The sequence below is a fragment of the Marinobacterium aestuariivivens genome (genome assembly GCF_042661465.1).
GTDB classification, from domain to species: Bacteria; Pseudomonadota; Gammaproteobacteria; order Pseudomonadales; family Balneatricaceae; genus Marinobacterium_A; species Marinobacterium_A aestuariivivens.
Map to the genome: position 1 here is coordinate 908621 of NZ_JBHSWE010000001.1, position 55112 is coordinate 963732.

58 protein-coding genes, 1 tRNA gene and 6 pseudogenes (1 of these 65 cut by a window edge) are annotated in these 55112 nt (G+C 63.7%); 37 read left to right on the forward strand and 28 right to left on the reverse strand.

Going from position 1 to position 55112, the window contains the following annotated elements; translation table 11 throughout:
- The 3 genes in view from mlaD to ACFQDL_RS04780 are tightly spaced (at most 3 nt apart) and all read right to left on the reverse strand, a layout consistent with a single transcriptional unit that may run on beyond the window.
- Window positions 1-330, reverse strand: the 5' portion of a protein-coding gene (mlaD, locus tag ACFQDL_RS04770; protein ID WP_379908039.1) for an outer membrane lipid asymmetry maintenance protein MlaD. Its footprint begins 129 nt before the window's first position; the window shows 330 of its 459 coding nt (coding positions 1-330); the start codon lies at window positions 328-330; the stop codon falls past the left edge of the window.
- Window positions 331-1113, reverse strand: coding sequence for a lipid asymmetry maintenance ABC transporter permease subunit MlaE (gene mlaE, locus ACFQDL_RS04775; protein ID WP_379908040.1), 783 nt, complete (start codon window positions 1111-1113; stop codon window positions 331-333).
- Between the two features lie 3 nt (window positions 1114-1116).
- A complete protein-coding gene (locus tag ACFQDL_RS04780) occupies window positions 1117-1926 on the reverse strand; it encodes an ATP-binding cassette domain-containing protein (RefSeq protein WP_379908041.1) in 810 nt (269 codons plus the stop codon).
- 377 nt (window positions 1927-2303) lie between these two features.
- Here ACFQDL_RS04780 and ACFQDL_RS04785 point away from each other — a divergent pair, with 377 nt between their 5' ends.
- The 12 genes and pseudogenes from ACFQDL_RS04785 (at window position 2304) to yjgA (ending at window position 11316) form a co-directional block, all read left to right on the forward strand.
- Window positions 2304-3278, forward strand: coding sequence for a KpsF/GutQ family sugar-phosphate isomerase (locus ACFQDL_RS04785; RefSeq protein WP_379908042.1), 975 nt, complete (start codon window positions 2304-2306; stop codon window positions 3276-3278).
- Window positions 3278-3820: a KdsC family phosphatase gene (locus ACFQDL_RS04790; protein WP_379908043.1), complete on the forward strand. Its 543-nt coding sequence runs from the start codon at window positions 3278-3280 to the stop codon at window positions 3818-3820. Before ACFQDL_RS04785 ends, ACFQDL_RS04790 begins: the two co-directional genes overlap by 1 nt.
- Window positions 3820-4392, forward strand: a complete 573-nt coding sequence (gene lptC, locus ACFQDL_RS04795; RefSeq protein WP_379908044.1) for an LPS export ABC transporter periplasmic protein LptC — start codon at window positions 3820-3822, stop codon at window positions 4390-4392. The genes ACFQDL_RS04790 and lptC overlap by 1 nt, the downstream gene beginning before the upstream one ends.
- Window positions 4379-4888, forward strand: a complete 510-nt coding sequence (lptA, locus tag ACFQDL_RS04800; protein ID WP_379908045.1) for a lipopolysaccharide transport periplasmic protein LptA — start codon at window positions 4379-4381, stop codon at window positions 4886-4888. The genes lptC and lptA overlap by 14 nt, the downstream gene beginning before the upstream one ends.
- Window positions 4889-4937: 49 nt before the next feature.
- Window positions 4938-5612, forward strand: a complete 675-nt coding sequence (gene lptB, locus ACFQDL_RS04805; protein ID WP_379908046.1) for an LPS export ABC transporter ATP-binding protein — start codon at window positions 4938-4940, stop codon at window positions 5610-5612.
- A 76-nt stretch (window positions 5613-5688) separates the two neighbouring features.
- A pseudogene (locus tag ACFQDL_RS04810) lies at window positions 5689-7198 on the forward strand (RNA polymerase factor sigma-54).
- Between the two features lie 49 nt (window positions 7199-7247).
- On the forward strand, window positions 7248-7538 hold the full coding sequence (hpf, locus tag ACFQDL_RS04815; RefSeq protein ID WP_379908047.1) for a ribosome hibernation-promoting factor, HPF/YfiA family: 291 nt from the start codon (window positions 7248-7250) through the stop codon (window positions 7536-7538).
- 19 nt (window positions 7539-7557) lie between these two features.
- Window positions 7558-8016, forward strand: coding sequence for a PTS IIA-like nitrogen regulatory protein PtsN (gene ptsN / locus ACFQDL_RS04820; RefSeq protein WP_379908048.1), 459 nt, complete (start codon window positions 7558-7560; stop codon window positions 8014-8016).
- Window positions 8017-8077: 61 nt separating this feature from the next.
- The gene (rapZ, locus tag ACFQDL_RS04825; RefSeq protein WP_379908049.1) at window positions 8078-8938 is read left to right on the forward strand and encodes an RNase adapter RapZ; all 861 of its coding nucleotides are present in this window, start codon (window positions 8078-8080) and stop codon (window positions 8936-8938) included.
- A gap of 139 nt (window positions 8939-9077) precedes the next feature.
- Window positions 9078-9347 (forward strand): HPr family phosphocarrier protein, encoded by a 270-nt coding sequence (locus tag ACFQDL_RS04830; protein WP_379908050.1) that lies wholly within the window; start codon window positions 9078-9080, stop codon window positions 9345-9347.
- Window positions 9348-9441: 94 nt separating this feature from the next.
- Window positions 9442-10791, forward strand: coding sequence for a magnesium transporter (gene mgtE, locus ACFQDL_RS04835; RefSeq protein WP_379908051.1), 1350 nt, complete (start codon window positions 9442-9444; stop codon window positions 10789-10791).
- Window positions 10792-10794: 3 nt separating this feature from the next.
- Window positions 10795-11316, forward strand: coding sequence for a ribosome biogenesis factor YjgA (gene yjgA, locus ACFQDL_RS04840; protein ID WP_379908052.1), 522 nt, complete (start codon window positions 10795-10797; stop codon window positions 11314-11316).
- A 188-nt stretch (window positions 11317-11504) separates the two neighbouring features.
- Here yjgA and ACFQDL_RS04845 read toward each other — a convergent pair whose 3' ends face one another.
- The 11 genes and pseudogenes from ACFQDL_RS04845 to ACFQDL_RS04895 form a co-directional block, all read right to left on the reverse strand.
- Window positions 11505-12341, reverse strand: a complete 837-nt coding sequence (locus ACFQDL_RS04845) for a carbon-nitrogen hydrolase family protein (RefSeq protein ID WP_379908053.1) — start codon at window positions 12339-12341, stop codon at window positions 11505-11507.
- Window positions 12342-12524: 183 nt separating this feature from the next.
- Window positions 12525-12794, reverse strand: coding sequence for a YhdP family protein (locus ACFQDL_RS04850; protein ID WP_379908054.1), 270 nt, complete (start codon window positions 12792-12794; stop codon window positions 12525-12527).
- Window positions 12766-13623, reverse strand: coding sequence for a YhdP family protein (locus ACFQDL_RS04855; RefSeq protein WP_379908055.1), 858 nt, complete (start codon window positions 13621-13623; stop codon window positions 12766-12768). Before ACFQDL_RS04855 ends, ACFQDL_RS04850 begins: the two co-directional genes overlap by 29 nt.
- Complete coding sequence (locus ACFQDL_RS04860; protein WP_379912883.1) at window positions 13590-14261, reverse strand: YhdP family protein; 672 nt, start codon at window positions 14259-14261, stop codon at window positions 13590-13592. Before ACFQDL_RS04860 ends, ACFQDL_RS04855 begins: the two co-directional genes overlap by 34 nt.
- Window positions 14150-15898: a YhdP family protein gene (locus ACFQDL_RS04865; protein WP_379908056.1), complete on the reverse strand. Its 1749-nt coding sequence runs from the start codon at window positions 15896-15898 to the stop codon at window positions 14150-14152. The genes ACFQDL_RS04860 and ACFQDL_RS04865 overlap by 112 nt, the downstream gene beginning before the upstream one ends.
- A 2-nt stretch (window positions 15899-15900) precedes the next feature.
- A complete protein-coding gene (locus ACFQDL_RS04870) occupies window positions 15901-16368 on the reverse strand; it encodes a YhdP family protein (protein ID WP_379908057.1) in 468 nt (155 codons plus the stop codon).
- Between the two features lie 12 nt (window positions 16369-16380).
- Window positions 16381-17849: pseudogene (rng, locus tag ACFQDL_RS04875) on the reverse strand (ribonuclease G).
- A 20-nt stretch (window positions 17850-17869) separates the two neighbouring features.
- A complete protein-coding gene (locus tag ACFQDL_RS04880) occupies window positions 17870-18457 on the reverse strand; it encodes a Maf family protein (RefSeq protein WP_379908058.1) in 588 nt (195 codons plus the stop codon).
- Window positions 18458-18532: 75 nt separating this feature from the next.
- On the reverse strand, window positions 18533-19021 hold the full coding sequence (gene mreD, locus ACFQDL_RS04885; protein ID WP_379908059.1) for a rod shape-determining protein MreD: 489 nt from the start codon (window positions 19019-19021) through the stop codon (window positions 18533-18535).
- A complete protein-coding gene (gene mreC, locus ACFQDL_RS04890; protein ID WP_379908060.1) occupies window positions 19014-19826 on the reverse strand; it encodes a rod shape-determining protein MreC in 813 nt (270 codons plus the stop codon). The genes mreD and mreC overlap by 8 nt, the downstream gene beginning before the upstream one ends.
- Window positions 19827-19923: 97 nt before the next feature.
- Complete coding sequence (locus ACFQDL_RS04895) at window positions 19924-20961, reverse strand: rod shape-determining protein (RefSeq protein ID WP_379908061.1); 1038 nt, start codon at window positions 20959-20961, stop codon at window positions 19924-19926.
- A 177-nt stretch (window positions 20962-21138) separates the two neighbouring features.
- On the opposite strand from ACFQDL_RS04895, the gene gatC reads away from it, so the two are divergent.
- The 4 genes from gatC (at window position 21139) to ACFQDL_RS04915 (ending at window position 25053) form a co-directional block, all read left to right on the forward strand.
- A complete protein-coding gene (gene gatC, locus ACFQDL_RS04900; protein WP_379908062.1) occupies window positions 21139-21426 on the forward strand; it encodes an Asp-tRNA(Asn)/Glu-tRNA(Gln) amidotransferase subunit GatC in 288 nt (95 codons plus the stop codon).
- A 34-nt stretch (window positions 21427-21460) separates the two neighbouring features.
- On the forward strand, window positions 21461-22918 hold the full coding sequence (gatA, locus tag ACFQDL_RS04905; protein WP_379908063.1) for an Asp-tRNA(Asn)/Glu-tRNA(Gln) amidotransferase subunit GatA: 1458 nt from the start codon (window positions 21461-21463) through the stop codon (window positions 22916-22918).
- Window positions 22919-22924: 6 nt separating this feature from the next.
- Window positions 22925-24379 (forward strand): Asp-tRNA(Asn)/Glu-tRNA(Gln) amidotransferase subunit GatB, encoded by a 1455-nt coding sequence (gatB, locus tag ACFQDL_RS04910; protein WP_379908064.1) that lies wholly within the window; start codon window positions 22925-22927, stop codon window positions 24377-24379.
- A gap of 158 nt (window positions 24380-24537) precedes the next feature.
- On the forward strand, window positions 24538-25053 hold the full coding sequence (locus ACFQDL_RS04915) for a DNA-deoxyinosine glycosylase (RefSeq protein WP_379908065.1): 516 nt from the start codon (window positions 24538-24540) through the stop codon (window positions 25051-25053).
- A gap of 115 nt (window positions 25054-25168) precedes the next feature.
- Here the strand turns inward: ACFQDL_RS04915 and ACFQDL_RS04920 are convergent.
- The 3 genes and pseudogenes from ACFQDL_RS04920 to ACFQDL_RS04930 all read right to left on the reverse strand — a co-directional run.
- Window positions 25169-25734, reverse strand: a pseudogene (locus ACFQDL_RS04920) (PhnA domain-containing protein).
- Window positions 25735-25796: 62 nt separating this feature from the next.
- Window positions 25797-26066: a substrate-binding domain-containing protein gene (locus tag ACFQDL_RS04925; protein WP_379908066.1), complete on the reverse strand. Its 270-nt coding sequence runs from the start codon at window positions 26064-26066 to the stop codon at window positions 25797-25799.
- A 137-nt stretch (window positions 26067-26203) separates the two neighbouring features.
- Window positions 26204-26830 (reverse strand): annotated as a pseudogene (locus ACFQDL_RS04930) (LacI family DNA-binding transcriptional regulator); the annotation flags it as partial.
- A 202-nt stretch (window positions 26831-27032) separates the two neighbouring features.
- On the opposite strand from ACFQDL_RS04930, the gene ACFQDL_RS04935 reads away from it, so the two are divergent.
- From ACFQDL_RS04935 to ACFQDL_RS04975, 10 genes and pseudogenes are all read left to right on the forward strand, one after another.
- Window positions 27033-27215 (forward strand): shikimate kinase, encoded by a 183-nt coding sequence (locus ACFQDL_RS04935; protein WP_379908067.1) that lies wholly within the window; start codon window positions 27033-27035, stop codon window positions 27213-27215.
- Between the two features lie 149 nt (window positions 27216-27364).
- Complete coding sequence (locus tag ACFQDL_RS04940; RefSeq protein WP_379908068.1) at window positions 27365-27526, forward strand: hypothetical protein; 162 nt, start codon at window positions 27365-27367, stop codon at window positions 27524-27526.
- A gap of 70 nt (window positions 27527-27596) precedes the next feature.
- Window positions 27597-28649, forward strand: coding sequence for a TRAP transporter substrate-binding protein (locus ACFQDL_RS04945; protein ID WP_379908069.1), 1053 nt, complete (start codon window positions 27597-27599; stop codon window positions 28647-28649).
- A 76-nt stretch (window positions 28650-28725) separates the two neighbouring features.
- Entirely contained in the window at window positions 28726-29307 is a 582-nt protein-coding gene (locus tag ACFQDL_RS04950; protein ID WP_379908070.1) for a TRAP transporter small permease subunit, read from the forward strand.
- Window positions 29307-30611 carry a TRAP transporter large permease gene (locus ACFQDL_RS04955; RefSeq protein ID WP_379908071.1) on the forward strand — a complete coding sequence of 435 codons (1305 nt, stop codon included), beginning with the start codon at window positions 29307-29309 and terminating at the stop codon, window positions 30609-30611. Before ACFQDL_RS04950 ends, ACFQDL_RS04955 begins: the two co-directional genes overlap by 1 nt.
- A gap of 16 nt (window positions 30612-30627) precedes the next feature.
- Window positions 30628-31062, forward strand: coding sequence for a hypothetical protein (locus ACFQDL_RS32925; RefSeq protein ID WP_465263946.1), 435 nt, complete (start codon window positions 30628-30630; stop codon window positions 31060-31062).
- Between the two features lie 14 nt (window positions 31063-31076).
- The gene (dgoD, locus tag ACFQDL_RS32930; protein ID WP_465263947.1) at window positions 31077-31775 is read left to right on the forward strand and encodes a galactonate dehydratase; all 699 of its coding nucleotides are present in this window, start codon (window positions 31077-31079) and stop codon (window positions 31773-31775) included.
- A gap of 100 nt (window positions 31776-31875) precedes the next feature.
- On the forward strand, window positions 31876-32538 hold the full coding sequence (locus ACFQDL_RS04965) for a 2-dehydro-3-deoxy-6-phosphogalactonate aldolase (RefSeq protein WP_379908072.1): 663 nt from the start codon (window positions 31876-31878) through the stop codon (window positions 32536-32538).
- Window positions 32535-33455 (forward strand): 2-dehydro-3-deoxygalactonokinase, encoded by a 921-nt coding sequence (locus ACFQDL_RS04970; RefSeq protein ID WP_379908074.1) that lies wholly within the window; start codon window positions 32535-32537, stop codon window positions 33453-33455. Before ACFQDL_RS04965 ends, ACFQDL_RS04970 begins: the two co-directional genes overlap by 4 nt.
- A gap of 33 nt (window positions 33456-33488) precedes the next feature.
- A pseudogene (locus ACFQDL_RS04975) lies at window positions 33489-33821 on the forward strand (gamma-glutamylcyclotransferase family protein); the annotation flags it as partial.
- A 122-nt stretch (window positions 33822-33943) separates the two neighbouring features.
- Here the strand turns inward: ACFQDL_RS04975 and ACFQDL_RS04980 are convergent.
- On the reverse strand, window positions 33944-34468 hold the full coding sequence (locus ACFQDL_RS04980; RefSeq protein WP_379908075.1) for a molybdenum cofactor guanylyltransferase: 525 nt from the start codon (window positions 34466-34468) through the stop codon (window positions 33944-33946).
- 59 nt (window positions 34469-34527) lie between these two features.
- Complete coding sequence (locus tag ACFQDL_RS04985) at window positions 34528-35604, reverse strand: TIGR04552 family protein (protein ID WP_379908076.1); 1077 nt, start codon at window positions 35602-35604, stop codon at window positions 34528-34530.
- 175 nt (window positions 35605-35779) lie between these two features.
- Here ACFQDL_RS04985 and ACFQDL_RS04990 point away from each other — a divergent pair, with 175 nt between their 5' ends.
- Entirely contained in the window at window positions 35780-36160 is a 381-nt protein-coding gene (locus ACFQDL_RS04990; RefSeq protein WP_379908077.1) for an acyl-CoA dehydrogenase family protein, read from the forward strand.
- Window positions 36112-36942 (forward strand): acyl-CoA dehydrogenase family protein, encoded by an 831-nt coding sequence (locus ACFQDL_RS04995; protein WP_379908078.1) that lies wholly within the window; start codon window positions 36112-36114, stop codon window positions 36940-36942. Before ACFQDL_RS04990 ends, ACFQDL_RS04995 begins: the two co-directional genes overlap by 49 nt.
- A gap of 655 nt (window positions 36943-37597) precedes the next feature.
- Here ACFQDL_RS04995 and ACFQDL_RS05000 read toward each other — a convergent pair.
- From ACFQDL_RS05000 to ACFQDL_RS05025, 6 genes are all read right to left on the reverse strand, one after another.
- Window positions 37598-37674, reverse strand: a tRNA-Met gene (locus tag ACFQDL_RS05000).
- 87 nt (window positions 37675-37761) lie between these two features.
- Window positions 37762-38661, reverse strand: coding sequence for a Tim44 domain-containing protein (locus ACFQDL_RS05005; RefSeq protein ID WP_379908079.1), 900 nt, complete (start codon window positions 38659-38661; stop codon window positions 37762-37764).
- Entirely contained in the window at window positions 38649-39560 is a 912-nt protein-coding gene (locus ACFQDL_RS05010; RefSeq protein ID WP_379908080.1) for a DMT family transporter, read from the reverse strand. Before ACFQDL_RS05010 ends, ACFQDL_RS05005 begins: the two co-directional genes overlap by 13 nt.
- Entirely contained in the window at window positions 39560-39985 is a 426-nt protein-coding gene (locus ACFQDL_RS05015; RefSeq protein WP_379908081.1) for a hypothetical protein, read from the reverse strand. The genes ACFQDL_RS05010 and ACFQDL_RS05015 overlap by 1 nt, the downstream gene beginning before the upstream one ends.
- A complete protein-coding gene (locus ACFQDL_RS05020) occupies window positions 39943-41256 on the reverse strand; it encodes a potassium channel family protein (RefSeq protein ID WP_379908082.1) in 1314 nt (437 codons plus the stop codon). The genes ACFQDL_RS05015 and ACFQDL_RS05020 overlap by 43 nt, the downstream gene beginning before the upstream one ends.
- Window positions 41253-41633 (reverse strand): DUF6394 family protein, encoded by a 381-nt coding sequence (locus ACFQDL_RS05025; protein WP_379908083.1) that lies wholly within the window; start codon window positions 41631-41633, stop codon window positions 41253-41255. Before ACFQDL_RS05025 ends, ACFQDL_RS05020 begins: the two co-directional genes overlap by 4 nt.
- 171 nt (window positions 41634-41804) lie before the next feature.
- Here ACFQDL_RS05025 and ACFQDL_RS05030 point away from each other — a divergent pair.
- A pseudogene (locus ACFQDL_RS05030) lies at window positions 41805-44656 on the forward strand (insulinase family protein).
- 168 nt (window positions 44657-44824) lie between these two features.
- On the opposite strand, the gene ACFQDL_RS05035 reads toward ACFQDL_RS05030, so the two are convergent.
- Both ACFQDL_RS05035 and sbcB read right to left on the reverse strand, forming a co-directional pair.
- Window positions 44825-45211: a hypothetical protein gene (locus ACFQDL_RS05035; protein ID WP_379908084.1), complete on the reverse strand. Its 387-nt coding sequence runs from the start codon at window positions 45209-45211 to the stop codon at window positions 44825-44827.
- Complete coding sequence (gene sbcB, locus ACFQDL_RS05040; RefSeq protein ID WP_379908085.1) at window positions 45211-46671, reverse strand: exodeoxyribonuclease I; 1461 nt, start codon at window positions 46669-46671, stop codon at window positions 45211-45213. Before sbcB ends, ACFQDL_RS05035 begins: the two co-directional genes overlap by 1 nt.
- Before the next feature lie 124 nt (window positions 46672-46795).
- On the opposite strand from sbcB, the gene ACFQDL_RS05045 reads away from it, so the two are divergent.
- From ACFQDL_RS05045 to ACFQDL_RS05055, 3 genes are all read left to right on the forward strand, one after another.
- Window positions 46796-47227 carry a YchJ family protein gene (locus tag ACFQDL_RS05045; RefSeq protein ID WP_379908086.1) on the forward strand — a complete coding sequence of 144 codons (432 nt, stop codon included), beginning with the start codon at window positions 46796-46798 and terminating at the stop codon, window positions 47225-47227.
- Window positions 47228-47391: 164 nt separating this feature from the next.
- Window positions 47392-48243 carry a hypothetical protein gene (locus ACFQDL_RS05050; RefSeq protein WP_379908087.1) on the forward strand — a complete coding sequence of 284 codons (852 nt, stop codon included), beginning with the start codon at window positions 47392-47394 and terminating at the stop codon, window positions 48241-48243.
- Window positions 48168-50201, forward strand: coding sequence for a DUF349 domain-containing protein (locus tag ACFQDL_RS05055; RefSeq protein ID WP_379908088.1), 2034 nt, complete (start codon window positions 48168-48170; stop codon window positions 50199-50201). The genes ACFQDL_RS05050 and ACFQDL_RS05055 overlap by 76 nt, the downstream gene beginning before the upstream one ends.
- A gap of 149 nt (window positions 50202-50350) precedes the next feature.
- On the opposite strand, the gene phbB is transcribed toward ACFQDL_RS05055, so the two are convergent.
- On the reverse strand, window positions 50351-51100 hold the full coding sequence (gene phbB / locus ACFQDL_RS05060) for an acetoacetyl-CoA reductase (protein WP_379908089.1): 750 nt from the start codon (window positions 51098-51100) through the stop codon (window positions 50351-50353).
- A gap of 316 nt (window positions 51101-51416) precedes the next feature.
- On the opposite strand from phbB, the gene ACFQDL_RS05065 reads away from it, so the two are divergent.
- The 5 genes from ACFQDL_RS05065 (at window position 51417) to ACFQDL_RS05085 (ending at window position 55045) form a co-directional block, all read left to right on the forward strand.
- Window positions 51417-51809: a hypothetical protein gene (locus ACFQDL_RS05065; RefSeq protein WP_379908090.1), complete on the forward strand. Its 393-nt coding sequence runs from the start codon at window positions 51417-51419 to the stop codon at window positions 51807-51809.
- Window positions 51810-51841: 32 nt separating this feature from the next.
- The gene (locus ACFQDL_RS05070; protein WP_379908091.1) at window positions 51842-52132 is read left to right on the forward strand and encodes a 16S rRNA (uracil(1498)-N(3))-methyltransferase; all 291 of its coding nucleotides are present in this window, start codon (window positions 51842-51844) and stop codon (window positions 52130-52132) included.
- A 161-nt stretch (window positions 52133-52293) separates the two neighbouring features.
- Complete coding sequence (locus ACFQDL_RS05075) at window positions 52294-53325, forward strand: Fe(3+) ABC transporter substrate-binding protein (protein WP_379908092.1); 1032 nt, start codon at window positions 52294-52296, stop codon at window positions 53323-53325.
- 206 nt (window positions 53326-53531) lie between these two features.
- Window positions 53532-54212 carry an ABC transporter permease gene (locus tag ACFQDL_RS05080; RefSeq protein WP_379908093.1) on the forward strand — a complete coding sequence of 227 codons (681 nt, stop codon included), beginning with the start codon at window positions 53532-53534 and terminating at the stop codon, window positions 54210-54212.
- Window positions 54212-55045 carry an ABC transporter permease gene (locus ACFQDL_RS05085; RefSeq protein ID WP_379908094.1) on the forward strand — a complete coding sequence of 278 codons (834 nt, stop codon included), beginning with the start codon at window positions 54212-54214 and terminating at the stop codon, window positions 55043-55045. Before ACFQDL_RS05080 ends, ACFQDL_RS05085 begins: the two co-directional genes overlap by 1 nt.
- Window positions 55046-55112 lie beyond the last annotated feature (67 nt).

Genomic DNA, 55112 nt, shown 5'->3' on the forward strand with positions numbered 1-55112 from the left:
CTGCTCCCCGAGCAGACCCGAAGTCAGTATCTGAGCCGAGCTGTCGCGGCTGAGATAGTCGACCGAGCCGTTGATATCCATTTCGACCACGGCCATCAGCATGCGCTCGTCGATGCGAATCGCCTTGACCTGACCAATCTGCACGCCCGACAGCGTGACCTTGGAGCGCGCCGCCAGCCCGCCGATGTTCTCGAACCGGGCGTTGACCCGGTAGCTGCCGCTGCTGTCGGAGACATGCAGCCCGCTGACATTCAGTGCCAGCAGAATCAGTGCCAGGATCCCTGCCAGCATGAAGCCGCCGACACTGATCTCCATTACCCTCGTACGCATTCAAAGATCTCCAAACATCAAGGCGGTGAGAACGAAGTCGAGCCCCAGCACCCACAGCGACGCGTAGACAACGGTGCGGGTGGTGGCCTGACTGATCCCCTCGGAGGTCGGTACGCAGTCGTAGCCCTGAAAAACCGCAATCCAGGTCACGACGAAGCCGAAGGCCACAGCCTTGATCAGTCCATTGAGAATATCCTCGTGGAAATCCACCGAGTTCTGCATATTGGCCCAGAAGGACCCCTCGTAGATACCGAGCCATTCGATACCGACCAGGGCACCGCCCCAGACGCCGACGATCGAGAAGATCGCCGCCAGTATCGGCAGGCAGATAAAACCGGCCCAGAAACGCGGCGCGATAATCTGGCGATAGGGATCGACCCCGATCATCTCGAGACTGGACAGCTGCTCGGTCGCCTTCATCAGGCCAATTTCGGCGGTCAGCGCCGAGCCCGCGCGCCCGGCGAACAGCAGCGCCGCAACCACCGGTGCGAGCTCGCGCACCAGGCTCAGCGCCACCATCTGGCCGACAGCCTGCTCCGAGCCGTAATCCACCAGGATGGTGTAGCCCTGCAGCCCCAGCACCATGCCGATGAACATGCCGGACACCAGGATGATGACCAGCGACAGCACGCCGACGAAATAGATCTGCTTGAGCAGCAGCGGAAACATCTTGACCGGCTGGGGCCTTGCCACCAGCGCATGTCCGAGCAGCATCCCGGAACGGCCCACGGCCGCCATCCGCGCCAGGCCGTAACGCCCCAGCGTCTGAATCTGATCCAGCATCGCTTAATACCCTTTCATCAGCTCGGCCTGATAGTCGCCGGCCGGAAAATGGAACGGCACCGGGCCATCGGGCAGCCCCTTCATGAACTGCCGCACCTGTTCCGACTCCACCTCGGCCAGCTCCGTGGGGGTGCCACGGGCAATCACCGAGCCATCGGATACCAGATAGATGTAGTCAGCTATACCTAGGGTTTCCTGAATGTCATGTGAAACGATGATGCTGGTGTGCCCAAGCGCCTGATTGAGGCGCCGGATCAGATTGACCAGCACCCCCATCGCGATGGGATCCTGACCGGTAAAGGGCTCGTCGTACATCACCAGATGGGGATCGAGGGCGATGGCGCGCGCCAGAGCCACACGCCGCGCCATGCCGCCGGAGAGCTCGCTCGGCATCAGTTCCCGTGCGCCGCGCAGCCCCACGGCCTGCAGTTTCATCAGCACCACGTCGCGAATCATGTCCTCCGGCAGATCGGTATGGACCCGCAACGGAAAGGCGACATTCTCGAATACGTTCATGTCGGTAAACAGCGCACCGCTCTGGAACAGCATCCCGAGGCGGGCCCGCACCTCGAACAGGTCCCCGCGGGACAGGGTCGGTATATTGGCGCCGTCGAGTTCGATGCGGCCGCGATCGGGCAGCAGCTGGCCGCCGATCAGCTTCAGCAAGGTGGTCTTGCCGGTACCGGAGGGGCCCATGATGGCCGTCACCTTGCCACGCGGGATCTGAATATCCAGGTCGCGAAAGATCACCCGCTCGCCACGGGTAAAGGTGAGGTCGTGAATATTGATGATGACGTCTTCGAACATGTCCATAAGATGAAGCGGCGGACCGGCCTTGTGTCCACCGTCGTTTTTTGCCCGGTCTTTGGAAAACGCGCAATATATCACCGCAATGCAAAAAGCGGAAATGTAAAACCGGACGCCAGCCGCCCCTTTCGACGCCGCGAAGGCCCGCCGGGCACAGCGGCAACAGCGGCAGCGGCAGCGGCCGGTTGCCATTGACGGGCGCAGGTCGAGGCCCGCGACCGGACGGCCGCGGACTTGCACCCTACCGGCATTCTGTTTTAATAGCGCCTTTTCACGTACGGGCGAAACCGGACCAGACCGGGGCCGGCAGCCGCCGCAGCATGGCAGCCATCCGCCACTGCTGTACACTATGAACACCCAAAGGACCATCAGGGCAGAATTCAATGAGCAAACCCTTCGACTACCTGAGCGCCGCCCGGCGCACCATCGAACTGGAGCGCGATGCCGTCTCCGACCTGCTCAACCACCTGAATGGCGACTTCACGACCGCCTGCGACCTGATGCTGAACTGCCAGGGCCGTGTCATCGTCACTGGCATGGGCAAATCCGGTCATATCGGCAACAAGATCGCGGCGACCCTCGCCAGCACCGGCACACCGGCGTTTTTCGTCCATCCCGGCGAAGCCAGCCACGGCGACATGGGCATGATTACCGACAAGGATGTGGTGATTGCGCTGTCGAACTCGGGCGAGACCTCGGAAGTGGTCACCATCCTGCCCCTGATCAAGCGCATGAGCACCCCGCTGATCAGCATTACGGCGAACCCGGACTCGACCCTGGCCCGGGCCGCCGACGCCAGCCTGCATATCGGCGTCGAGCGCGAGGCCTGCCCGCTGGGCCTGGCACCGACCTCCAGCACCACCGCTCAACTGGTGATCGGCGATGCACTGGCGATCGCCCTGCTCGAGGCCCGCGGCTTCAGCGCCGACGACTTCGCCTTCTCGCACCCGGGCGGCAGCCTGGGGCGGCGCCTGCTGCTCAAGGTCAGCGACCTGATGCATACCGGCGACGATGTGCCGAGCGTCACCCGCACCACCCCGGTCTACGAAGCGCTGCTGGAAGTGACCCGCAAGCGCCTCGGGATGACCGCCGTGGTCGACGAAGCCGGACGCCTGTGCGGCATCTTTACCGACGGCGATCTGCGCCGTACCCTCGATCACGAAGTGGACCTCAGGCACACGCCTATCTCCGAGGTGATGACACCCAACGGCACGGTGGTCGAGTCCGACATCCTCGCCGCCGAAGCGCTGCAGATCATGCAGAGCCGCCAGATCAACTCACTGCTGGTGCTGGACGAGCAGCGTCGTCCGGTCGGCGCCCTGAACATGCACGACATGCTGAAAGCCGGAGTCATCTGATGTTCCTTGTAGCAGAGCTATCCGACGAACTGACCGAACGCCTGCGCGGCGTGACCCTGGCGGTCTTCGATGTCGACGGTGTCCTCACCAGCGGCCGGCTGCAGTTTCTCGCCGACGGTACCGAGGTCAAGGAGTTCAACATCCTCGACGGCCTTGGCATCAAGCTGCTGCAAAAGGCCGGCGTCGAGACGGCGATCATCACCGGCCGCCGATCGCCCCAGGTCGAGCTGCGGGCCAAGGCGCTGGGCATCACCCATCTGCGGCAGGGCCGCGAGGACAAGCTGGTCGCCCTCGAGGAACTCTGGGCCGAAACCGGCCACGGTGCCGGGACCACCGCCTATATCGGCGACGACTGGCCGGATCTGGCGGCGATCCGCGCCGTTGCCTTTGGCGCCACCGTACCCAACGGCCATCCGCTGGTACGGGAACATGCCGACTGGTGCACCCGCCGCGCCGGCGGCAACGGCGCCGGCCGCGAATTCTGCGAACAGATCCTGCTGGCCCGGGGCCAGCTCGAGTCGATCGCGGCGGAGTATCTGTAGTGCTTCGCAGTCGCACGCGACTGATACTGGCGACGGCACTGCTGGCACCGGTACTGCTGTACTGGGGCGCGGGACGCGCGCCGACCGAAACGCCGGCGCCGACACTGGCGCCGGACGTGGCCGACACCGATTTCTACCTGCGCGACGCCCGGGTACGCCAGTTCGACGCCAGCGGCCGGCTGCACCAGGAACTGGCGTCCCCCGAACTCGAACACTACCCCGATCCCGGGCGGCTGCAGGCCAGCCGGCCACAGGTCACCCTGCTGCGGGATGATGAAGCCGGCGGCCGCATCAGGATCAGTGCGCTCGAGGGCGAGATGCTCGACAGCAACGAGCGGATCGACCTGAGCGGCGATGTGCGGGTGTTCGACGAACCGGACAGCGGTACTTTGTTACAGCTGGAAACCACCCGCCTGAAACTGCTGCCGGAGCAGCAGTATGCCGAGACCGATGCACCGGTGCGAATCATCAGCGAACAGGGCGAAACCGCCGCCCGCGGCATGAAGGCTTATTTCAATGAACGCAAAGTCGAGTTACTGTCCGAGGTCGAGGGGCGCTATGAGAGCAACTGACACAGGTACCTGGCTGGCGGCACTGCTGGCCCTGGCCATTTCCGGCAGCGCCCTGGCACTGCCGGGCGATCGCAACCAGCCGATCCATATCAGCGCCGACCAGGCCACCATCGATGACGTCAGCGGCGTCACCACCTATGCCGGCAATGTCCATATCGAGCAGGGGTCGATGAAAATCAGCGCCCGCCAGGTGGACCTGCACCGCAACGATGGCGATGTCAGTCGCATCCTGGCCACCGGCAACGTCCACTTCCAGCAGCAGGCCGCCAGCAACAAGCCGGTCACCAACGCCTACGGCGAACGCATGGACTACGACATCGGTCGCCGCGAGGTCACCATTACCGGCGAGGCGAAAGTGGTGCAGCAAAAAGACACCTTCACCGGCCAGAAGATCGTCTACAACCTCGACAAGTCGATCGTCAACGCCTTCAGCGGCAAGGGAGAGCAGGGCCAGCGGGTGCAGATGGTGATCCAGCCCAAAGGGGCGGCTGAATGACCAGCATCCTCGAGGCCGGCAACTGGCGAAAAGCTACAAGGGGCGCGAAGTGGTCCGAGACGTCTCGCTGAGCCTGAAGAGCGGCGAGATCACCGGCCTGCTGGGCCCCAACGGCGCCGGCAAGACCACCTGCTTCTACATGATCGTCGGTCTGGTCAACGCCGACCGCGGCCAGATCCTGCTCAACGGCGACGAGATCACGGCACTGCCCATGCATGGCCGCGCCCGTCGCGGCCTCGGCTACCTGCCGCAGGAAGCCTCGATCTTTCGCAAGCTCAGCGTGCGCGACAACCTGATGGCGATCCTCGAGACCCGGCGCGACCTCGACCGTGCCGGTCGCGACAAGCGGCTCGAGGAGCTGCTCGAGGAGTTCCATATCGTCCATATCCGCGACAGCCTGGGCATGGCCCTGTCCGGCGGTGAACGGCGCCGCGTCGAAATCGCCCGGGCGCTCGCGACCGAGCCGACCTTTATCCTGCTGGACGAACCTTTCGCCGGCGTCGACCCGATCTCGGTCAACGATATCAAGAACACCATCCGCCATCTGCAGGCCAAGGGCATCGGCATCCTGATCACCGACCACAACGTGCGCGAAACCCTGGATATCTGCGAACGGGCCTATATTGTCAGCGAAGGCGGCATCCTCGCCCAGGGCACGCCCGAGGAGATCACCTCCAACGACAAGGTCCGGGCCGCCTACCTCGGCGAGCAATTCAGGTTATAGCTTTTCTGCCCCGTCCGCCCATTAGGCATATAATGCACATGACCCCCAGCCACTACATAACAAACGCAGTCTCTCTATGAAGCAAGGGCTCCACCTGAAAATCGGTCAGCATCTGACCATGACCCCCAGCTGCAACAGGCCATACGCCTGCTTCAGCTGTCGACGCTCGATCTGCAGCAGGAGATTCAGGAAGCGCTGGAAAACAACCCGATGCTGGAAGTCTCCGAAGAGGAGCACGACGAAGCACCGGAGAACGACTATAGCGAACGCCAGACCCAGGAATCGGGCGAGCGCAGCGACGAGGGCGAGGCCGCCAGCCAGCGTGACGACAGCGACGACAGCCCCCAGGCCGAAGACCAGTGGAATGACAATATTCCCGAGGAGCTCGGCATCGACAGCTCCTGGGACGACACCTACCAGAGCAGCACCCCGAGCGGCCCGGCACGCGACGACGACAGCGACTTCGAGTCCAACGACAGCGCCGAGGAAACCCTGCAGGACCATCTCGAATGGCAGCTCAACCTGACGCCGATGAGCGACCTGGACCGCCTGATGGCGACCGGCATCATCGACGGCATCGATGCCGACGGCTATCTGCGCATCGCCCTGGACGAGCTGCTCGAGCACTTCAAGCAGCAGGATGCGAACGACTTCGCAGACGTCGAACTCGAGGATGTAGAGGCGGTACTGCACCGTATCCAGCAGTTCGACCCGCCGGGCGTCGGCGGCCGCGACCTCGGCGAGTGCCTGGCTATCCAGCTGCGTCAGTTGCCGGAACAGACGCCCTGGCGCAACGAGGCGGTTCGTGTCGTCAGTGACCATATACAGCTGCTCGGGAGCCGCGACTACAAGCAGCTGATGCGCCGCACCCGGCTCAAGGAGCCGCAGCTGCAGGAAGTGATCCAGCTGATACAGAGCCTCAACCCCCAGCCAGGCGCCAGCATCACCGCCAACGCCGCCGAATACGTCATCCCCGACGTGGTGGTGACCAAGGTGAAGGGCTTCTGGCAGGTGATGCTGAATCCGGAAACCGCGCCACGGCTGCGCATCAATACCCAGTACTCGGACCTGATCCGTCGTGCCGACAACAGCTCGGACAACACCTACCTGAAAAACCACCTGCAGGAGGCGCGCTGGTTCATCAAGAGCCTGCAGAGCCGCAACGAAACGCTGCTCAAGGTGGCCAAGGAGATCGTCGCCCGCCAGGAGGGCTTCCTCGAGCAGGGCGAGGAGGCCATGCAGCCGCTGGTGCTGCATGACATCGCCGAGGCGGTGGAGATGCACGAATCCACCATCTCACGGGTCACGACGCAGAAGTACATGCACACCCCCGTGGCATCTTCGAGCTGAAGTACTTCTTTTCCAGCCATGTCGGCACGGCCGACGGCGGCGCCGCCTCCTCCACGGCCATTCGCGCCCTGATCAAGAAGCTCGTGGCCGCCGAAAATACGGTCAAACCGCTTAGCGACAGCAAGATTGCCCAGCTGCTCGACGAACAGGGATTCAAGGTTGCCCGCCGCACGGTGGCCAAATACCGCGAGGCAATGAATATTGCGCCTTCTAATGAGCGCAAGCGTCTGGTTTAATTGAATTGCAAACAAGGCGAGCTTTCGTCGCTGTGACTAGGAGAGAATTATGCAGATCAACATCACTGGACATCATGTCGAACTCACCGATGCGTTGAACGACTATGTACACAGCAAGTTCGGAAAACTGGAGCGTCATTTCGACAATATCACCAATGTTCAGGTCACTCTGAGTGTGGAGAAACAGCGTCAGCAGGCGGAAGCCGATGTACACCTGGCCGGGGGCAAGCTCTTCGCCACCCACCAGCACGACGATATGTATGCTGCGATTGATGGTTTGACCGACAAGCTCGACCGGCAGATCATCAAGCACAAGGAAAAGATGAAAACCCACAAGTAACGGTTGAACGAATACGCCCATGTCTCTGCATGAACTGCTGACCCCACCCCTGACAATCTGCAACCTGGATGGCGGCAGCAAAAAGCGCGTACTGGAAACTGCCAGTAAACTGATTGCCGAACAGGCCCAGGGTCTGGCCGCTGAAGACATCTTCAGCGGCCTGATCGGCCGCGAACGCCTGGGCAGTACCGGCATCGGCAGCGGCATCGCCATTCCCCACTGTCGTCTCGACCAGGCGCAGCGGGCAATCGGCATGTTGATCAAACTGGTGGAACCCATCGACTTCGACGCCATTGATAATCAACCCGTCGATCTGCTGTTCGTGTTGCTGGTGCCCTCCGAGGCCAGCGACGAACATCTGCAGACCCTGGCCATGCTGGCAGAACTGTTCAGCCGCCAGGAAGTTCTCGCGGCTTTGCGCGACACCTCCACCGACCAGCAACTCTTTGACACGGCCCTGCGCCTGGCCAAGGGATGATTCGACAGGCGGCAGGGCATTCCCGCGCCGCCCCTCTCTCCAACCCGATGCGGAAACTGCGATGAAACTGGTTGTCATCAGCGGCCGCTCCGGCTCCGGCAAGAGCACCGCGCTGCAGGCGCTCGAAGACGTCGATTTCTACTGCATCGACAACCTGCCGGCACTGCTGCTGCCCGATCTACTCGAACAGATGCAACGGGACAGCTCTCCGCCCGAAAAACTCGCGGTGAGCATCGACGCCCGCAACCTGCTGAGCAACCTGCGCCAGTTCCCCGACCTGCTCGGCAACATGCGCACGCGCTTCGACCAGGTCGACATCGAGGTGCTCTACCTGGACGCCTCGGATCCGACACTGCTCAAGCGCTACAGCGCGACCCGGCGCAAGCATCCGCTGTCCGACGAGAACACCAGCCTGCAGCAGGCCATCGAGTACGAGCGCGAACTGCTCGAGCCCATTGCCAACCTTTCGGATCTGCGTATCGACACCACCCGGCTGAAGCTCTACGACCTGCGCGACAATATCAAGGAGCGGGTCTCGCGCCATCGCGAACAGCAGGTTTCGCTGCAATTCGAGTCCTTCGGTTTCAAGCACGGCGTCCCCCTCGACGTGGACTTCAGCTTCGATGTGAGGGTGCTGCCCAACCCCTTCTGGGTACCCGATCTGCGCGGCTTCACCGGACTCGACGAGCCGGTGGTGCTGTTTCTCGAACAGGCACCGGAAGTGGCCGAGATGATCGGCGATATCCGCAGCTTTGTCGAAAAGTGGCTGCCGCGTTTCAAGACCAGCAATCGAAGTTACATTACCATCGGTATCGGCTGCACCGGCGGACAACACCGCTCGGTATACATCGCCGAACGGCTGGCCGCCCATTTCCGCCAGTTGATGGAAAACGTCCACGTCCGGCATCGGGAGCTGGACTGAACCTTGCCCCTTACGCTTTACGCCTTACGCCCCCGCTTTCGATCAATCGGCTGGCCATTTCCGGCGGTGTATGGATAATGTGCATGTCCGTCATCGTGCGATGGACCGACAGCAGCAGTGGTCGAGGATGAGCCCCGGAATGATCGAAAAGAAAGTCACCATTATCAACAAGCTGGGCCTTCATGCCCGGGCCGCCGCCAAGCTGATCAACACCACCGGACAGTTCTCGAGCCAGATTCGCATCTGCAAGGACGGCCGCGAGGTCGACGGCAAAAGCATCATGTCGGTCATGATGCTCGCCGCCAGCAAGGGCACGGAACTGACGATACGCGCCGAGGGCGAGGACGAAGCCGACGCCATCGACGCCGTCGAAGCCCTGATCAACGACTACTTCGGCGAAGGCGGCTGATTCCCGGCTCGCCTCGCCTCCCCTCCCCGCGCTGAAAAGAAATCCGCAATTTCGGTATACTGGTCTGCACCCAACGCGGCAGAGCAAGGATGTCATGAGCAGCAAAGAGCACCTCTCGCCCATCGAAAAACTCAACGACGCCCTCAATAGCGGAGAGCTGCGGCGGGTCCGCTATACGCTGAACAACAGCCTTCGACCTGTTGAGATTGCCCATCTGCTGGACAAGTCTCCGCCCAAGGAACGCCAACTGCTCTGGAGCATGGTCAGCAAGGAGCTCGAAGGGGACGTACTGCAGCACCTGGGATACGACGTCCAGGCCGAAATCCTGAGCCGCATGGACGCCAACGAGCTGCTCGAGGTGACCGAAGGCCTCGATATCGACGACCTCGTCGACCTGATGCAGCAGCTGCCCGAGCGCGTCATGCGCGAGCTGCTGCAGACCATGGATATCCAGAACCGCGCCCGCGTCGAGCAGGTACTGTCCTACGACGAGGACACCGCGGGCGGTCTGATGAACACAGATACCGTGACGATCCGCCCGGATATCACGGTCGAGACGGCACTGCGCTATATCCGCCGTCACAAGGAGATTCCGGACATGACCGACAGTCTGTTCGTGGTCAGCCGCAAGGATTCCTATATCGGCGTCCTGCCCCTCACCCGGCTGCTGGTCGCCGACCCGGACATGCTGGTGCGTGAAATCATGAGCACCGATATCGCGCCGATCCAGGCAACGATGCAGGACAGCGAAGTGGCCCAGCTGTTCGAACAGCTCGACCTCATCTCGGCCCCGGTGGTCGACGACGAAGGCAAGCTGCTCGGTCGAATCACCATCGACGACGTGGTCGACGTCATCCGCGAGGACGCCGACCACTCGCTAATGAGCATGGCGGGCCTGGGCGAAGATGCCGACACCTTCGCACCGGTGATGAAAACCACCCGGGGACGTGCCATCTGGCTCGGCATCAACCTGATCACCGCCTTCGTCGCCTCGGCGGTGATCGGCCTGTTCGAAGCCACCATCGACAAGGTGGTGGCGCTGGCGGTGCTGATGCCGATCGTGGCCTCGATGGGCGGCATCGCCGGCAGCCAGACCTTGACCCTGGTGATCCGCGGCCAGGCGCTGGGGCACCTGGAGCGCTCCAACACCGGCTGGCTGCTGAACCGCGAGCTCGCCGTCGGCACCATCAACGGGCTCCTCTGGGCCGCGGTGGTCGCAGGCGTCGCCATCGTCTGGTTCCAGGATGTGCAGATAGGCGCCATCATTGCCGCCGCCATCGTCATCAACCTGATCGCCGGCGCCCTGGCCGGCACCCTGCTGCCGATCGGCCTCAAGGCCGCCGGTATCGACCCGGCCCTGGCCGGCAGCGTACTCCTGACCACCATTACCGACGTGGTCGGCTTTTTCGCTTTCCTGGGACTTGCCACCTACTTTTACGGATAACCTATGACACACGAAGACGATTTTGACAGCCTTCCGGACCAGGACGAGGAGTGGGTCAGCAAGACCCGTCGAAAGAAGGAGATGCAGGCCCTGCAAGATCTGGGCAAGAAGCTGGTCGCACTGAACAGGGAGCAACTGGCGAAAGTGCCGCTGGAGCCGGAACTGCTGGTCGCCATCAACGAATGCCAGCGCCTGAAGAAGGGCGAAGCGATCCGGCGTCAGCTGCAGTATATCGGCCGCCTGATGCGCCTGGCCGACGCCGAGGCGATCAGCCAGGCGATGGACCTTTTCGAAGCCGGCAAGCAGGCCCACGATGCCCATTTCCACAAGCTCGAACGCTGGCGCGAGCGCCTGATCGGCGGCAGCAACGACGACCTCACCGCCTTCGTCGAAGCCTACCCGAATGCCGATATCCAGCACCTGCGCCAGCTGGTGCGCAACGCCCAGAAGGAAGCCGAACAGCAGAAGCCGCCGGCCAGCGCCCGCAAGCTGTTCCGCTATATCCGCGAACTGGCGGAGAACTGAGGAGTGACGGGTGACGTTTGTAGGATGGGTGGAGCGCAGCGCAACCCATCAACCCGCCGCGGTCAGGTGCCGGCCGACACCAATCGATCTGCACTACGATCGATATGGCGGGTTCCGCGATGCCCGAATCCCATACGATATTCGTCAGGCAGGGCGCCAATGCATCGCTGCACCCACCCTCCGGCATCCTATTTGGACTGCTGCGTGGCTTTCTCCCGATGCGCCTGCATCGGCATCTCGCCACGGATTTGTCGCAGACGGTCTAGATCGAGGCTGGCACTGACGATACCCTCGCCCTGGTCCTGCACCCCGAGCACCTCGCCCCAGGGGTCAACGATCATCGAGTGGCCCCAGGTTTCGCGCCGGTTGCTGTGACGGCCGCCCTGGTCGGCCCCAAGCAGGTAGCACTGGGTCTCGATGGCCCGGGCCCGCAGCAGCACCTCCCAGTGAGCCGCACCGGTGACGGCGGTAAAGGCCGAGGGCACCGCAATCAGCTCGGCCCCCGCCGCCCGCAACGCCAGGTAGTGCTCGGCGAATCGCAGATCGTAGCAGATGCTCAACCCCAGGCGCCCGACCGGCGTATCCACCAGCACGGGCGTCTCACCCGGCTCGACATAGTCGGACTCGCGGTAAGCCCGCTGCCCGTCGGCGACATCGACATCGAACAGATGACGCTTGTCGTAGCGGGCCCGGAGCCCTCCCCGATCGTCGAACACCAGGCAGCTCGAGCGCACCCGCCCCGCCGCCACCGGCGCCCCGTCCGGCCGTAACGCCTGCGGAATCGACCCGGCCACCAGCCAGACGCCGGCATCGGCAGCGAGCCCCGCAACCCGCTCCGGCAACCCGCAGCCGGCCTCCGCCAGGGCGCGCAGATTCGCCGAGTCGAAGAGCGCGAAGTTTTCCGGCAGCAGTACCAGCCGCGCCCCGCCGTCCGCGGCCCGCGACACCAGCCGCCCGGCCACTTCGAGGTTGTCCTCGAGCCGCTCGCCCGAGACCATCTGGATGACGGCTACCGTTGCGTTCATGGCGAGGTCTCCCATTCAAGATAAGAACGTAGGGTGGAATGAGCCCCGCAGGGGCGAATTCCACGGGCGATATCAACAGGCAGCGGAGTGAGTACAATCAAACTTCGAAGTAGCCTGAGGCCACCGGTGGAAATCGCCTTAGGCTCATTCCACCCTATACAAACCCGAACATCCGGGCCAACCCTAACGCTCCTCCTGGGAACCGCGGCCTGCCGGCGGCGCCGCCCGGATGATCGACACCTCCGGCTCGTCCCAGTCGCCACTCAGCTGGTAACGAATGGTGGTGACCTTTTCCAACTTGTCTCCAATCAGCTTGTCGATCAGGAACACCGCGCCGGCCACCTGGGGAGCACCGAGCAGAATCGCCGCCAGCGGAATATTGCTGGTCAGCGGCAGCGTGACCTCCATTTCCTGATTCACCGTTTCAGCGACGACATCCAGCTGCCCGGTCATGGTCATATTGGCCGAAGGCCCTCGAGCCGCAACGGCTCAAGGGTGCGCGCCACCCCCGTTCCAGACCATAACGGCCGCTCAGACGATCGAACGCCAGCCCGCTCTGCAGCAGGTCGGAGAAATCCAGCTTGAGCCGTCGGGCGAGGCTGTTGAGGTTGAGAATGCCGAAAAGGCGCAGGACATTGCTGGCGCTGCCACTGTCGATAATGCGGCCGTCCTCGAGCGCGAACTGCAGCTCGCCCCGGCTGCGGGCCAGGGCGAAATTCCAGGGGCGCTGCGGCCAGGCCAGCTGCAGGTAGCCCTCGGCCCGCTCCGACTCCAGCACCCGCCCATTGCCCCAGGCAGACAACAGATCGCCCAGGTCGTCCCCCTGCAGGCGCAGTGTCAGTTCGGTGGACGCGGGCTGTTCCTGCCAAACGCCTTCGCCGCGAATCGACAGACCACCAACACGCCCCTCGAGACCTTCGAAACGCATTCGGCTGCCCGCCGGACGCAATCCCAGCTGCCAGCTGCCGAATGCCTCGTCACCGAGGCGCAGCGAGGCAATGCGGATATCGACCGGCGGAAGGCTGCCGATATCGATCGGCTCCGGATCGTCCTGCGGCGGCGCGGCCTCCGCCTTGCCGGACCCTTCCGGTCTTGGCAACTGCAGCCGTTCCAGCAACAGCCGGTACGGCTGGCCGCTACCCGCCGGCCACTCCAGCCGCCCGTCCAGTTGCGGATTGCTGACGGCCAGCCGCCAGGGCGATGGAGCCAACTGGACCCTGAGCTGCTCGAACCGGTTGCCGCCCACGTTCAGCGCGCCGATCTCGAGGTCCAGCTCACGCAACGGCACCGGATCGGACTTCGCCGCCGAAGCCCCTCTGCGTCGCCCCGTGGCTCGCCCAGCCAGCCCTGGCTTTCGAGCAGGGCCTGTACCTGCTCCGCCTCGAGGGTCTCGATCCGGCCGTCGAGCCAGAGGCCGGCATCGCCCGGCAGAGCCGGCCGTTCGCCGCCGAATGTCAGACGGCCGCGCAGAGGGCCGTCCAGGCCGAACACGGCCCGCAGTCGCTGATCGTAATTGAAACGCAGCCGGCTGCTGTTGAGATCCAGGGTCACCGTCAGCGGCCGGCTTTCCTGGCCCGGCTTGCCAAGCGGGGTCGGCCAGGGCACGGCGACGCCCTTCAGGTCGCTGACGACCACCAGACGGTTGCAGTCCTCGCCTTCGGCGCAAAGATCCAGGCGCGCGTTGTAGGCCGCCCGGCCGGTCAGACTGTCAAGCAGTGTTACGTCGCTCCAGTCTGCCAGGGTCGCGACCGGCATCGATCCGCTCAGCTCGATGCGGGTTCGCAGCGGCTCGACCTCCGGTGTCCGGATCAGGGCGCTGACCGGCAGCCCGAACAGTGATCCCGAGAGCCCTTCGCTGCGCAGCCCCCGGGCCGTGCTGTAGAACAGCTCACCCTCGAGCGACGAGAACTCCAGCCGCAGTTCGTTCGATACCATACGTCCAGCCTCGAGACGACTCGCGACCTCAACCGCCGGCGGCTGCTGACCGCCCAGGGGATCGACAGCCGCACATCGGTACGGGCACTGCCGTCGAGTTGCCAGGGCGACAGCGCCTCACCGACCAGCGACCGCAACGGCGACTCCAGCAGCAGCCGACGAATATCGCCGGCACCGCCCGCGACCCGGCCGCTGACCTGCAACGGCGCACCGGGACCCGGCAGGTAAACCCGGGCATGCTCGATCACCGAATCGAGCAGGCGCCCGCCCTCCACTTCGACCAGCAGTTCGCGATCGCGCAGCAACACGAACACCTGGCCGTCGTCGATTCCCGGCCAGCCGGGTTGATAGGCCAGCCCGGCGTCGTCGACATCGAAGAACATCTGTACCGTCGGTTCGCGTCCTTCGTCCAGCGAACGGGTGCCCGTTCGCAACACCAGCCCGCCACGCTGCAGCCGCCCGCCGCCTATGGCTTCGCCGAGCCAGCGGTGCAGCGCACGGCCGACCTGCTCCGGCGGCACATAGTTCGCCGTCTGCAGGCCATCACTGTCGACCATGCCGATCATCAGCGTCAGCTCGGTCTGAATCGCGCGGTCATAGGGCAGGGCCAGGCTGAAGCGACCGGCGGCACTCACGGACGGGTTGCCGAGATGGAGCAGCTCGCTGCCTATGACCGCCTGGTCCGGCTGCAGTGACCAGCGCACCAGTCCATTGGCGCGGTCGTATTGCCACCCCTGGTCATAGAGTTCCGGAAAAAACAGTTCGAAGGCTTCGCTGTCGAGGTGCAGGCGCCCGCCCTGCCGGTCCGCCTCGAGACGGCCGCTGATGCCGCTGATCCGGGGCGCACCCCAGGCCGCCTCGACAGAGACCCGCTCGAGATCACCGGCCAGCGAGAACTCGCCGGGATCGCCCGAGGGCGGCAGGTTCAGCCGAAGGTTGCGCATCGCGCCCTGTGGCGCCAGGCGCTCGATCGTCGCCCGCAGCGGCTCGGAAACGAAAGGCTGAACCTGCAGCCACTGGCCAACCTTCGCCAGATCGAAGACCGGACCGCTCAGTGCACGGGCGCGGGGACGGCCGTCCCGCCAGCTGCTGTCGAGCACCAGTTGGTCGAGCTCGAGCGTCGCGCCGGCACTTGCAAAAACCAGATCGTTGAGCTGCAGCTGATACCCGTCATTGCGACGCAGCAGCGCAAAACCGGTGCGGCCGGCCTCGACGGTCGGGAGCCGGGGATCGTCGGTACGAAGCTGCGCCAGCGCAAGGCCGCCCTGGAGATATTCCAGCGAGCCGCCTGAAAAGCGGCCCCAGAACTCGGTATCGAACGACAGTGCCTCGATGCGCAGCGGCAGATAATCGAGGTTCAGGAGTTCGGGACCGAGGCGATCCAGGTCGAGGTAGAAGTCGTAGTCGGCGGTCAGCGGATCGGCCGGCACTTCCCGGGTTTCGACGGCGAATCGCAGCGCCCCGGCATCGCCGGCCTCCGGCAGTTCCAGACTGCCGCTGAGCTGGTGCTCGGTCCGGCTGTTCTGCAGCAGCAGCTCGGAAGCCCCGACCTGCCGCATCGCGCCCTGCTCCGGCAGCAGGGTCAGCCGGGTGTCCCGGATCCGCAGCTGCGGCTGCAGCATGATCAACCCGAGAATGCGGTTCCAGGCCTCGGGCCTGAGACCGCTGCCCCCTCGCCCTCTCCGGGGCGATGGAGCCAGCGGCCGTCATGCTGGCGCCAGACCACCTCGAGCCCGTCCATCCGTGCCTGGTCGACTATCGGGAAGCGGTTAAGCAGCGACTGCAGCAGATCGAGCTCGAATTCGAGACGGCCGATGCGAGTCCGGACCTCCGGCCCGGCCTCGGTATCGGCAAAGGTTCGCAGATCGGTCAGCCGCAGGCGGGGCCAGCGGCCACTCCAGTCGGCTTCGAGAGTGCCGATATCGACCGGGACGCCCAGCTGATCGCTGAGCAGCCCGGCAAGGGGTTCGCGGTATTCGGCAACCGCCGGGAGAAACTGCCGGGCCAGCGTGACCACCAGCGCCAGCAGCAGCAGCAGGCCGGCGCAGGCCCAGCCCAGCCAGCCCAGTATCCGCCTCAGACCGCCCTTCATCAGCCTTTCCGGTCAGCGCAGCACGACGTCGAACTGCTCGGGACTGTACAGCGTCTCGACCTGGAAGCGAATCGTCTTGCCGATGAAGGCCTCGAGCTCGGCCAGATGCTCGGAGGCGTCATCGAGCAGATAGTCAACCACGGACTGGGCGGCCAGTACCAGATAGGTCTCGGTGTCATAGGCGCGGTGCTGGCGCAGGATCTCGCGGAAAATCTCGTAGCAGACGGTCTCCGGCGTCTTGATGGTGCCGCGCCCTGGCACTGACTGCAGGGTTCGCAGAGCACCTGCTCCAGGCTTTCGCGGGTACGCTTGCGGGTCATTTCCACCAGTCCGAGCTCCGACACACCGGTCACCTTGCACTTGGCGTGGTCCCGCTCCAGCACCCGCTCGAGGGTCCGCAACACCTGGCGCTGATGATCCGAATCTTCCATATCGATAAAGTCGATGATGATGATGCCGCCGAGGTTGCGCAGCCGCAATTGCCGCCCGATCGCCGTGGCCGCCTCGAGGTTGGTCTTGAAGATGGTTTCTTCGAGGTTGCGGTGACCGACGAAAGCGCCGGTGTTGATGTCGACGGTCGTCATCGCCTCGGTCTGATCGAAGATCAGGTAACCACCGGACTTGAGCTCGACCTTGCGACCCAGGCCGCGCTTGACCTCCTCCTCGACATTGAACAGATCGAAGATCGGGCGTTCGCCCGGGTAATACTCGAGCTTGTCCCTGATCTCGGGCACCAGGGCTTCGACGAATTCCTGGGCCTTCTGGAAGGTCTCGCGCGAATCGATGCGGATGCGCTCGACGCCGGCGTGGGCCATGTCGCGCAGCGCGCGCATGTTCAGCGGCAGGTCCTCGTAGACGATCTCCGGCATGCCCGCACGCTCAATCTTGCGCTGAATGGCACGCCACAGCCGGTACAGAAACAGCAGGTCCGCCCGCAACTCGATTTCGTTGGCCCCTTCCGAAACGGTGCGCAGGATAAAGCCGCCACGGCTCTCCTCGCCCGCTTCGTCGATGATCGATTCGGTGAGGCTGCGCAGGCGATCACGCTCTTCGCCATCCTCGATGCGCTGGGACACGCCGATATGCTCGTTGCCCGGCATATAGACCAGGTAGCGGGACGGGATCGACAGATGAGTCGTGAGGCGGGCGCCCTTGGTGCCGATCGGGTCCTTGGTCACCTGCACCAGCAGTGCCTGACCTTCGCGCAGCACCTGGGCAATGGAGGTATTGCCGCGCTCTTCCGGGGTGACGTTCTGGGGCAGCACCTCCTCGACATGAATGAAGGCGGCACGCTCGAGGCCGATATCGACGAAGGCGGCCTGCATGCCCGGCAGCACCCGCACCACCTTGCCCTGGTAAATATTGCCGACGATGCCGCGACGCTTGGCCCGCTCGATGTAGATTTCCTGGGGCACGCCATTCTCGATCACCGCGACGCGGGTCTCCATCGGCGTAAAGTTGATCAGTATTTCTTCGCCCATCGTTCGCAGCCCGCTCCTTATCAGCTGTTCAGATTTTGCCAGATCGGGACCTCGAACTGCGCCAGCAACTCTGCTGTCTCGGCCAGCGGCAATCCCACGACCGCCGAATAGCTGCCCTCGATGCGACTGACGAAGACCGCCCCGAGCCCCTGAATGCCATAGGCGCCAGCCTTGTCCCGCGGCTCGCCGCTGGCCCAGTAACGCCGGCATTCGGCTTCGGTCAGGAGGCGGAACTCGACATCGGTGATCACCACCCGTGACTCGCTGTGCCTGTGATCGACCATTGCGATACCGGTGAGCACCTGATGACGGCGACCCGACAGCAGCATCAGCATCCGCAAAGCATCGGCTTCATCGGCGGGCTTGCCGAGTATGTGGTCGGCCAGGACGACCGCCGTATCGGACCCCAGGGCCGGCAGTTCGGCACCGCTGCGCTCGAAACCGGCACGGGCCTTGTCCAGCGCCAGACGGCGGACGAATTGTTCCGGCGTCTCGCCCTCCAGGGCCACTTCCGGCAGATCCACCGGTCGCGAATCGAAGCGCACGCCGATCTGGGTCAGCAGTTCTCGCCGACGCGGCGAAGCCGACGCCAGTATCAGATCAATCATGGGGATATCCGTTATCCTTGGGTTCGCTCCGGCCAGCCCGCACCCATGTCAAAGCCGACCGCCGGAGGCATCGTTTCAGGTTACCCTGAAGGTGCGACGAATGCTACGCAGCAACACGAAGATCCAGGGCCAGACCAGTGCGCTGACCAGAGAGGGCAGCATGAACATGAAACTGTCCCGGGGATTTCCGGCAATCGACTGCATCCAATGGAAGGTCAGCTGGTTGATGCCAACCAGCACCATCACCATCAGCGCCTGTTTCCAGAGCGGAAACATGCGCAGGCGCTGGTGTATCAGCAGGGTCAGGAAAGCGATCAGCGTCAGTGCCAGAGCGTTGAGACCGAGGGTGCTGCCCTTGAGCAGATCCAGCGATAACCCCATCATCCAGGCCATGCCGAGGCCGACACGGTGCGGCAGCGCAAGCACCCAGTAGATCAGGATCATCGGCACCCATTCGGGACGCCCCCATTCGAAGACGCCAGGCAACGGCAACTGACTCAGGACAAGCCCGACCAGGAAGGTGCCGACAATGATCAGGATTCCGCCGGGACGCGCCTCACTCATCGACGACCCCGTCAGCGGTGCCGTGACGGGCCTGAACCAGCAGCAGGTGCCGGCTCTTGTCGAGGCGCGCGGTGGGCTTGGCGGTCACCATCGAAAAGGGGCGCCCCGGATCGCGCAGCACGCCGGTGACCACGGCCACCGGATAGCCCCGCGGAAAGCGCCCGCCGAGGCCCGAGCTGATCAGCAGATCGCCCTCGCGCACATCGGCGGTATCGGGGACATGCTCGAGTTCGATCTCTTCGTAGGTGCCCTTGCCCAGCGCGATGGCCCGGAAGCCGTTGCGGTTGATCTCGACGGGGATGGCATGCCGCGCGTCGGTGATCAGCATGACCCGGCTGGTGTAATGGGTGGTATCGACCACCTGGCCGGTGACGCCGCCGGCATCGAGCACGGCCTGACCGATGTAGGCCCCGTCCTCGGTGCCGCGGTTGAGGATCACCTGATGCAGGAATGGGTCAGGATTGACGCCGATCAGCTCGCTGAGCATCACCTCGTCCTCGACCCGCTCCTGGCCGTCGAGCAGCTCGCGCAGGCGTATGTTCTCGGCGGTCAACGCAGCGATCTGCTGCACCCTGCGTTCGAGCAGGAGGGCCTCGGACTTGAGCCGTTCGTTTTCCTTCAGCAGGGTGCTGCGATCCACCAGCACATCCGAGAGTTCATCGGCGACCCGGCCCGGCACATCGGCCAGCCACTGCAGCGGGGTGATCACCAGCGACAGATAGGCTCGGGTGTCGCGCATCCTCGGCCAGTTGAGATCGGCCAGAATCAGCAACAGCGCCATCAGCACCAGCACCACGAAGAGCACACGCGGCGAGCCGCCGCGGAAGATAAGCTTAATGGGACACCTCCCGGCAGCTGCCGCGGCGTCCCGAATCGCTCCGGCCGATCGTGCGCATCAGCCGTTATTCGTAGGACAGCAGCTCGAAGGCGTGCTTGTCGAGCATTTCCAGCGCCTTGCCGCCGCCCCGGGCCACGCAGGTCAGCGGATCCTCGGCAATGATCACCGGCAGGCCCGACTCTTCACTGATCAGACGATCGATATTGCGCAGCAGGGCGCCGCCGCCGGTAATGACGATACCGAACTCGGCGATATCGGCTGCCAGCTCCGGCGGGCACTGCTCCAGCGCACTCTTGACCGCCTGCACGATGGACGACAGCGGTTCCTGCAGCGCCTCGAGAATCTCGTTGCTGTTGAGGGTGAAACGACGGGGAATCCCCTCGGCCAGATTGCGACCGCGGACATCGATTTCGAGTACCTCGGAGCTCGGGTAAGCCGTGCCGATCTCCTGCTTGATGCGCTCGGCGGTGGCATCGCCGATCAGCGAGCCGTAGTTGCGGCGCACGTAGGTGACGATGGCCTCGTCGAAACGGTCGCCGCCGACACGAACCGACTCGGCATAGACGATACCGTTGAGGGAGATGACGGCGATCTCGGTGGTACCACCGCCGATGTCCACCACCATGGAGCCGCGCGCCTCGTCGACCGGCAGACCGGCGCCGATGGCGGCCGCCATCGGCTCTTCGATCAGGTACACCTCGCGGGCGCCGGCGCCGAGCGCCGATTCCTTGATGGCGCGGCGTTCGACCTGGGTCGATTTGCAGGGCACGCAGACCAGCACCCGCGGGCTCGGCGTCAGGAAGTTGCTGTCGTGCACCTTGCTGATGAAATACTGCAGCATTTTCTCGGTAACGTGAAAGTCGGCAATGACGCCGTCCTTCATCGGCCGGATCGCCGTGATGTTCCCCGGAGTCTTACCCAGCATGCGTTTGGCATCCGCGCCGACCGCTGCCACAGCCTTGTGGTTGCCATTGTGACGAATCGCGACCACCGAAGGCTCGTTCAGCACTATATCCTTGTCGCGGACATAAATGAGGGTGTTAGCGGTGCCCAGGTCAATGGACAGGTCGCTGGAAAAAAGACCTCGGATTTTTTTGAACATGGGAGTGGGGTACCTAAAACAGATGCCGCGCGGCGCGCTGATTCTGAAAACACGTAACTCTAGCAATGGCGGGGATTTAGAGCAAGGAACAAATATGATAGATTAGCTGCCCTCAAGCTACCTTTCCAAGCACCGCCGAGTGCCAGAAACCTTATTGAAATCAGCGAGAACCACAACATGGCTCTAGACCGTTCCGATGTGGAAAAAATCGCCCACCTGGCGCGTCTTCAGATCCGCGAAGAGGAAATTCCGGGTTATACCGAAACCCTGTCGAACATCCTCGCCCTGGTCGATCAGCTGCAGGCCGTCGACACCCGCGATGTCGACCCGATGGCACACCCGCTGGACGCCGTACAGCGCCTGCGTGCCGACATCGTCTGCGAACCGGATCGGCGCGAGGAACTCCAGGCCGTGGCGCCGGCCGTTGAAAACGGCCTCTTCCTGGTCCCGAAAGTGATCGAGTGACAGCGATTCCCACCCTGTGAAGGATACGAACACCATGTTTGACAAGACCCTGGCCGAACTGGCCGGCGGACTGGCCGCAGGCGATTTCAGCAGCGTCGAGCTGACCCAGTCCTACCTGGAGCGGATCAAGGCCGAAGATCCGGCCTACAACAGCTTTATCACCGTCACCGAGGAACAGGCGCTGGTCCAGGCCCGCGCCGCCGACGAAGTCCGCGCCGCCGGCAAGGCCACGGCCTTCACCGGCCTGCCCGTTGCCCACAAGGACATCTTCTGCACCCGGGGCGTGCGTACCAGCTGCGCGTCGCGCATTCTCGATAATTTCATCGCCCCCTATGACGCCACCCTGATTGCCAAGTTCAATGAAGCCGGCGCGGTCATGCTCGGCAAGACCAACATGGACGAGTTCGCGATGGGCTCGTCCAACGAGTCCAGCTTCTACGGTCCGGCCCGCAACCCCTGGGATACCGACCGCGTGCCGGGCGGCTCGTCCGGCGGCTCCGCCGCCGCGGTCGCCGCGCGCCTGGCTCCGGCCGCCACCGGCACCGATACCGGCGGTTCCATCCGCCAGCCGGCGGCCCTGTGCGGCATCACCGGCATCAAGCCAACCTATGGCCGGGTCTCCCGCTACGGCATGGTCGCCTTCGCCTCGTCGCTCGACCAGGCCGGCCCCATGACCCGCACCGCCGAAGACGCGGCGATGATGCTCAACGTCATGGCCGGCTTCGACCCGTTGGATTCGACCTGCCTCGACCGCGAGGTACCGGACTACAGCCTGACGCTGAACGACAGCCTCGAAGGCCTGAAAATCGGCCTGCCGAAGGAGTACTTCTCCGCCGACCTGAATCCGGCGGTCGCCGAACAGGTACAGAGCGCGGTGCGCGAATTCGAGCAGCTCGGCGCCAGCGTTCGGGAGATCAGCCTGCCCAACACCGCCCTGGCCGTGCCGGCCTACTACATCATCGCGCCGGCGGAGGCCTCGTCCAACCTGTCCCGCTTCGACGGCGTGCGCTACGGCTATCGCTGCGAAGACCCGAAGGACCTCGAGGACCTGTACAAGCGCAGCCGCGGCGAGGGCTTCGGCGACGAGGTCAAGCGCCGCATCATGGTCGGCACCTATGCCCTCTCGGCCGGCTATTACGATGCCTACTACCGCAAGGCGCAGCAGGTGCGGCGCCTGATCCAGCAGGATTTCGTCCGGGCGCTGTCCGAAGTGGACGTCATCATGGGACCGACCACGCCGCAGCCGGCCTTCCGCCTCGGCGAGAAGACCTCGGATCCGGTGCAGATGTACATGGAGGACATCTACACCCTGGCACTGAACCTCGCCGGCCTGCCCGGCATGTCGATTCCCTGCGGACAGACCGGGGGACTGCCGGTCGGCCTGCAGATCATCGGCGACTATTTCAATGAGGCGAAGCTGCTCAACGTGGCGCACCGCTTCCAGCAGGCGACCGACTGGCACACACAGGCACCGGCGAGTATCAAGGGGTAAAACAGGATGCAGTGGGAAACCGTAATCGGGCTGGAGATTCACGTCCAGCTCGCCACCAGGACCAAGATCTTTTCCGGCGCCAGCACCGCCTTCGGCGCCGAGCCCAACACCCAGGCCTGCGCCATCGACCTGGCGCTGCCGGGCACTCTGCCGGTGCTGAACGAGGATGCCGTGCGCAAGGCGGTGATGTTCGGCCTGGCGGTGGACGCAGAGATCGGCAAGCGCTCGGTGTTCGAGCGCAAGAACTATTTCTACCCGGACCTGCCCAAGGGCTACCAGACCACCCAGCTGGCGGAGCCGATCGTCGGCCCGGGCCATGTCGACATCAACCTCGATGACGGCAGCAGCCGCCGGGTGCGCATCCACCATGCCCACCTTGAGGAGGACGCCGGCAAGTCGCTGCACGAGGACTTCCACGGCATGTCCGGCATCGATCTCAACCGCGCCGGCACGCCGCTGATTGAGATCGTCACCGAGCCGGACATGCGCTCGGCCGAGGAAGCGGTGGCCTTTGCCCGCAAGCTGCATTCCATCGTCACCTCGATCGGCATCTGCGACGGCAACATGGCCGAGGGCTCGATGCGCTTCGACGTCAACGTGTCGGTGCGCCCGCAGGGCAGCGACGTCCTCGGCACACGCACCGAGACCAAGAACCTCAATTCCTTCCGCTTCATGGAGGAGGCGATCGAGCTCGAGGTCGAACGCCAGATCGACGTCATCACCGGCGGCGGCAAGATCGTGCAGGAGACCCGACTCTACAACGGCGACACCAAGGTCGCGCGCGCCATGCGCAGCAAGGAGGAAGCCAACGACTACCGCTACTTCCCCTGCCCCGACCTGCTGCCGGTGATCCTCGACGATGACTACATCGAAGCGGTCCGCGCAACGCTGCCGATGCTGCCGGACCAATGGAAGGCACTGTTCGTCGAGCAGTACGGGCTGTCCGACTACGATGCCGGCGTGCTGTCTTCGAGCCCCGTCCAGGCCGCCTACTACGAGGAAGTGGCCAAGCTCTGCGGCGACGGCAAGCTGGCCGCCAACTGGGTGATGGGCGAGCTCGCCCGCTTCCTGAACCAGAACGACACCGAGATCAAGGACTCGCCGGTCAGCGCGCTGCAGCTCGGCGGCCTGCTCGAGCGCATCCGGGACAACACCCTTTCCGGCAACATCGCCAAGAAGGTGTTCGAGGTGATGTGGTCCGAGGGCGGCAGCGCCGACGAGATCATCGAAGCCAGGGGACTGAAGCAGGTCACCGATACCGGCGCCATCGAGAAGGTGGTCGACGAGGTGATCGCCAACAGCACCAAGCAGGTCGAGCAGTACAAGGCGGCCGAACCGGACAAGCGCGGCAAGATGCTCGGCTTCTTCATGGGCCAGGTGATGAAGGCCACCGGCGGCAAGGCCAACCCGGGCGCCGTCACCGGCATCCTCAAGCAGAAACTGGATGCACTCTGCGAGTGAACGCGTGAGACGTGAGGCGTTAAGAACGTAGGGTGGAATGAGCTTGCGAATTCCACCGGTGCTTTCAGCAGCCGGCGGAGGTGATTGAGAGCATTGGTGGAATTTGTACCTTTGGTACTCATTCCACCCTACGCACCAGCAAACCGCATTGCCAACCGATGACCCACATCCAAAGCTTCGACTACGTCGCCGCACCCGATGCCCGGGTGCTGGTCCTGGGCTCGATCCCGGGCCTGAAGTCTCTGCAGGAGGTGCAGTACTATGCCCATCCACGCAACGGCTTCTGGCCGATCATGGCGCGACTGCTGGATTTCGATCCGGCCCTGCCCTACCCGCAGCGACTGGAAGCCCTGAAAGGCAGCGGCATCGCGCTCTGGGATGTGGTACATCGCTGCCACCGACCCGGCAGCCTCGACCAGAACATCGCAGGCGACAGCGTCGAAGCCAACGACTTCGCATCCTTTTTCCGCCTGCACCCCGGGGTTCGGACCATCTTCTTCAATGGCGGCACCGCCGAGACGCTGTTCAAGCGGCATGTCATCAGAGGCGGCATCGCGCTTCCGGCAGGACTGGAAATGACCCGCCTGCCCTCGACCAGCCCGGCCAATGCCGGCATCCGACTGGAGCAGAAGCTGGAGCAGTGGCGTGCGGTTCTCGACAGCCTGCGCCCCTGATGCCGGCGGTGGAACGCCACCCGGTGGAACGCCACCCGGTGGAATTCGCTTCGCTCATTCCACCCTACCCATTCGGATACCGCATGGCGCACCGAAGCCAGTCACCCGTAACGCCTTAGGCTTTCTTCAAATATGCCGCCACCAGCACGATCTGAACGCCGTTGACCTTGCCTTCGATATGCTTGGGGTTGTCGGTCAGGCGGATATCCTTGACCAGGGTGCCGCGCTTGGCGGTAAAGCCTGCCCCTTGACGTCGAGATCCTTGATCAGGGTGACGGAATCGCCGGCCTGCAGCGGCGTGCCGTTGCTGTCGCGGGTCGGCTGCGCATTTTCATCCTGCTCGACGACGCCGGCCCGGGCCCAGCGCTCGGTCTCTTCGTCCAGGTAGAGCATGTCCAGCAGATCCTGGGCCCAGACCTCGCCGGAGAGACGCTTGAGCTGACGCCAGGCCAGCACCTGAACCGCCGGCACCTGAGTCCACATGCTGTCATTGAGACAGCGCCAGTGATGCTGATCGGCCGGCGCCTCGATCTCCTCCAGGCATTTCCCGCACAGCAGCGCCTGGCTGTCGAGCCCGGGCGCCGGCGATTCGGGTATATCATAGGCGGAAAGGTTCTCGGCTGCGCCACAGAGTTCACACTTGCCGCCGCTGCGGTTCAGAAGCTGCTGGTCGATAGTCATGCATTTTGTCCGGTTATTGGAAAACCGGGCACTTTACCACAGTTAGGCGTTCCACATCACTGTCACGCACTCTCCCGCGCCTGGAGCCTGAACCCCAGATCGACCACGGGGTCGTCGATCTTCTCGCCATCGAGACGGCGCATCAGCATTTCGGCCGACATTTTGCCGATCTCGTAGAGCGGCGTGGCGATCGAGGTCAGCGACGGATTGATGCACGCAGAGGCCTCGAGGTCATTGAAGCCGGCGACCGCCAGTTGCTGGGGGATACGGATATGCCGCCGCTGGCTCTCGAAGATCGCGCCATACGCCAGGTCATCGTTGATGCAGAACACCGCGTCGAGATCGGGCGCAGCCGCCAGCAGGTCTCCGAGCAACTCTCCCCAAGCCGCACCGTCGAAGGCTCGGCGGTCGTGACGATCCGGCGGCCGTCATGGAGACCCGCCTCGACAAGGGTGTCGACGAAGCCCTGGATACGCCGCTGGGCCCGGTAGTCCATCTGCGCGCCGATCACCCCTATGCGGCGGTAGCCGCGACCCAGCATGTATTCGGCCATCGCCGCACCTGCCGCCCGGTGGGAGATGCCGACATTCATGTCCAGCGGCGCCCCTTCGCCCAGCTCCATCATCTGCACCACCGGTATGCCTGCGGACGTCAGCAGGCTGCGACTGCTGTCGGACTGATTGAGCCCGGTGACGATGATACCGTCCGGATGATGGGTCAGAAACTTGGCGATCAGACTCGATTCCTGCTGCACCGAGTAGTAGGTATTGCCCATCAGCATCTCGTAGCCCCGCGCACTGCAGACGTCATAGATGCCCTTGATCACATTGCTGAAGACGGCATTGGAGACAGAGGGTATCACCACCGCGATGCTGTAGCTGCGCTGGCCGGCCAGGGAGCGCGCCGCCCGGTTCGGAATGTAGCCGAGCGCATCCACCGCCTGCCTCACCCGCTCGCGCACCTGCTCCGAAACCCGCGCGGGATCGTTCAGCGCCCGCGAGACGGTCATGGAGCTGACGCCGGCCATGCGGGCGACGTCGCTCAGAGTCACACGCCCCTTGCTGCGGCTGCTGGGCTGGGTCTGTCTGCTGGGCATGGAACCGACTCCTGAACGGCTGAAGACGCCATTCTAGCAGTATTCCCCTGGGCGACAACCCCGCAAAATGTTAGCGCTAAACTTTTTGGCATCCGGTTATTGACCCGACAATCCGTCTCGGCTAACCTTGAAAACAGTGACCATCCCCGGGAAAGACGGGGATTTTTATGTTCAACGAATGTTAGCGCTAAAATATAACAATATGAATCTAGTGATCATGGGCGTATGCGGCTGCGGCAAGAGCACCATCGGCGAACGCCTCGCCACCGAGCTCGACGCCGGCTTTATCGAAGGCGACAGTTTCCATCCGCTGGAAAACGTGCGCCGCATGTCCGCCGGCATCCCGCTGACCGACGCCGACCGCGCCCCTGGCTGGCACGCCTGAGCGAAGAGCTCGCCAAGGCCAACCGGTCGGGCAGAACCGCGATTCTGTCCTGCTCGGCGCTGAAGAAGCGCTACCGCGAGCAGCTCGCCGAAAGCGGCCCCCTGACATTCGTTTACCTGCAGGGCGACCGCGCCGAGATCGAGCGTCGCATGTCCCAGCGTCAGAACCACTTCATGGTGGCCTCGATGGTCGCCAGCCAGTTCCAGGCCCTCGAAGAACCCGGCCCGGACGAATCCTGCATCCGCGTATCCATTCTGCAAACGGTCGACCAGATCGTGCAGGAAGTGCTGCAAAAACTGGATGCGACCTGAAACCGCCGATCCTCCTTTGACTACGCTTGTAGTCATTTTCAAAGCCAAAACAAACCTAAAAAGGTGAGTCATGACAATAACAAAGCCACTCTCAGAGACCGCTAGGAAACTGCTGTCCCGCACCGTTGCAGGTACTCTGCTCGGTGCCGGCCTGCTGCTGGGCAACGCCCAGGCCGCGGATTACAGCTGGACCTTCCAGACGTCCGAAAATGCCGGCGAACCGCAGTTCGAGATTAAGAAGGCCTGGGCCGACAACGTCAAGACGATGTCGAGCGGGCGCATCGAAATCGAAATCCTGCCGGTCAACGCCGTGGTGCAGGCCAACCAGACCCTCGATGCGGTCAGCTCCGGCATCCTGCAGGGGCACCTGACCGACCCAAGCTACTTCTCCGGTCGCGACCCGGCCTTCGGCATGCTCGGCAACCTGGTCGGCGCCTGGGGCGATCCGCTCGAGTTCCTGGACTACATGAAGTACAGCGGTGGCGAAGATCTCTACAACGAACTGGTCGAGCCCTACGGCGTACACCTGATCGGCGCGGCGGCCACCGGTCTCGAAGCTTTCGTGTCGAAGAAGCCGATTCGTACCGTCGACGACATGAAGGGCCTCAAGCTGCGCGCACCGGAAGGCATGGTCTACAACATCTTCCAGAAAGCCGGCGCCACGCCGGTAAACCTGCCGGGCTCCGAAGTCTATACGGCCCTTGAAAAAGGCGTCATCGATGCCGCCGACTACACCGTGTTCTCGACCAACCACGACCAGGGTCTGCACAGCTTCGCCCAGTACCCGAACTATCCGGGCTTCCATTCGCTGCCGATGGTGTCGGTATCGCTTAACAAGGAGATCTGGGACGGTCTGCCGGCGGACCTCAAGGCCATCCTGGAAACATCGGTCGATTCGATGGCCTACGAGATGGTCGCCAAGCTCAAGGCACGCGACCTGGTGGCGGTGAAAAAGGCGCGCGAGGACGGTTCCATCACCATTATCGACATGGCACCGGAAGAGCGGGCCAAATTCCGCAACATCGCCAAGGACGAGTGGAAAGCCTGGGCCGAGAAGAGCGAGCTGAACCGGAAGATCTATGACTCCGTCGTCAGCTACCTGACCGACCGCAACCTGATGTAACTCCCCCCGGGGCACAGGCCCCGGGCGTTTCAATCATTCCGAACAGCGGGCCGCCCCCGGCCCGCGCGGAGGCTCCATGTCAACCCTGTCCAACCCGACCCGAGAGGCGCAGAAAGCGGAATCCGACGTCCAGCGCGACGGAGAACGCAATGCCCTTGACCGACTGATATCCCGCGGCGGTGCCGTGGCGGCCTGGCTGGTATTCGTGGCGATGGCCATCAGTGTCTTCGAAGTGATCATGCGCTACGGCTTCGATTCGCCGACCTCCTGGGTCCACGAAACGGTCGTCTTTCTTGTCGCCACCAGCTTCGCCCTCGGCGGTCCCGCCACCCTGGCGAAAAACCGCCATATCCGGGTGCGCGTGCTCTATGACGCTGTCGGCCCGGGCCTGCGCGTGTGGTTCGACCGCTTCAACGACCTGGTGACCCTGGGCTTCTGCGTCGCCATGTCCTATGCCGCGTTCAGCATGTTCTGGCGCGCATCGCACAACCCGATGGGCGACTGGCAGCTGGAGCGCTCCGGCACCGCCTGGAATCCGCCGATGCCGGCCCTGACCAAGGGCCTGATCATGTTCGCCCTGATTCTGATGACCGTGCAGGCCCTGCTGCACCTGATCCAGTCCTGCCGCCCGGCCCGCGCTTACGAGGTTCACCGCTGATGGATATCGCTACAGCGACAATGTTAATGGTCGGCCTTATATTCGCCCTGCTGGTCACCGGCCTGCCACTGGCCTTCATCACCGGCCTGGTGGCGATGGGCTTCACCTTCGGCTGGTTCGGCCCCAACGCGCTGCCGCTGGTGACCAGCCGGGTCTATGGTTTCGTCACCGAATATTCACTCGTCGCGGTGCCGATGTTCGTGCTGATGGCCTCCCTGCTGGACCGTTCGGGCATCGCCAGGGATCTGTTCAATGCGATGCGTGTCTTCGCCGGCCGCCTGCCCGGCGGTGTCGCGGTCCAGACCGTGGTCGTGGCCTTCTTCCTGGCTGCCCTGTCCGGCATCATCGGCGGCGAGATCGTGCTGCTCGGCATCCTGGCGCTGCCGCAGATGCTGCGCCTGGGCTATGACAAGCACCTGTCGATCGGCGTCGTCTGCGCCGGCGGCGCCCTCGGCACCATGATGCCGCCGTCTATCGTGCTGATCATCTACGGCATGATCGCCAGTGTTTCGATCGCCGACCTCTTTACCGCCGCCATCACACCGGCGGTGATCCTGATGGCCTCCTATATCGGTTATGTGCTGGTACGCTGCCTGCGCAACCCGCAGCTCGGCCCGCCGCTACGCCCCGAAGACGCCGACGGCGGCTTTGCCACCCGCGCCGATGCCCTCAAGGCCATTGTCGTACCGGGCCTGATCGCGGGCCTGGTGCTGGGCACCATCTACGGCGGCATCGCCTCGGTCACCGAAGCCGCGGCGATGGGCGTGTTCGGCGTCCTGCTGGCGATCCTGCTGCGCGGCGAGTTCTCGCTCAAGGTATTGCACACCAGTCTTGGCCAGACGCTGATCACCTGCGGCATGATCATCTGGATCGGCATCGGCGCCGCGGCCCTGGTCGGCGTCTACAACCTGATGGGCGGCAACCGCTTTGTCTCCGGCCTGATCCAGGGCATGGATGTGGCGCCGATCGCGATCATCCTGGTGATGATGGCCATCCTGCTGGTGCTGGGCCTGTTCCTCGACTGGATCGGCATTGCCATGCTGGCGCTGCCGATCTTCGTGCCGATCGTGGTGCAGCTGGGCTATGACCCGATCTGGTTCGGCATCCTGTTCGCGGTGAACATGCAGGTCTCCTTCCTGTCGCCCCCGTTCGGCCCGGCCGCCTTCTATCTGAAGGGCGTGGCACCGCCCGAGGTGAGCCTCAAGGATATTTTCGTCGCGGTGCTGCCCTTTATCGCGCTGCAGCTCTGTGTCCTGGCACTGCTGCTGGCCTGGCCCCAGACCGCCCTGTGGCTCCTGCAGTAGAATTCGAGGCTGAACAATGAAAATCACCGCACTGAAAACCTGGCAGGTGCCGCCACGCTGGCTGTTCCTCAAAATCGAGACCGATGCCGGCGTCTACGGCTGGGGCGAACCGGTGGTCGAGGGTCGCGCCGCCACCGTCGAGGCGGCCGTGCACGAACTCGCCGACTACCTGGTCGGTCAGGATCCGCACCGCATCGAACATCTCTGGAACCTGCTGTACCGTGCCGGCTTCTACCGCGGGGGACCGGTCCTGATGAGCGCCATCGCCGGTATCGACCAGGCGCTCTGGGACCTCAAGGGCCGGGATCTGGGCGTGCCCGTGCATCAGTTGCTCGGCGGCGCCTGCCGCGACCGGATGCGGGTGTACGCCTGGACCGGCGGCGACCGCCCCGATGACGTCGGCGCCGGCGCCGGGCACTCGCCGACCAGGGCTTCACCGCTTTCAAGATGAACGGTACGGCCGAGATGGCAATCGTCGACTCTCACCGCAAGATCGACGAGGCGGTCGCCCGCGTCGCCGAGGCCCGCGCCGCGGTCGGTCCGGATGTCGGCATCGCCATCGACTTCCATGGCCGGGTCCACCGCCCGATGGCCAAGTCTCTGCTGCGCGAGCTGGAAGAGTATCACCCGATGTTCGTCGAGGAACCGGTGCTGCCGGAGCACCTGCCCTGCCTGAAGCAGATTGCCGGCAACCTCGGCTACCCGATCGCCACCGGCGAACGGCTGCATACCCGCTACCAGTTTCGCGACCTGCTGGCCGACGGCATGGTCGACATCATCCAGCCGGACCTGAGCCACTGCGGCGGCATCAGCGAGGGACTGAAAATCGCCACCCTGGCCAGCGCCCACGATGTGGCGCTGGCGCCGCACTGCCCGCTCGGCCCCCTGACCCTGGCCGCCTCGCTGCAGCTGGATGCCGTCTGCCACAACGCCTTTATCCAGGAACAGAGCATGGGCATCCACTACAACCGCGACAACGACGTACTCGATTACCTGGTCGACAAGTCGGCGCTGAAAATCGAGGACGGCTTCATCGCCATCCCGCGGGGCCCGGGCCTCGGCGTCGAGATCGACGAAGCCTATGTCGAGGAAAGATCCAGGGTCGGCCATCGCTGGCGCAACCCCGTCTGGTTGCATGAAGATGGCAGCATCGCCGAGTGGTAGCCGTACCGGAGACTGGAACGACCGCTGGCGCAACCCCGTCCGGATCTGTCACGCAGGACAGGACGGCAGCATCGCCGAGTGGTAACCCGAGGTGAAAAACATGACAGAACAGCATCGTAACGTGCTGGAAAACGCGCTCGACGAGCTGCCCCTGGTCGCGATCCTGCGCGGCATCACGGCGGATGAAGTCGAGCCCGTCGCCGACGCCCTGATCACCGCCGGCTTTCGCATGATCGAGATACCGCTCAACTCGCCCTCGCCCTGGCAGAGCATCGAGCGGTTGCGCCGCCACTGTCCGGCCGGGGTACTGGTCGGCGCCGGAACGGTGCTCGACGGCAACGAGGTGAGCCGGCTGGCTTGCGCCGGCGGCGAGCTGCTGATCACACCGAACGCCGACCCGCAGATCATCGCGGCCGGCCTCGGTGCGGGGCTGGCACCGGTCATCGGCTGCATGACCCCGACCGAAGCCCTGATGGCGGCGCGGGCCGGCGCCCTGGCCCTCAAGCTGTTCCCGGCAGCGCGCCTGGGCAGCGGCTATTTCAGCGACCTCAGGGCCGTGCTGCCAAAGGATCTGCCGGTGCTGGCCGTCGGCGGCATCAACGGGAGTAATATGGCCGAATGGCACGCCGCCGGTATCGGCGGCTTCGGCTTTGGCGGCAACCTGTACTGTCCCGGCCGGCCGCCGGCCGAAGTCGGCCGCATCGCCGCGGACCTGGTGGCCGAGTGGCGGCGCCTCGATGCCGCAACGGAACTCGCCGGATGACGAACCCATTGATCCTGGTCGACTGGGGCTCCAGCAATTTCAGGGCCTTCCTGATCGACGGCGAAAGCGGGCAGTGCCTGGACAGACGCGCTTCGGAGCGCGGGCTGAAATCGCTGAGAAGCGATCAGTTCGCCGAATACTGCGCCGCCGAACTGACCGACTGGCGCCAGGCGGACGCCCTCCCCGTTTATATGGCCGGCATGGTCGGGTCGGCCCGCGGCTGGATGGAAACGCCGCAGCTCGACCTGCCGCTGGACAGCGCCGGTCTCGCAGCCGGCGTCAGGGCCGTGCCGGACTTCGACAATGGCTGGATTCTCCCGGGCGCGCGGGTCCTCGGCGAACACGAGGTCGATGTGATGCGGGGCGAAGAGGTTCAGGCGCTTGGCGCGCTCGCGATCGCCGGCCTCGGGGACGCCATGCTCTGCCTGCCGGGTACCCACAGCAAGTGGGTACGGGCCGGCGGCGGGCGCCTGCTGGATTTCACCACCCTGATGACCGGCGAACTCTATCAGGCCGTGCGCTTTCACACCCTGATCGGCGAACCGGCGCGGGACGAATCCACCTTCGAACCCGAGGCCTTTGCCCTGGGCCTGGACCGCGTGCACGAAAGTCCGGGCGGCGTGCTGCACGCGCTGTTCGAGGGCCGCAGCCGGATGCTGCAGGCGGGCCTGGCGGCGCCCGCTGTCGCCAGCTACCTGTCCGGCGTCCTGATTGGCGAAGAGATCCGCTGCATGCGCCAGGCGCATCCCGCGCTCGAGGCGCTGCTGCTGGTCGGTGCCGAACGCCTGCGGGCGCCCTACAGCCAGGCACTGCATTACGCCGGTCTCGAGCCGCGCTGGATCGACAGCGACCGGGCCAGCCTTGCCGGCATGCTGGAGGTCGCCCGCCGGCACCGGGAAATGATACGCTGCCTCTGAAGATCCCAACAGAATCGCGCAGGCGCCAGAAGCATGGACAGACTCTTCACCTACGGCACCCTGATGGTGCCCGAGGTTATCGAAACGGTGATCGGCCGGCCGGCAGGCCTGGCGCTGGCCGCCGAACTGCCGGACTTTGGCTGCTACCGTGTACGCAACCGCCAGTTCCCCGCCATTCTTGCCGAGGCCGGGCAGCAGACACCTGGCTGCCTCTACCGGGGCATCGACTCACCGGCCCTGGAGCGGCTCGATCATTACGAGGGCAGCCTGTACCGCCGCCATCGGGTGCAGGTCCTGCTGCAGGACGGCCAAAGCATCGAAGCCTGGACCTATGTCTGCCACCCGCGCTCACGGGACTGGCTGACCCGCGAAACCTGGCAACTGGAGCAGTTCGTCGAGCGCCACCTGGCGCTGTTCATGCAGGGGTCAGCCGTCCCCAGACCTGAGTGCGGCCTGGGCTTCTGCAAAGTCCTGCTGCGTGTTGATATTCATGAACTCCTGCGGACGGTCGCACCGGCACTCGATATACCCTCGGCCTCCAGCCAGCCGCGCACGGCACGCCGGCCGGTTTCACGAAAGGCTTCGAGTGAAGCCGCCTTCGCCACCGGCACAATCAGGTGCAGGGTCTGCAGATAGTCGCCATCCTGCACCACCACCAGCGAATCGGGATGGGCTTGTGCCAGGGCGATCATGCGGTCCAGGCTGACAGGCGACACCAACGGCGTGTCGCAGGGCATGATCAGCAGATGACTGCAGTCCAGGGCGCCGAGCGCCCGGCTGATGCCGCTGAGCGGACCGGTGCTGTCGCCGGCATCTTCCAGAATGCCGTCGGCCAGGTCACGATAGCCCCGCTGCTCCGAGCGGCAACCGATCCAGACATGACCGACGCGCCCGCGCAGCCGCTCGATCAGATGGCAGATCATCGGCCGCCCCGCCAGCGGCAGCAGACCCTTTTCACCGCCCCCCATGCGCCGGCTCTCTCCACCGGCCAGTATCAGCGCATCCAGCTTCACCGCATCGCTCCGAAAGAATTTCTGGGCCCGGCAGAGACTATTACGACAGCCACGCCGACTCAAGCCCCGGGTTGCGAATGCCCGAAAAGACGCTGACGCACCCGCTTGAGCTGACGCGCCTCGTAGGCATCATGGGTGGCATCGCCGATCTGGGTGGCTTCCCAGGCATTGCAGTCCAGCACCTGGATTTCGTAGGGGTAAATGCAGCGCCGGCCATCTTCGAGCCGGATAATCAGTCGCTCGACGAACTTGAACATGCGAAAAGCCCGATCGCTGAAGGGATTACCCTGTTCCGGCAGCGGCGGGTCGCCATCGGCTCCGGCCTCCGGCTCGACCACGAAGGGCGGCGGATCGATACCGTATAGGCTGTGAATCTCGTGCAACTCGGCCAGGGAGTTGCGGCTGCGCTCGGGCAACTGATTGGCGAACATGATGACGCTGCGGCTGCGCAGGAACTTGATCAGCAAGACCGCCGAGAAAATATCGTGGGTCACCAGACGCACGCCAAGACGGTCGAACTGCTCCATGGCCAGATTGCCGGGCTTGTGGAGCAGCTTGGTCATGATGCGCTCGAAGGATTTTTCCTCCTTGATATGGAAATCCACCAGTGGAATCTTGCACTGATCGTCACCGATCCACTGCTGCCCCTGCAGCTCGAACAGCCAGGGCTGAAAACGCCCCTGGACACTCTGCAGCGCGGTCTGGTGTGCCACCGGATCCTGGGTCACGGCGGCATGGGTCGCACAGTGCAGCACTTTCAGCAAAACGCAGGGCCAGTTGGGCCAGTCGCCATCGGGCGGCCGCGAGGCCTCGAGCAGCAGCTCCTCGATCGACATCTCGCGAATATGTCGCGGGACAGCCTCGATCCGGTGCCAGGGCAATATCACCTCGTCGAGAAAACGAATGGCGCGACCGTGGATCTGATCCAGCCAGTCATGATCCTCGGGATCCGCCGGGTCGAAGCCGTAGGCCCGCATAAAGCGTGTCGCCGCCGCCTCGTCCCCTATCTGCAGTTGCGCAAGATCGACGACTGAACGGCCTCCAATCAGGGTTTCCAGGGTCTCCCAGGGAATCTCGAGTTCCGCCGCACTGCCCACCCGCGGCACCCACTCAGGCCCGGCTATACGTTTCGCCATCCAGTACCCGCCTGCACCAATATTGTGCTCTGACACTACCTTGGTGCCGAAGCGCAAGCCTGTCAAGCCTGCAATCGAGCGGTCTTGAGCAGACGCCCCGAAGCCCAAACTTTACGTAAAGGTAAACTTGAAGTATAACCTAGGGAAAACCCCAATAAACAATCCCGGAGCCCCCATGGATCTGACGCTGACCGAAGAACAGGCACTGATACAGGACACTGCGCGCCGCTTCGCCGATTCGGAGCTGGCGCCCGTTGCCGCCGAGCTGGACCGCTCGGGCGATCACGCGATCCTGAAACGCAACTGCCGCCAACTCGCCGAACTCGGCTTCATGGGCCTCAATATCGACAGTCGTTACGGCGGCACCGAAGCCGGTGTCGTGGCCTTCAGCCTCGCTGTCACCGAGATCGCCCGGGCCTGTGCTTCGACAGCGGTCACCCTCTCGGTTACCAATATGGTGGCCGAAGTCATCCGGCTGTGGGCAGCGAAGAGCAGAAGGCACTCTACTTGCCGAGACTCTGCAGCGGCGACTACCTCAGCGGCAGCTTCTGCCTGACCGAAGCGGGCGCCGGTTCCGACCCGGCCTCGATGCGCACCCGGGCCGAGCGCTCGGGCGACGGCTGGTGCCTGAACGGTACCAAGCAGTGGATCACCAGTGCCGAATTCGCCGGCATCTACGTCGTCTGGGCCGTCACGGACCCCGAAGCTCCCAAAGGCAAGGGCATCAGCTGCTTTCTGATCGAGGCCGGCAGCGACGGCATTCAGGTCGGTCCGGCCGAGCAGAAGATGGGCCAGCGGGGCTCGGCAACCAACGAAGTCCATTTCGACAATGTCCGGGTACCCGGCAGCGCCCTGCTCGGCCGCCTCAATGACGGTTACCGTATCGCGGTCTCGGAGCTCGCCGGAGGCCGCATCGGCATCGGCTCGCTGGCGCTGGGCATCGGCCTCGCCGCGATGGACTATGCCACCCGCTATACCACCGAACGCCAGCAGTTCGGCCACCCGATCGCGGACTTCCAGGGTCTGCAATGGATGATCGCCGACCGCGCCACCGAACTCGAAGCCGCCCGTCTGCTGCTGATGAGCGCCGCCGACCGCAAGGAGAAGGGCCAAAGCTTCACCCGCGAAGCCTCGATGGCCAAACTCTTCGCCAGCGAAAAGGCCAACCAGGCCTGCTACACCGCCCTTCAACTGCTCGGCGGCTACGGCTACATGCAGGAATATCCGCTCGAACGACTCACCCGGGATGTCCGCATCACCACCCTCTACGAGGGCACCAGTGAAGTCCAGCGCATCGTGATCGCGCGGGAGATCCTGAAGGAATACCGCCAGGCGTGAGGCATGAGGCGTGGGGAAAGGGTACCGATAAGTGCACCGTACAATCAAAATGCCGGTGCGGTGCGCTTCGCTTCACTGTAAACCGCTCCTGCGTTTACAGCATTTCCGCCGTCCGTGGCGGTCACCGGCACCCTACGTCAACGCTCCGATACCCGCAGATATGAACAGCGAGCCCGACGCCAATCTTTTACGTCCTCTTAAACGAAAAAAGCCTGAAGTTTTTCAACCTCAGGCTCTTTATCGAATTTGGTAGCGGGGGCCGGATTTGAAAGGACGACCTTCGCCCGCGGTTATGAAGAGCGAGCCCGACGCTTCTTTGTGTAACCAAGCTCCGAAAACGAAAAAAGCCTGAAATCTTTCGACTTCAGGCTTTTCTCTTCATTTGGTAGCGGGGGCCAGATTTGAACTGACGACCTTCGCCCGCGGTTATGAAGAGCGAGCCCGACGCTTCTTTGTGTAACCAAGCTCCGAAAACGAAAAAAGCCTGAAATCTTTCGACTTCAGGCTTTTCTCTTAATTTGGTAGCGGGGGCCAGATTTGAACTGACGACCTTCGCCCGCGGTTATAAAGAGCGAGCCCGACGCTTCTTTGTGTAACCAAGCTCCGAAAACGAAAAAAGCCTGAAATCTTTCGACTTCAGGCTTTTCTCTTAATTTGGTAGCGGGGGCCAGATTTGAACTGACGACCTTCGGGTTATGAGCCCGACGAGCTACCAGGCTGCTCCACCCCGCATCAACGTGGGGCGTATAGTACAGACCACCCTGCCCCTATACAACCCCTTTGTTAAAATATTTTTAAAATCAGTCAGATAAATGCGATTCAGGGCTGCTCGATACCGACGATGATCCAGTCGGCGTTCGGCACGCTCGAATCCCGGGTCAGGTGCCAGACTTCATTGAATTCGGTGGTCTGGTCGGAATCCTCCTTCAGCCAGCCGTAGAAGTTCAGGCTCACGACCACATGGTCGCCGTTGTCGATGAAGTTGGCCAGCTCGGCCATCACCGACACCACTTCGGTGTGCTGCTCGCCGTTCTTGGCACGTTCCCGCTGCAGTTCGGACAGCAGCTCGGGCGAAACGTAGGTGCGGATCTCGTCCCAGTTGCTCTCGTCCCAGGCCTTCTGCAGCTTGATGAAGTGGCTCTTGGCCCCTTCGACAAAAGCTTCCTGGTTGAACCAGGACGGGGTACTCAGCGACGTACCGAGGGGTGTGCCGAAGCTGCCGGAAGCCGCGCCGAAGTCAGGCTGGGGCTGCTGGGCACGGGCCATCGGTTCTGACTGTGCCGGCTCGTAGGCCCGGCTGCCCTGCTGCACGCCGGCGTAGGCCGGCGCCGGGGACTGCTGTCGCCGGAACATCGCGAACAGCTTGTACGCCATGAACGCCAGCAGGCCGATCAGCAGGATATCCATGAACTGGATGCCGTCGAAGGCGCCGCCGAAGAAGAGCGCACCGAGCAGGCCGCCTGCGAGCAGACCACCGAGAAGACCGCCCATCATGCCGGGTTTCTTGGCCGTGGTCGCGCCGGTCGGAGAGGTTGCGGCTTTCTGTTGAGTGGTGGTGCTGCCGGCCGTTTCATTGCTGGTCGGCGACGTTTTTTTCGGCGCAGAGAAGCTCTTGCCGATGCTGCTGCCACCGCCGAACCGCTTCCCGGCCTCGGCATCGGGGGTCAGCAGGCTGAACCCCAGAAAAACGGCGAACATGATGGTTATCAACTTTTGCATGGAGACTCCGTAGTTTTTATCGAGCGCAGGGTTTCGGTCACGACGGCCAGATAGATGCCAGCGAATATTAGGGCGATACCGGCGAAATGGAAAGCCTGAACCTGCTCGCCAAGCAGCAGTACCGACAGCAACAGTCCGAACAGCGGCATCAGGTGGATAAAGAGACCGGCAACCGGGGCTCCGAGTTCCGCGACACCGCGATTCCAGCACAGATAGGACAGAATCGACGGAAAAATCGCCATGTAGAGTACCGTCGCGCCGGTCCTGAGGGTGAATTCGGGCAGGCGCCCCTGACTCAGTTCCAGCAGCATCGGCGCCAACAGCGCCAGGACGCCGATCAGCACGGTGATGCCGAAAAAGGTAAAGGCACTCAGCTCCACCGGCTTGTAACGCAGCAGTACCGAGTACAGCGCCCAGTCCACGACGGCCGCGAACACCCAGAGATCGCCGCGATTGAACTGCAGCTGCAGCAGCGCGTCGAGCCTGGCCTGGGTCAGCAGCACCAGTACGCCGACCAGTGAAATGCTGACCCCGACCCACTGTCGGAGGCTCACTGCCTGCTTCAGAAAAACCCGGCAGATGATCAGGATCATCACCGGTATCACCGAGTGGAGCAGCGTCGCATTGGTCGCGAGAGTGGTCTGCAGGCCGGTATAGACCAGGGTGTTGAAACAGGCGATGCCGAGTATCGCCAACAGCAGTATGATCGGCCAGTGGGCGCGGATGACCGGCCACTCGCGCCTCAGCCGCGGAATCAGGAACGGCAGGACGATCAGCAACGCCAGGCTCCAGCGCGAAAACGCCAGGGTGACCGGCGGAAACTCGAGATGGATCGCCCGCGCCAGCACCGAATTGCCCACCCAGAACAAAACCGTAAAGACCAGCAGCAGATAGGCCACTATTGCGCCTCCTTGCGATAGAGCAGCCGCGAGAGCAGCGTATGACTGTGCTCCTGCCCCGTCAGCAGATATTGCAGAACGTTGTAGTTTTTCAGGCTCCACTCCATTTCGCGCAGCGCCTCGCCCAGGCCGCAAAAGAGGATTTCATCGCCGGCCTGCAGCTCGCAGAGCTCGCCGGGCAACATGTCGATCGTCTCGCCGCGACGGTGCATCAGCACAATGCAGGGCAACTGCCGCTGGCGATCGCGGGGATCGCGCAGCAGGGTACGCAACGTCGCCCTCTGCCCCGCTCCGAGCATCAGCAACGCCGGCGCTTGCGCCTCGCAGAGGCTCACCGACCAGCTGTCGAGTTCGCGCTCGCCGACGACCCGGCTCATGCGATTCAGCAGGACATGGGCCCAGACGTCGTCCTGCTCGGACTGCATCCGTTCGATAAACACCGGCAACAGCGGGGTCTTGACCTGCGACATGATGCGGTTGGCGATGATCCGCCCCGGCTCCATGATGAAATCGGCTCTCGCCCCTCGAATACCGGGCCATTGGCACTGAGATTCTGGCGCACGACCGTGATCAGTTTCGGATTCAGCTGCCGTGCGGTCATGATGATCGAGAGGTTGTCGGCATCATTGTCGGTTCCGGCGACGATGCCGACGGCCGTGTCGACGCCCGCTTCCTGCAAAGTCACCGCTTCGGTGCCGACGCCGCGGATGTGCCGAATGCCGTTGCCAAGCGACCCGGGATGTTCGTCGACAATGGTCAGCTCGACCTGGTCGTCACTGAACTCGCCGAACAGCGCCCGGCCAAAGCGGCCGAAGCCGCAGATGATCCAGCGCCCTTCCCGGCGCCGGTGAACGCTGGCCGGATGTCGGTGGCGGGGATTGAGCAACCAGTCGTAGACCAGGTGCTTGTAGGGCGAGTGGGTGGTCAGGACCAGATACTGGGCATAGGCTCGGAACGGATCGACGACCAGGTCGGTGCCGAAGGATTCCAGGTTGGCGGTGGTGACATCGGACTCTGAACGGCTGACCACCAGGCGCGCCGGCACCAGCAGCTTGCTGGCGATGGCCACGGCCAGGTTGACCTGATCCTGATTGGTCAGCGCCAGTACACCGATACAACGCGGATGGCGCAGCCCGGCGTCCTCCAGCACATCGGGCAATGCGGCATCGGCGCAGAGACGCGGCACCCGCACCTGCAGACCGTCCAGCTCCAGCATGTCGATCCGCTCCTGATCGACATCCACCACCACCGTGCGGATCTCGCGGCTGGCCAGGCGCTTCACGACCCGGCTGCCGGTCACGCCGTAACCACACACCAGGTAGAAGGGCTCGGACAACCCGCTGACCTCGCCGACAAAAGCGCGCCGGCGCATCAGCCGGCCAAACGCCGGGTCCTGGATCAGCGCCAGCAGCGAACCGATGGCATAGAGCCAGGCGACGACGGTGGCGTAGATGCAAACCAGTGTCCAGAGGCGCTGCCCATCGGTGAAGGCGTAGGGAATTTCGCCGAAACCGATTGTCGAGCCCATGAACGAGACGAAATAGAAGGCATGGAAAAAGCTCATGCGCCAGGGCTGCCCCTGGTCGTCCAGGCCGGGTATCAGTACCAGCCCCAGCACCGAGACCGCATAGACCAGGATCAGCGTGATCAGCGGCGCCCGCAGCCGGCGCAGCAGCAGGTAGATGACATTGTTCATCTGCGGACCATGACGGTCTCGACTACCAGCAGAATCACGGAGACCACGTTGGCCATCAGGGCGCCGCCCGAAAGGGAGACCACGCTGGCCAGAATCAGCTCGTCGACACCGCCGCCGATATGGGTCGCGTAGCCCCAGATCAGCGCCGCCGCCACCAGCTGCAGATCCGCCACCAGGCTGGTCGCCATCATCAGGGCGCCGAGGTGGGTGCGGTCACCGAACTTGAGCACGGTGCAGATCAGGCTCACCACCAGGGCGGCGAATAGCTCGTAGACATTGTGGTGATGCGGATTGTGCAGCTCGCCGACGAAGAAGCCGAAGTTCAGCGTCAGCGCCAGCACGATAAAAAATGCGTAGATCACTTTTTCACGGTTCATGGGACTCCTTCCCGCGGCCCAGTACGGCATTGGCGGAATTGTATAGGGTGACACCGGCTCCTGCCACGCCGACGGCGAACTTTGCCTCGCAGCCGGGGTCTGAGCCGTGACAGTCAAGCCCGCTGCTGCGTAAACTGGGCGCCAACCGTTCGCCAAGGATTTTTCGATTCCATGAGACTGAAACGCTTCCCTGCTCCCCTGTTGCTGCTGTTCTGGCTCCTGAGCTTCGCGGCACTGGCCGATACCGCTGTGCGCACCAGTCCAAACGACAACCGGGACTACCAGAGCTTCACCCTGGAGAACCGGCTGCAGGTACTGGTGATTTCGGATCCCGACAGCGACAAGGCGGCCGCTTCGCTGGACGTCGACGTGGGTTCCAACGCCGACCCGGCACAACGCCAGGGGCTGGCGCACTTTCTCGAGCACATGCTCTTTCTCGGCACCGAAAAGTATCCGGAAGCGGGCGCCTACCAGGCCTTTATCCGCGCCAACGGCGGCAGTCACAACGCCTACACTTCATACGACAATACCAACTACTTCTTCGATATCGGCGCCGACCATCTGGAGCCGGCCCTGGATCGCTTCGCCCAGTTTTTTACCGCTCCGCTGTTCAACGAGACCTACGTCGACCGCGAACGCCATGCCGTGCATTCGGAATACCAGAGCGGCCTGCGCGATGACGGCCGCCGTATCTGGAGTGTCCACAAGCGCCTGGTCAATCCGGAGCACAGCTTCAGTCAGTTCAATGTCGGCAGCCTCGAAACGCTCTCCAACGGGGATGCGGGCCGGCTGCGGCGCGACCTGATCGATTTCTACGATCGTTACTATTCGGCCAATCTGATGCGCCTGGTGGTACTGGGGCGCGAACCGGTGGCCGAGCTGCGCCGGATGGTCGAGGAACGCTTTGCCGACATCCGCAACTTCGACGCCGCGCCCTTCCGCGAAGAGGCCCCGCTGTATCGCGCCGGTACCCTGCCCGCACGACTCGATATCCGGACCCTGGACGATGTGCACAACCTGACCCTCAGCTTCCCGCTGCCGCCCGCCAGAGCCTACTGGGCCGAGAAACCGCTCTACTACCTGTCGAGCCAGATCGGCTACGAAGGCAGGGGCAGCCTGCTGTCGGCTCTGAAGGACCGGGGCTGGGCCAACGGCCTCGGCGCCTCGTCGGGCCCGGACTTCCCCGGCAGTTCGTCGCTGGTTGTCAGCATCGATCTGACCGAAGCCGGCATGCAGCATTACCAGGAGGTGGTTGCGCTCTTTTTCAGCTATATCCGGCTGCTGCGCCAGGAGGGTATCGAGGCGTCACTCTATGACGAGGAGCGCCGCCTTGCCGATATCCGCTTCCGCTTTGCCGAACCTGGCGACCCTGCACACTATGTGCGACAGCTGTCCCGGGCCATGCAGGAGTATCCCACCGAACACGTCATCGACGCGCGCTATCATTTCGCCCCCTTCGATGGCGCCCTGATCCGCCGCTTCCTGGAGCCGGTACGGCCGGACAACATGTTGCTGAGCCGCCAGGCCCGGGACCTCGACACGGATATGAAGGATCCCTGGTACCAGACCGGCTACAGCCAGACGCCGCTGACCGATGCGGACCTGGCCCAGTGGCGCCGCAACCCGGGCGGCGAAGCCGTGCTGTCGATTCGCGATCCCAACCCCTTTATCGCCGACGACCTGTCGCTGAAACCCCTCGAGCCGCCGTTTTCGGACCGGCCCCGGCAGATTCTCGCCCGTCCGGGCGCCGAGCTCTGGTTCCAGCAGGACGCCGAATTCCGCGTCCCCCGGGCCGATTTCTTTTTCTCGCTGCAGTCGCCGCAGGCCAACGCCGACCCCGCCTCCGCGGTACTGACGGCGCTCTACACCCGCATGGTCAATGACCAGTTCAACGAAACGCTCTACGATGCCGGGCTCGCAGGACTCTCGGCCAACCTCTATCCCCACCTCAAGGGGCTGAGTGTGCGCCTGTCCGGCTTCAACGATCGCCAGCCGGTGCTGCTGGAAGCCCTGCTCGAAGTGATGACGAAACCGGAGCTGGACCCCGCGCGCTTCGGGCTGATTCGGCGCCAGCTTGCCCAGGAGCTGGCCAACGAACGCAACGACCGCCCCTACAACCAGACCACCGGCGAACTCTACAACCTGCTGCTGCCGCAGTTCAGCAGCGAACAGAAGCTGGCGGCGCTGGAGTCGATCGATATCGACCGGCTGCGCCGCTTCATCCCCGCGCTGCTGCAGCAAACCTCGCTGCGTATCCTCGCCCACGGCAACCTGCTGCCACAGGACGCCATCGCCATGGCCCGCACCGTCGACGAGCGTCTGCGCCATAATGCCCGGGTGGCGCCGGAGCTGGATATTCCGGTGGTTCAGCTCACGGCCGGCGAGGCACTGGTGCAGACCCTGAACGTGGATCATGCCGACTCCGCCGTGACCCTCTATCTGCAGGGCGGCGACAGCGAACTGCAGACCCGCGCGGCCTACAATATCCTCGCTGAAATGCTGGCATCGCCCTTTTACAACGAGCTGCGTACCGAACAGCAGCTGGGCTACATCGTCTTCGCCTCGGCGCTGGAGCTGCGCCGGCACCGGGCCTCGCCTTCGTCGTCCAGTCGCCGGTCGCCGATCCGGTGAAACTCGAGGCCGAGATCGACCGATTCCTCGAGCAGATGAAGGCCGGAGCGGCACAGCTCGACCCGGCTGCCCTGGAGACCTACCGCGCCAGCACCCTGTCGCGGCTGCTCGAGAAGGAAACCAGTCTCAAGCAGCGCAGCGCACGCTACTGGCAGGAACTCGATCAGGGGGAACTCGGCTTCGACAGCCGGGAGCGCCTGGCCACGGCGATCAGGGCGCTCGGCGTCGAGGATGTCCGCGCCGCCTTCGATCGCCTGGGCAAGCGCAGTCTGCTGGTACGCAGTTTCGGCAACCGGGTCCGGGACGGCTTCCAGAGCACGGAGACAGGCCGCCGCGCCGATGCCCGGATTGCGGCCCTGAAGGCAGCCGAAGCCTGGGTGCCGGGGACCTGAGGCGTTAGGCGTTAGGCGTTAGGCGTAGACATTTGCCGCCGGCCCTCGAACTCGATCTCCGATCCACATTCTTCATCGTCCGACAGCAGGCAGTGGCGTTCCACCGGGTGGCGTTCCACCGGGTGGCGCTTCACCCGACATCCCGAAACATCGGCGTTATTCACTCCGCTAGATCTCGAGATCGCATTCCTCGCCGTCCATCATCAGGCAACGCTCGAGCGGCGGTGCCTGCCGGATCTCCTCGAAGACCCTGTCCTCGCCCGACAAGGGCGCGGGCAGGGCCTCCTTCTCGATGCGCACCTCCCGGACCTCGGGCGGGTTCGAAAAGGGGATCACGGCCGGCGCAGGCAGACGTTCCGGCGCACCGACCGGCGCGACCTCGTGCATGGGCTCGTTATCGAGACTGCCACGCGCCTTGCCTTCGTAGACGTCGCTGCCTTTCACCGCCCCGCGGGAAAAACCATCCGCAGCCGTGACCTCGTATTGCAGCACCTCCGAGGCCCCGAGCGGCAGGGCCAGGCAAGCCAGCAGCAGCGCCAGCCTGCAGCCGCACATCAGTAGAGTCCCTCCATCGGATAGATCGCCTCGGCATAGACGTTCAGCTCCTCGATAATGCGCCGCTGGGCGTCGGTGCACTCGGGCGCCTGGTAGAGGCTGTTGAGACGGTCGTAGAACTGCGGCATCGTCAGATAACCGTCATTGTCCGGCCCCAGCAACTTGCGCCGGCGGTACTCTTCCCAGTGCTGACGCTCTTCGTCGGTCAGGGTGAAGGGATAGTTGCGCGCCTTGTAGCGCAGCAGCATCTCCTCGAGCCTCGGATCCTGGAAGGCCAGCTGCAGCTCATCCAGGGCTTCGGGTGCACAGTTGCGGATCTGTGTCATCGCCGCCTTGTCCGCCTCGCCGAAAAAGCCTCCGCTGTAGAGCATCTGGTCCGGATCCGACGGCGTATCGAAATCGTTCTCGCCGAACACCTCGGCCAGCAGCGTCTGAAGCCCGTCGAACCCTCGAAGCATCTGCAAATGGGCACGGCAGACATCGCCATCGATCTGCAGTCGCCCGGCCTCGGCCTTATTGAGCATCCCGGCGGGCGCGACGACCGGACACTTGTTGATATGCAGCTGTTTCAGCGCGAGACGCGGCTCGCCCTCCTCCAGCTCGGTGGCCGGGGTATAGAGCAGACGCCGAACCTCGGCGGCCGGCAACTGCAACAGCGGTGCCGGGTCGACACGCAGATCCCAGACAATGACGCTGTTGCGGTTGACCGGATGGGTGGCCAGCGGCGCGACGATGGCCAGGTTGCCCCACTCGGCCGGATAGCGGGACGAAACATGCAGCACCGGCTTCATGCGCGGCACGTCGAGCATCGCCTGGACGGCGCGCTTGCCGCGATTCTGCACCACGTACTGATACAGCTTGGGCTGACGCTCGCGCACCAGTCGCGCCATACCGATGGTGGCATGAACATCGGAAAGGGCGTCGTGGGCCTGGCCATGATCGATGCCGTTGGCCCGGGTCAGGTCCTCGAGCCGCAGACTCGGCGTGCCGTCCCCGTACGTGGGCCACTCGATGCCCTCGGGTCTCAAGGCCCGGGTCAGACGCAGCATGTCGATAATGTCCCAGCGCGAGCAGTCGTTCTGCCACTCCCGCGCATAGGGGTCGTAAAAATTGCGGTACAGCGTATAGCGGGTGACCTCGTCGTCGAAGCGGATGCTGTTGTAGCCGACGCCACAGGTGCCCGGACGTCCCAGTTCCGCCAGCACCCGGGCCGCGAACTCGGCTTCGCAGATGCCCTCGTTCAGGGCCTGCTGCGGCGTGATGCCGGTGATAAGGCAGGCCTCGGGATTGGGCAGCACGTCTTCGGCGGGCTTGCAGTAGAACATCACCGGCTCTTCGATGATGTTCAGCGCCTCGTCGGTGCGGATACCGGCAAACTGGGCCGGCCGGTCCCGTTTCGGGTCGGCACCGAAGGTTTCGTAGTCATGCCAGAAGAAGGTCGGCGTTGCGGTGACAGACATCAAAGTTTCCCTGATGGACAGCTCGAGAATAAGATAGGGACAGCCCCAGGCGGGCCTGCCCCAAAATCCTAACACTGCCGATCCACAGCCGGCCAGCGTGGACGCCCAATCTCCGGAACCCAGTATGCTGCAGAACGACGAGACCCGCGAACAACCCTGCCCCTGCGGCAGTCACAAGCCCTACCGGCAATGTTGCGAGCCGGCGATAAGCGGCCTGCGACCGGCGGCCACCGCCGAGGCCCTGATGCGTTCGCGCTATACCGCCTTCGCCCTCGGCCTGCCCGACTACCTGGTCGAAACACTGGCACCGGAAAAGCGCCACCCGGACGAAGCCGCCCTGCTGGCCGAGCAGATGCAGGCAACGGTCTGGACGGGCCTGCGCATTGTCGATTGCCGGGCCGGCGGCCCCGGAGCCAGACGCGGGGAAGTCGAATTCATCGCCAGCTTCGAAACGCCGGCCGAAAAAGGCCAGCTGCACGAACGCTCCCGCTTTCGCCGCGACGGGCAGGGCCGCTGGGTCTATGTCGATGGCGATGTGGAGGTCGCGCGGGCCTGAATGGCACGACCGGCAACGGAACCCGGCACCGATTCAGGCGCGATACACTTTTGACCGGATGTCAACTCTTTCCCTGCCCGTGCCCGGGCCGGTAGAATAGCGGGCTTTCGCTTGGAAGCCCCTCTCTTGCGAGCAGTTCAATCCTAACTGGGACTCCCCTTACGATGTTTGCGAAGTTCTTCCGGCCTAAATGGCAAAGCAACAAGGCGGACGTACGGATACGCGCCATCAGCAGGATGCTGGCGGACAACCCCGAGCAGCAGGAAATTCTCTCCCGACTCGCTCAGACGGACCAGAACATCGAGGTGCGCAAGGCGGCGCTGGCGCGCCTGATCCGCCCGGAACCGTTGCTGCGCCTGCTCGCAAGCGAACTGGACCCGGCCATTCGTCACAGCGCATCCGAACATCTCTGCGAGCTGATTACCGATGCCCACAGCGACCTGTCCGCCGAACAGCGTCTCAGGTGTATCGAGGGCATACAGGACCAGGATCTGCTGACCCATATCGCCCTTCACAGTCAGCAGGCTCAGTTGCAGCAGGCCGCCGTGGCAAAGGTCAGGGACGAAAGCAACCTGGAAGTGCTGGCGCTCAACGCCCAGAGCGCCCAGACACGCCGTCTGGCCGCCGAGCGGCTGGAAGCCGAAGAGGTGCTGGAGCGTATCGGGCGCAAGGTACGCCAGCGCGACAAGGCGGTTTACCGCATCACCCGGGACAAACTCCAGCAGATGCGCGACGCAGCGCGCGCACTGGAGGAACTCCGCGCCCGCCGGCTCGAGCTGGTTGAGCGCTTCGAACAACTGGCGCAAGGGGAACTGCTGCCGCAATATGCCGCCCGCATCGACGCCCTGGGCCAGGAATGGCAGAAACTCGAACCTGGCCAGGACGACCTCGACAGCCGTTACCGTCAGGCGGTCGCACGCTGCCGGAGCGTGCCGCTGCCGTGCAGGCCGAAACCGAAGCACGCGAACGCCGGCAGCAGCAACAGAACGCCTACCGACAGGCACGCTCGGCACTGATCGAGCAGCTCGAAACCCTCGAACAGCAGTGCCGCCAGTCGGTCGCCGAAGGCAACTTCGACTACAGCGAGTTGCAATGTACGGCGGAACAGTGGCTGCAGCAGTGGCAGGCGCTGCCCCATGGCGAATTCGACGGCGATACCGGTACTCCGGCCCCTCTTCTCGGACGTCTGGAGCAGCTTGCCGCCAGTGCCGATGCACAGGAGAAAATCGCGGAGCAGCTCGACAGGCTGCTGGCACAACCGGTCGATGACGCCGGCCCCGGCAAGCTTCGCAAGCAGCAACAGCAGCTCGAAAGCCTGCTGCAGCGGGTGAACTGGCCTGACGGCCTGTCACGACCGGAAAGTCTGAAGCGGGCGGAGAAGCGGCTGCGCGAAATCGACAGCCGCCGCCAGGCGCTCAACCAGCAGTCCCGGGCTCTGCAGCAATCGCTGCAGGAGCAGCTCGACAGCCTCGAACAGGCCATTGCCGAAGGCCATGTGAAACAGGCAGGCAAACACCACCAGCGCGCCGCGGACGCACTGGAGCTGCTCAACGGCCAGGCCGCCGGCGCCCTGGATCAGCGCTTCAGGCAGCTGCATGCCCAGCTGCAGGAACTGAGGGACTGGCAGGGATTCGCCGTGACGCCGAAAAAGGAGCAGCTCTGTGCAGATATGGAAGCCCTGATCGACAGCGAGCTGCCGACGCCGGAGCGGGCCGAAGCCATCCGACGGCTGCAGCAGCAGTGGAAGGAACTCGACAGCACCGACGCCTACCACTCCCAGGCACTCTGGCGTCGTTTCAAGGAAGCCTCCGATCGCGCCTATGCCCCCTGCGAGGACTATTTTCTGGCGCTGGGCGAACAGCGGCGGGAAAACCTCAAACAGCGCGGCATCATCTGCGAGCAGCTGGAGACCTATATCGCCAGCATCGACTGGGACGCGCCCGACTGGAAAGGCATCGAAACCATCAGCCGCGCCGCCAAGCAGGAGTGGAAACACTACTCGCCGGTCGATCGCGGCCCCGGCAAGGAACTGCAGCAGCGTTTCAATGGCCTGCTGCAGCAGCTGGATGGCCGGCTCCAGGGGCATTTCCAGCAATGCCTGGAACTGAAACGCGACCTGGTCGCCCGCACGGCCGCCCTGTGCGACGCGGAAGATCCGCACCAGGCCGCCCGGGATGCCAGGCAGCTGCAGCAGGAATGGAAAGCCGCCGGCAAAACCTATCGCAACCAGGAGCAGCGCCTGTGGAAACAGTTCCGCAGCCATTGCGACAGTATTTTTGCCCGCCTGAGCGACAGTCAGCAGCAGCACCGCCAGCAACAGGACGAGCAGCGCGAGCAGGCCGAAAGCGCCTGCCAGCAGCTGGAGCAGCTTCTCGACAGGGTCGTCGGCAGGACCACCATCGCCACCGCCCTGGCGCAGGCCCGGGAGACCTTCGACGGCCTCGACCAGGCGTTCTGCGCCTCGTTTGCACGTCGCTTCGACAAGGCAGCGGAGCAGCTGGCCCGCCAGTGCCGCGAACTCGAAGAGCTGCAGGCATCTGCCGGTCTGCAGGCACTGGAGCGCCGTGCCGGACTTTGTGACGAGCTGGAATCCCTGCTCGGCGCCGACAGCGAAGACAGCGAACCGCTGGCAGAACTGCAGCAGAACTGGCGCGCACTGCCGGCCTGCAGCAGCGAGTTCTCCGAACTCATCGAGCAACGCTACCAGCTCGTTCTGCAGACGCTGCAGGAGCCGGACCTGCTGCCGGAGCTCACCGAAGCGGCGGGCGAGCGCCTGCGCCAGCTCTGCATCCAGCTCGAAATTGCCCTCGGACTGCCGTCACCGGACGAAGACCAGGCCCTGCGGCTCGAGTACCAGATGCAGCGCCTGCAGCAGGCCCTGGAGCAACACAGCCAGACGACCCGCCTGAGCGACCTGCAGCGCCTCGAGTACGAGTGGCGCTGCATCCCCTCGCCCGCCGCCACCCGGAGCTGACCGGGCGTTTTTACGGGCATCTGGAAGGGTTGCTGTAAGTGAAGTGGACAGAATTCTTTTTCTGTAAACTGTTAGCTCCTAACTGTTAACTTCTCCAAAAAAATCCCGCCGAAGCGGGATTTTTTGTTTCCTGCAGCGTGCAGCCGTCTTTACGACATGTGCAGGCCGCCGTTGATCGACAGGTCTGCGCCGGTGATGTAGCTGGATTCCTCATCCGCCACGAAGGCGACCAGGCGACCGATCTCCTCCGGCGTACCGAAGCGGCCCACCGGAATGGTGCTGGTAATCTTGTCCTGGATATCCTGGGCGATCTTGGCGACCATCTCGGTTTTGATGTAGCCCGGCGATACGGTATTGACGGTCACGCCCTTGCGCGCGACTTCCTGCGCCAGCGCCTTGGTGAAGCCGTGGATACCGGCCTTGGCTGCAGAGTAGTTGCACTGGCCGAACTGGCCTTTCTGGGCATTGACCGAGGAAATATTGATGACACGGCCCCAGCCCTTGTCGAGCATGCCGTTGATCACCAGACGGGTCATGTGGAACATCGAATCCAGGTTGGCCGTCAGCACTTCGTCCCACTGCTCCCAGGACATCTTCTTGAATTGGCCGTCACGGGTAATGCCCGCGTTGTTGACCAGCACATCGATACTGGCGCCGAGCTTCTCTTCGACAGCCGCAACACACTTGGCACAGGAGTCCGCATCGGTGACATCACCGTAGGCGATTTCGATCTCGTAGCCGTCCTTGCGCTGAGCCTCCTGCCAGGCCTGTGCCTTTTCGTGCTTGCCGCCACTGTAGTAACCCGCGACAACGGTAAAGCCTTCGTCCACCAGTGAGCGGCAGATCGAGGTACCCAGGCCACCGGTACCACCGGTGACGAACGCGATTTTCTTGCTCATGCTTGCATCCCCTAAATCTCAATTTCCGTTTTTTCTGACGATTTGTAATAGTTTTCTGTAATCGCCCGCCCATACCCTGGACCACTTGACGATAATACCATCGAAGTCCTTAAATCAACCGAGTCCGGCACGATACCGGTCAAATTTTACCGTTATGTGACACTCGTCAGGACCCTGCACCACCGCAGTGCAGCAACTGAGTGGCGAGTGGCGTTGATCTCTTTTTGCTGTCTACATGCAACTGGCTGTCTGCCGATTAAGCTTCCGCGCCCTGCCCATCTGGTATACTTCGCCTCTTTTTCCTCCGACTCCAACAATGAACCTGATCCTGCTGCTTGACGAAGATTTTGTCGCGCCCTCCAGGGCCCGCCTGAGCGACCGACGCTTTGCCCACATCCGCGACGTCCACCGGCCCGAAGTCGGAGAGTCGCTGAGGGTCGGCAGGCTCGATGGCCAGACCGGCCGGGGGCGGGTCACGAGCGTCGACGCAACCTCCGTCGAGCTGGAAATCAGCTTAGACCAGGCGCCTCCGCCAAGACTGCCACTGACACTGATTCTGGCGCTGCCGCGCCCGAAAATGCTCAAGCGCACGCTGCAGACCGTCGCGGCCATGGGCGTGGAACGCCTCTATCTGATCAACTCCTACCGGGTCGACAAAAGCTACTGGTCGACCCCCTGCTGCAGCCCGAAAGCATTCGCGAACAGCTGATTCTCGGACTGGAACAGGCAGGCGATACCCGGTTGCCCGAGGTGCAGCAGCGCAAGCGCTTCAAGCCCTTCGTCGAAGACGAGCTGCCGGCCATCGCCGCCGGCACCCGGGCCCTGGTGGCCCACCCCTACGACGCAGCCCCCTGCCCCGACAGCGCATCGGAACCGGCCACCCTGGCAATCGGCCCCGAGGGCGGCTTCATCGCCTACGAAGTGGGCAAACTGCGTGAAGCAGGATTAATGCCAATCCATATCGGCCAACGCATTCTCAGGGTCGAAACGGCCGTACCGGTGCTGCTCGCCCGACTGTTTCCGCCTGTGTGATCTGACGCGTAACGATTCAAAACCCTGATCCCGGTCAAGACTTCGGCGCCTTTTTATTGAGAATAATACTCATCCCCCTTGACAGCGCTCGGCGGATTATTAAGAATTGTTCGCATTACTCTTTGCGAAAACAATCACCTTCGGATCAAGTGAGTCATCGGATGAAAAACACCAGGACCCTGCTCGCCGCCGCCACCCTCAGCCTCGCCGGTACCGCGCCTTTTGCCATGGCAGCCGAAGAGGTGAACATCTACTCCTATCGCCAGGCTTTCCTGATCGAGCCGCTGCTGCAGGAGTTCAGCAAGGAAACCGGTATCGAAGTCAATCTGGTGACCGCCGACAAGGGCCTGCTGGAGCGTCTCGAACATGAAGGCCGCAACTCGCCGGCCGACCTTCTGCTGACGGCCGAAGTCGGCCCGCTGTACGATGCGGTCGAGAAGGGCCTGGTCAGCCCGGTCGAAAGCGAGGTGCTGAACCAGAATATCCCGGCCCACTACCGCGACCCCGAAAATCGCTGGTTCGGCCTGACGGCCCGCTCCCGCATCATCTACGCGTCCAAGGATCGCGTCGAGGAAGGCGAGATCAAGACCTACGAGGACCTTGCCGACCCGAAATGGAAAGGCCGCATCTGCACCCGCAGCGGCAAGCACACCTACAACCTGTCCCTGTTCGCGTCGATGATCGCCCATCACGACGAGGCCTGGGCCGAGCAGTGGCTCGAGGATCTGAAAAACAACCTGGCCCGCAAGCCCCAGGGCAACGACCGTGCCCAGGTCAAGGCCGTCAAGGAAGGCGTCTGCGACCTGGCACTGGGCAACTCCTACTACTTCGGCAAGATGCTCACCAACGAGGAGCAGCCCGAGCAGAAGGAGTGGGCTCAGTCCGTCAATCTGATCTTCCCGAACCAGGATGATCGCGGCGCGCACATGAACATTTCCGGGGCTGCCGTGACCGAGCACGCGCCGAACCGTGACAACGCCGTCAAGCTGCTGGAGTTCCTGAGCGGCGAGAAGGCCCAGAAGATCTACGCCGAAGTGAACTCCGAGTTCCCGGTACGCCCGGGCACCCCGCGCTCGGCACTGATCGAGGAGTACATGGGCGAGTTCAAGGGCGACGCCATCAACCTTCAGGAGCTGGGCCCGCTGCGCGCAGTGGCCTCCAAGCTGGTTGACAAGGTTGGCTTCGACAACTGATTCACGACCGCTTCTGCCGACAACCGGCCGCCACGGCCGGTTGTCGACATCGCCTCAATATAACGATAGCCTTGCCGGCTGTCGTTTTTGTCGTTTGGAATGCCCATGAACTCTGACACCGCCAGCCGCCTGGTCTGCAGCCCGCCCCGCCTCCCCGTCCGCGGCTCGCGGGCTGGTATACCGCGGCCTGGGGCATCGCCCTGCTGGTGGCGCTGCCGGTTCTCTCCGTGTTCTACCTGGCACTGTTTCCGGACGAAAACATCTGGGGCCACCTGGCCAGCACCGTGCTGCCGGTCTATGTCATCACCACCGTCCAGCTGGTCGTCGGCGTCAGTCTGCTGTCGATCCTGGCCGGCGTCGGCTGTGCCTGGCTGGTGACCATGTACCGCTTTCCCGGCCGGCGCCTGTTCGAGTGGGCCCTGCTGCTGCCGTTTGCGGTACCGGCCTATGTGATCGCCTACGTCTACACCGATCTGCTGGAGTTCGCCGGCCCCATACAGGGGGCGCTGCGGGCACTGTTCGGCTGGGAAAGCGCGCGCGATTACTGGTTCCCGGAGATCCGCAGCCTCGGCGGCGCCATTCTGATGCTGTCGCTGGTGCTCTACCCCTATATCTACCTGCTGGCCCGGGCCGCCTTTCTCGAACACTCGGTAAGCCTGCGTGACGCCAGCCGCCTGCTCGGCTGCAATGCCTGGCAGAGCTTCTGGCGCATCTCGCTGCCGATTGCACGCCCGGCCATCGCGGTCGGCGTATCGCTGGTATCGATGGAAACCATCAACGATTTCGGCACCGTCGACTACTTCGCCGTCAAGAGCCTGACCGCCGGCATCTACGACACCTGGCTCAACATGTACAACCTCGGGGGGCGGCCCAGATCGCGAGCCTGATGCTGGTGTTCGTGGTGGTGCTGATCACCCTGGAGCGCAAGGCGCGCGAGCGTCAGAAGCAGTTCCACAGCGCGGACCGCTTCAGCGTGCTGGAGCCCGACCGACTCCGTGGCTGGTGGGCGCTGGCAGCCAGCCTGTTCTGCCTGATGCCGGTCCTGTGCGGCTTTATCCTGCCCTCGGGCGTGCTGGCCTGGTATGCATCCGGCTATCTGGATCAGCTCTGGTCCGAGGACTTCCTCAGCTATGCCGGTCACAGCTTCATGCTGTCGCTGACAGCCGCCGTGCTCTCCATCGTCATCGCCGTCATCCTCGCCTATGCCCGGCGACTCTACAGCGAACACCGCAGCCTGCAGTTCGCCGTACGCTTTTCCAGCCTGGGTTATGCGATGCCCGGTGCCGTGCTGGCGCTGGGCGTGATCATCCCGCTGGCGGCCTTCGACAACGGCGTCGATGCCTTCATGCGCCGCCACTTCGACATATCCACGGGCCTGCTGCTCAGTGGCACCACCTTCGCCATCGTGCTGGCCTACGTGGTCAGATTCCTCGCCGTCTCGACCGGTGCCGTCGACAGCTCGCTGTCGAAGGTCACGCCCTCGATGGACATGGCGTCGCGCTCGCTGGGCCAGACGGCCTCGGGCACCCTGTTCCGCGTACACCTGCCGCTGATCCGCGGCGGCCTGCTGACCGCAATGCTGGTCGTCTTCGTCGATTGCATGAAGGAATTGCCGGCAACGCTGATCCTGCGTCCGTTCAACTACGACACCCTGGCGACCTTCGTCTACCAGTATGCCTCGGACGAAATGCTGGAGCGCTGCTCCTGGCCGCGCTGCTGATCGTGCTGGTCGGGGTACTGCCGGTGATACTGCTGAGCCGGTCGATCACCGCGACCCGTAGGATGGG

Bases quoted from the DNA above. Each gene is read 5' to 3' on its own strand.
- ACFQDL_RS05050 (WP_379908087.1), top strand. From the start codon at position 47,392: ATGTTTGCGAAGTTCTTCCGGCCTAAATGGCAAAGCAACAAGGCGGAC.
- ACFQDL_RS04790 (WP_379908043.1), top strand. From the start codon at position 3,278: ATGTTCCTTGTAGCAGAGCTATCCGACGAACTGACCGAACGCCTGCGC.
- dgoD (WP_465263947.1), top strand. From the start codon at position 31,077: ATGGCAATCGTCGACTCTCACCGCAAGATCGACGAGGCGGTCGCCCGC.
- gatC (WP_379908062.1), top strand. From the start codon at position 21,139: ATGGCTCTAGACCGTTCCGATGTGGAAAAAATCGCCCACCTGGCGCGT.
- ACFQDL_RS32925 (WP_465263946.1), top strand. From the start codon at position 30,628: ATGAAAATCACCGCACTGAAAACCTGGCAGGTGCCGCCACGCTGGCTG.
- mgtE (WP_379908051.1), top strand. From the start codon at position 9,442: ATGAGCAGCAAAGAGCACCTCTCGCCCATCGAAAAACTCAACGACGCC.
- ACFQDL_RS05075 (WP_379908092.1), top strand. From the start codon at position 52,294: ATGAAAAACACCAGGACCCTGCTCGCCGCCGCCACCCTCAGCCTCGCC.
- ACFQDL_RS04870 (WP_379908057.1), bottom strand. From the start codon at position 16,368: ATGAAGGGCGGTCTGAGGCGGATACTGGGCTGGCTGGGCTGGGCCTGC.
- ACFQDL_RS04780 (WP_379908041.1), bottom strand. From the start codon at position 1,926: ATGGACATGTTCGAAGACGTCATCATCAATATTCACGACCTCACCTTT.
- ACFQDL_RS04785 (WP_379908042.1), top strand. From the start codon at position 2,304: ATGAGCAAACCCTTCGACTACCTGAGCGCCGCCCGGCGCACCATCGAA.
- rapZ (WP_379908049.1), top strand. From the start codon at position 8,078: ATGAAACTGGTTGTCATCAGCGGCCGCTCCGGCTCCGGCAAGAGCACC.
- ptsN (WP_379908048.1), top strand. From the start codon at position 7,558: ATGTCTCTGCATGAACTGCTGACCCCACCCCTGACAATCTGCAACCTG.
- ACFQDL_RS04970 (WP_379908074.1), top strand. From the start codon at position 32,535: ATGACGAACCCATTGATCCTGGTCGACTGGGGCTCCAGCAATTTCAGG.
- ACFQDL_RS05085 (WP_379908094.1), top strand. From the start codon at position 54,212: ATGCTGGTGTTCGTGGTGGTGCTGATCACCCTGGAGCGCAAGGCGCGC.
- yjgA (WP_379908052.1), top strand. From the start codon at position 10,795: ATGACACACGAAGACGATTTTGACAGCCTTCCGGACCAGGACGAGGAG.
- gatA (WP_379908063.1), top strand. From the start codon at position 21,461: ATGTTTGACAAGACCCTGGCCGAACTGGCCGGCGGACTGGCCGCAGGC.
- ACFQDL_RS04850 (WP_379908054.1), bottom strand. From the start codon at position 12,794: ATGACCGGGCAGCTGGATGTCGTCGCTGAAACGGTGAATCAGGAAATG.
- ACFQDL_RS04945 (WP_379908069.1), top strand. From the start codon at position 27,597: ATGACAATAACAAAGCCACTCTCAGAGACCGCTAGGAAACTGCTGTCC.
- ACFQDL_RS05025 (WP_379908083.1), bottom strand. From the start codon at position 41,633: ATGAACCGTGAAAAAGTGATCTACGCATTTTTTATCGTGCTGGCGCTG.
- gatB (WP_379908064.1), top strand. From the start codon at position 22,925: ATGCAGTGGGAAACCGTAATCGGGCTGGAGATTCACGTCCAGCTCGCC.
- ACFQDL_RS05005 (WP_379908079.1), bottom strand. From the start codon at position 38,661: ATGCAAAAGTTGATAACCATCATGTTCGCCGTTTTTCTGGGGTTCAGC.
- ACFQDL_RS04985 (WP_379908076.1), bottom strand. From the start codon at position 35,604: ATGGCGAAACGTATAGCCGGGCCTGAGTGGGTGCCGCGGGTGGGCAGT.
- mreD (WP_379908059.1), bottom strand. From the start codon at position 19,021: ATGAGTGAGGCGCGTCCCGGCGGAATCCTGATCATTGTCGGCACCTTC.
- ACFQDL_RS05020 (WP_379908082.1), bottom strand. From the start codon at position 41,256: ATGAACAATGTCATCTACCTGCTGCTGCGCCGGCTGCGGGCGCCGCTG.
- ACFQDL_RS05035 (WP_379908084.1), bottom strand. From the start codon at position 45,211: ATGTGCGGCTGCAGGCTGGCGCTGCTGCTGGCTTGCCTGGCCCTGCCG.
- ACFQDL_RS04940 (WP_379908068.1), top strand. From the start codon at position 27,365: ATGTCCCAGCGTCAGAACCACTTCATGGTGGCCTCGATGGTCGCCAGC.
- ACFQDL_RS04880 (WP_379908058.1), bottom strand. From the start codon at position 18,457: ATGATTGATCTGATACTGGCGTCGGCTTCGCCGCGTCGGCGAGAACTG.
- mlaE (WP_379908040.1), bottom strand. From the start codon at position 1,113: ATGCTGGATCAGATTCAGACGCTGGGGCGTTACGGCCTGGCGCGGATG.
- hpf (WP_379908047.1), top strand. From the start codon at position 7,248: ATGCAGATCAACATCACTGGACATCATGTCGAACTCACCGATGCGTTG.
- ACFQDL_RS04915 (WP_379908065.1), top strand. From the start codon at position 24,538: ATGACCCACATCCAAAGCTTCGACTACGTCGCCGCACCCGATGCCCGG.
- ACFQDL_RS04935 (WP_379908067.1), top strand. From the start codon at position 27,033: ATGAATCTAGTGATCATGGGCGTATGCGGCTGCGGCAAGAGCACCATC.
- ACFQDL_RS04950 (WP_379908070.1), top strand. From the start codon at position 28,726: ATGTCAACCCTGTCCAACCCGACCCGAGAGGCGCAGAAAGCGGAATCC.
- ACFQDL_RS04955 (WP_379908071.1), top strand. From the start codon at position 29,307: ATGGATATCGCTACAGCGACAATGTTAATGGTCGGCCTTATATTCGCC.
- ACFQDL_RS04845 (WP_379908053.1), bottom strand. From the start codon at position 12,341: ATGAACGCAACGGTAGCCGTCATCCAGATGGTCTCGGGCGAGCGGCTC.
- ACFQDL_RS04895 (WP_379908061.1), bottom strand. From the start codon at position 20,961: ATGTTCAAAAAAATCCGAGGTCTTTTTTCCAGCGACCTGTCCATTGAC.
- ACFQDL_RS05015 (WP_379908081.1), bottom strand. From the start codon at position 39,985: ATGCAGTCCGAGCAGGACGACGTCTGGGCCCATGTCCTGCTGAATCGC.
- ACFQDL_RS04990 (WP_379908077.1), top strand. From the start codon at position 35,780: ATGGATCTGACGCTGACCGAAGAACAGGCACTGATACAGGACACTGCG.
- sbcB (WP_379908085.1), bottom strand. From the start codon at position 46,671: ATGTCTGTCACCGCAACGCCGACCTTCTTCTGGCATGACTACGAAACC.
- ACFQDL_RS05065 (WP_379908090.1), top strand. From the start codon at position 51,417: ATGAACCTGATCCTGCTGCTTGACGAAGATTTTGTCGCGCCCTCCAGG.
- ACFQDL_RS04830 (WP_379908050.1), top strand. From the start codon at position 9,078: ATGATCGAAAAGAAAGTCACCATTATCAACAAGCTGGGCCTTCATGCC.
- ACFQDL_RS05045 (WP_379908086.1), top strand. From the start codon at position 46,796: ATGCTGCAGAACGACGAGACCCGCGAACAACCCTGCCCCTGCGGCAGT.
- ACFQDL_RS04965 (WP_379908072.1), top strand. From the start codon at position 31,876: ATGACAGAACAGCATCGTAACGTGCTGGAAAACGCGCTCGACGAGCTG.
- lptA (WP_379908045.1), top strand. From the start codon at position 4,379: ATGAGAGCAACTGACACAGGTACCTGGCTGGCGGCACTGCTGGCCCTG.
- ACFQDL_RS04865 (WP_379908056.1), bottom strand. From the start codon at position 15,898: ATGCTGCAGCCGCAGCTGCGGATCCGGGACACCCGGCTGACCCTGCTG.
- phbB (WP_379908089.1), bottom strand. From the start codon at position 51,100: ATGAGCAAGAAAATCGCGTTCGTCACCGGTGGTACCGGTGGCCTGGGT.